The organism is uncultured Pontibacter sp., from assembly GCF_947499215.1.
Lineage (GTDB): Bacteria > Bacteroidota > Bacteroidia > Cytophagales > Hymenobacteraceae > Pontibacter.
Map to the genome: position 1 here is coordinate 1 of NZ_CANMNI010000001.1, position 57,671 is coordinate 57,671.

Sequence of the window (57,671 nt, forward strand, 5' to 3'; positions counted from 1 at the left end):
AGCCCCCTGCCGGGATCGAACCAGCGACCTACTGATTACAAGTCAGTTGCTCTACCAGCTGAGCTAAGGAGGCGATAATAAGAACAAATAAAGTTGAGCCCCCTGCCGGGATCGAACCAGCGACCTACTGATTACAAGTCAGTTGCTCTACCAGCTGAGCTAAGGAGGCGATACTTTATTTGTGTGTTGCCCTATCGTTCTAAAGCGTTGCAAAGGTATAATATAGTTTTTAATATACAAATACCCGCTGCAGGATTTTTTGCCCTTTTACGATAAGCTTTTGAGTATCAAATAGAAATTTTTATCCTCTGAATGCGGCCAGCTGCCGCTGCAGGATGTCGATGCGCTTCTGCGTGTCGTCAATACGCCCTTCGTACTCCTCGCGGAGCTTGTCAGCGTTTTTGGAACGTGCGAAAAACTCGAGGTTGGTGCGCAGCGTCTGGATGTCGTTTTGCAGTTGGGAGATCTCACGGCGCAGCGTCTGTTCCTTTTGGTACAGCTTCTGCGAAGCATCCGGACTGTTGCGCAGTCGGTCTACCTGCAACTGTGCGATCATGGTGGCACGGTCGTCATAATGCAGGTCTGGTACGCGCTCCAGATAGCGCTCCATGAGCGAGATGAACTTCTCTTCTACTTTGGCGCTTACTCGCTTGTTGCCGGCATCCAGCTGGCCCCACTCCTGCACGATCTTGTTATAGTCGTCCAATGAAGTGGTGGTGTTGGGCTGTGCCAGTTCTTCGGTAATGCGATCGCAGAGGGCCATTTTCTCAGTGGATAGTTTTTCTATCTCAGCGCCCTTCTGCTGCTCTTGTACCTGTTTGCGGTCAAAGAACTCATTGCAGGCCGCACGGAAGCGCTGCCAGATTTTGTCAGAATGCTTATCAGGTACGCGGCCAATGGTCTTCCACTTTTTCTGAAGCTGGATCATTTTCTCTTTGGTGGCATTCCAATCCGTGCTGTCCTTTAGGCTCTCGGCTTCTTCGCAAAGCTCCGTTTTCTGACGCAGGTTCTGCATTTTCTGTTCATCCAAGCCCTTAAAGAATTGGTTTTTATGCTGGAAGAAAGCCTTATAGTTACCCCAGAATGTCTTGTTCACCTCTTCGGCGTATTCTTTTGGCACCAAACCGGCACTGTCCCATTCCTCCTTCAGCTTTTGGATCTCATCGGTCTTGTCGCGCCACTCATTAATGCGGTCTGTATTGAAGTTTTGGAACTCCTGCAGACGTGCCAGCAAACCGCGTTTTTTTTCGAGGTTGGCCATTTCAACAGTTTTGCGCTCTTCCATGTAGGTGCGACGGTGCTCATGCACTTTCTCGGAGGCCTGAATGAAGCGCTCCCAAATAGCGTCGCGCTGTTCGTTCGGCACCGGACCAATGTTCTTCCATTCTTCATGAAGGTGACGAAGTTCCTGCAGCGCCTTGTTGATTGATTGCTCATTTTGCAAGGCTTCGGCCCGCTCTATCAGCTGTACTTTCGCATCCAAGTTACGGCGTCTGTCCAGCTCCTTCATTTCGAAGAACATGCTGCGGTTGTTGTAGAAGATGTCGAGCAAGGCATGGTAAGAATCCCATAGCTCTTGCGCTTCGCCCGGCGGTACCGGACCGATGCTCTTCCACTCGTTTTGCAGCTTCTTCAGTTCATCGCTACTGTTCTTAGTTTCAGCTGACTCTACCAAGGTGCGCAGTTGCTGCAGCAATTCGCGCTTGCGCTCTAAATTACGCCCACGCTGTTCCTCGGTGTGCTGGCGCTCTTGATAGCGCGCCTCGCGGTAGGCGGCATAGAGTTGCTCCAACTCCGTATGTTCCATCGGTGCATGGTAGTCAAAGTCCTCTTCGGTACCTCCCTCCTGTCTGAAACGGTCTAGCGCCTGACCTTTTTCGATCTGGAACTTGTCTTCGTAAAAGCGATGGATCTCTTGGATTTTCTTGTATTTGCGACGGGCATCAGGCCCTTTGAGTAGCTGGTGCAGATGGTGACGCAGTTCATCTATAGACAACTGGCTATAGTCTGTGTGGTCCTCTTCATCATGCTCCTCCTCATCGTGGTGCTCCCCTTCTGTTGCCTTATTGGTTGGCTGAGTTGTGGTCGTTGAGCTTTCCTGTGTCTGAGGTGCCTCCTGATCTGGTGCGGCAGTTGCTGCATTTTCAGCTTCAGGTAGATTCGCATCAGCAAATGCCTCCGTTATCTCCTCTGTCTTGGCAGATTCTTCCGGAGAGGAGAGTTCTGGTTGCATTTCAGGTTGTTCTTCTTTTGGCACACCCTCTTCCGATGGCTGTGCTTGCCCGCCTTCGTTTTTGGCGTTGATCTCGGCAAGACGTTGCTCTACAATATCCATCGGGGACGATGCTTCCTGCTGTTTTGCTGTTGCTTCGTCCTGCGGCCTTGGCTTGTTTGCCTCGGCGCCGTTTGTGTCAGTGTGCTGGTTCTCAGTTGTCATGGCTTCAGGTTTTTGCCTTGTTAGCGTGTCAGTTTAACCGCGGATCTACAGGATAGTTTGATAACACCTTGTATTTACCGCCCATTTGTCGCAGAATGCCGCGCCAAAGGGTATCTGCATCCAAATTAAATAATTTATCTGTAGCATTGTTGTTCACGATCCAAACATTTTTATCAATCTCCTCTTGCAACTGGCCGGGTGTCCAGCCAGAATAGCCCAGAAAGAAGCGGATATCGTCTGTTGTCACCTCGCCTGCCGCGATCATCTGGCGCAACGACTCGAAGTCGCCGCCCCAGTAGATATTGTCGCTTAGTTGCACTGCTTGGGGCAAGCTTGCTAATTGATGCACATAGTGCAAGGTATTATACTGAACAGGGCCTCCTATACCCAGTTCGGCTTCAAATTGATCATTGTAAATGTCTACAACATCAGACAGTTTCAGGTTAGACATGCGGTTAAGCACCAACCCGAAAGTGCCTTCATCTTCTACGTGGCTACATATCAGGACCACGGTGCGCTCAAAATTAGGGTCACCCAGATAAGGCTCTGAGATTAAGATGCTCCCATTCTGCGGCTTATTTTCGATTTCTTCCTCCATGAGTCGTTAGGCGTTAAGGGTGCTTCCCGGCTCTGTGGCGACATTTTGTCGCATTGTGCCGTTTTATACCTTATTACGGAAACAAGCCATAAGGGTACAAAAAACAGGAAATAGCACATCTATACGCCACCGCCTATTTACAAACTGCATCTAAATCACGCTCTTAATATACCTTCTAATTTTATAAAATATTTTTAAATTATTGCAATATTAATTAAAATTTAACCTACAGCCGATTATTTTATAATTTTGGGCAAATCATCGTTTTCGCTATGGCGCTCCAACATGACATTGCCTCCATCAGGAAGAATTATTCCCGGCAGGCGCTTACTGAAGAATCTGTTTCCAACGACCCCCTTGACCAGTTTAAGGTATGGCTGAATGAAGCCATCCTTTCGGAAGTACTGGAGCCTACGGCGCTGGTGCTATCTACCGTGTCAGCTGACTACCGTCCTTCGGCAAGGGTGGTCCTTTTAAAGGAGGTCTCCTCGGACGGCTTTGTGTTTTTCACGAATTATGACAGTCGCAAAGGGAAGGACTTGGCCGAACGGCCTTTCGGCTCAATCACCTTTTTCTGGGCGGAACTGGAGCGGCAGGTGCGTATTGAGGGAACGATTGAAAAGGTTTCTGCGGAGGTTTCGGATGTTTATTTTCACAGTCGACCGCGAGGTAGCCAGATCGGTGCGTGGGCCTCTCCGCAGAGCAATGAGATAAATAGCCGCGAAGAGTTGGAGCAAGCTGAGGCGAAGTTCGAAAATGACTTTGCCAGTCTGGATGTTGTTCCCCGTCCGCAGCATTGGGGTGGCTATGTATTGAAGCCGGAGCGCATTGAGTTCTGGCAGGGCCGTCCGAACCGTCTGCACGACCGCATTGTATTTGAGCAAGCCGACACCCAATGGACCCGCAAAAGACTGGCACCCTGATCCTATACCTATACCTGTAAGCAAACCTGATGGCTGAAATACTACCCATAAAAGCATGGCGCTACAAAGAAGAGCTGAGCCAGTCGATTGAAGAACTGACCTCTCCCCTTTTCGATGTGGTGTCGGCAAAACAGCGTGAAGCGCTGTATCAAAACCCGCTCAACAGTATACATCTTTCGGTACCAAGAGGAGAAAAACCCGCTGACACTGCAGCAGACATGCTGCAAGAGTGGAAATCCTCCGGTACGGTTGTGCAGGACCCGTTGCCCGGTATTTATGTGTATTACCAGTATTTCCGGCTGCCCGGCAACGACCGCGAATACTGCCGCAAGGGCTTTATCTGCCACATCAAAGCCTACGACTGGAACGAAGGGGTACTCCTTCGTCACGAAAACACGATACCGAGTGCCGTAAACGATCGCATCGATCTATTGGACAAAACGTTGATGAACACCAGCGCCACCCACGGGCTCTATACCGATCCTGACTTTATGCTGGAGCGTTACATGGACGAGAGTGTAAAATCACCACTCTATGTGACCGAGGACTACCAAGGCGTGCGCGACGTGTTGGCCGTGATTCACGACCGTGATGTTATAAAACACTTTTTAGAGGTATTAGAGTCGCGACAAGTACTATTGGCTGATGGGCACCACCGCTACGAGGGCTCGCTTGAGTATCGCAAGAAGCGCATGGCCGACAATGCGAACCACACCGGTACGGAAGCCTACAACTATCATCTGATGTACCTGACCAACACTGAGGCCGACGACCTTCGTATTCTGCCGACACACCGCGTGCTGGAGAAAATAGACCTGACGGACGAGGAGTTTCTGGAGCGACTGCGCGAATACTTTGTAGTTACGCCAAAAGAAGATGCTTATGAACTCAACGAGGTGATCGTGGGTAAGAACTGGGCCTTCGGGCTATACCTATCCGGTAACGCCTACAAACTGCGTCTGAAGCCGGAGGTACACCATCTGATTGATTGGCCTGTGCCGCAGGAAGTAAAAGACCTTGACCTGACCGTGATGCATTACTTTGTATTCGAGAAGGTGCTGTGTATAGACCGGGAAGCACAGCGCGACTACCCGGGCCTGAGCTATGTGCGCAACTTCACCGCCTGCGTAAGTCAGGTGGACTCCGGCAAAGTGCGACTGGCTCTGATTACCAATGACGTTTCTATGGAACAAGTGAAACGGGTATGCTACAGTGGCGCTATCATGCCGCAGAAGTCCACGTTCTTTTACCCGAAAACGATTTGCGGATTTTTATTCAGCTCAATCAAAGAAAATGAATTTATCTCGTCCGATACTGCTTGCCTCTAACTCCCCGCGCCGGAAAGAACTTTTAGCCGGACTCGGACTGGAGTTTGAAGTGCGTGTGAAAGAAGTGCACGAGGATTTCCCGGAGCACCTGCAACGTGAGCAGGTAGCTGAGTTTCTGGCCTCTCACAAAGCCGATGCTTATATCGCCGACCTGCAAAATGAAGTGCTGATCACGGCCGATACGATTGTATGTTTAGGTGAGCGTATTTTGAACAAACCAGTCGATGCTTTAGAAGCTTTTGAGATGCTCAAGGCTTTGTCAGGGACGCACCATGAAGTGATCACCGGCGTCTGTATACTAACGAAGAATTCCAAGACGATCTTTCATGATGTGACTACGGTATACTTTAAGAAGCTGGGCGAAGAGGAGATAAACTACTACATCGAGCATTACCAACCCTTTGATAAAGCCGGTGCTTACGGTATACAAGAATGGATCGGCAAGATCGGAATAGAAAAGATCGAGGGCTCTTATTTTAACGTAGTCGGCCTGCCTGTTCAGAAGCTCTATACCTACCTGAAGGATCTTCAGGTGATCACTTTATAAATTCTCACTTCACAAATTTCACAGTTTGCAGGTATAGAACAAATCAAATTCTTCCCTAAAAACGGAACGATATTATCGCTATAGAACTTAATCTGTTTCATGCTGCAAGATCATATTGCTGGAAAAGCTATTTAACATATTAGCTTAAATTCATTACCGATTTAGCACATCATTACTTACTACATATAACTAGATGTCTCTTACCAAATTATACCTAGCCAAAGGAAAAGAACACTCTCTGAAGCGTTTTCACCCTTGGGTTTTCTCTGGCGCTATCAAAAGAATTGAAGGAACGGAGCCGGAAGAAGGCGACACGGTGGAGGTATATTCCAACCAGCGCGAATTTCTGGGCATGGGCCACTGGGCACCGGGTTCTATTGCGGTGCGTGTGTTCTCCTTTGAGCAAGTTGAGCCGGACTATACCTTCTGGAAAAGCAAAGTGCAGCAAGCCCACGATTACCGCAAGCGCCTTGGTCTGATTGACAATCCGCACACCGATGTGTACCGCTTGGTGTACGCGGAAGGCGATGGCGTGCCCGGCCTAATCGTGGACATGTACAAAGACACAGCTGTCATACAGACGCACTCTGTTGGAATGTATTCGGTGCGCGAGCATGTGGCCAAAGCGTTGCAGGAAATTTACGGCCCGCACCTGAAAGCGGTGTATGACAAGAGCGCAGAGTCACTGCCAGCCAAATCGCCGGTGCAAGCGGAGAATGGCTACCTGTTTGGCGAGTCGAGCGGCGGTGTGGTCGTGACCGAGAACGAGAACCAGTTTTTCGTGGATTGGGAAAGCGGCCAGAAGACAGGCTTCTTTATAGACCAGCGCGAAAACCGGGAGTTGCTGGCTCGCTACGTAAAAGACAAGTCGGTGCTGAACACCTTTTGCTATACCGGTGGTTTCTCGGTATACGCCCTCAACGCCGGTGCCAAAGAAGTGCACTCTGTGGATGTTTCTAAGAAAGCGATTGAACTAACGATTAAAAATGGCGAACTGAGTCAGGCTCCAGACCGTCACGAAGCCTTTGCAGTAGATACTTTTGAATTCCTGAAAGGCAAAGAAGACCGCTACGACGTGATCATTCTGGACCCTCCTGCTTTTGCTAAGAGCCAGAAAGTGCGCCACAATGCCGTGATGGGTTACAAGCGACTGAACGCCGAGGCCATGAAACGCATCAAACCTGGCGGTATTCTGTTTACCTTCTCCTGCTCGCAGGTAGTAGACAAATATTTGTTCAATAACACGGTGATGGCAGCCGCCATCGAAGCCGGTCGTAACATCAAGATCATGCACCACCTCTCCCAGCCTGCCGACCACCCTATTTCCATCTTCCACCCCGAAGGTGAGTATTTGAAGGGGTTGGTGCTGTTTGTGGAATAGATTAAGTTTTGGAGTTAGAGAGTTTGAGAGTTGAGGAGTTTAAAAAGTATGAAGACATGATTAATACTCTGGATTTTTTCAGAATAAAAAAGGCCTACCAGTGATGGTGGGCCTTTATGCTTTGAAGTTAAGTACTCTGGAAAAGCTCAACTCGTAAAATCTCTAACTCTTAAACTCCCCAACTTTCTAACTCCAACTTTTCAGGCAATTCCATGCGGATGCGCCACTCTTTGGGATAGTAGTTGTTAAGGCGATTGCCGACTTGTTTGGCCCAGCCAAGTGGAAGACCTTTGAATTGGAGTAAGATCCAGTCGTTGCTGTTGCCGCTGATGCCGATGTCTTCTTTGCGAAGATAGCGTAGGGCTGATTCCAGATCGAGTTCTTCGATGCGGAAAGCCTCTTTGTTGAGGTACTGTGACAGCGCCAGTGCCTGCAAAGGTTTTAGCTTTTTTCCTTTCGCTTCGGCTATTTCTGTGCCGGCGTAAATAACATAGAGGTTCTGGTAGAGTTGGTCGACTTCTTCAAATAGATTTTCAGGTATAACCGAGATTACTTCTCCGTACTGCACCCAAGCAAAACGCTCCGGCTCAAGTAGCCAGTCGTTTACCATGTTCAGTTCTTTTTTGCCGGCCAGCGTCAGCTTGTATTTTTTCTTTTTAGAAGATCGCTGCGGTTCTTCATACTCGCCTGCCTTGCGAATGACGGACAAAAAGAAACCTTCTCCCTGTACCTGATGCGGATAGAAGCGGTAACCGGATACTCCATCGAGCGAGGTTGCTTCTATTTCCCAAGCCGGATCGATTGTGAGCGAAAGCGGTTGGGCGTTTTCCTGATCGGCAAGCCAAGCAATGTTCTGTTCGTTCTCTGCCAGATTCCAAGTACAGGTACTGTAAATCAGAATGCCGCCCGGTCGCAGGGCATCCCATACGTCCATCAGGATGCGTTGTTGCCGCTGGGCGCAGAGATTCACGTTTTCATCTGACCATTCGTTCATTGCCTGCGGGTCCTTTCGGAACATGCCTTCGCCACTGCAGGGAGCATCTACTACCATCACGTCAAAAAACTCGGGCAGGCGGCCAAAGTCGCGTGGGTCATTGTTGGTTACTACCACATTGCCGCTGCCCCATTTCGTCACATTCTCTGCCAAGATGCTGGCGCGGCTACGGATCACTTCATTTGCTACTAACAAACTATCAGGAGAGATTAGGCTGGCGATGTGGGTCGACTTGCCGCCGGGAGCACCACAGAGGTCCAGCACATGGAGTGGCTGGCTGAGGTCCACGTGCTGGCGCAGGGCTTGTTCTAAAAACATGGAACTGGCCTCCTGCACATAGTAGCCTCCGGCATGCAGACGCGGATCCAGTGTGAACTGTGGTCGCTCTGGCAGATAGTAGCCGGTCTGCGTCCAAGGCACACGCGGCAGGCTTGGCTCTCCCTGCAGTTTGTTCGTGTTCAGTCGTATACTGACGGGCGCAGGCTGTTCCAAGGCTGCCTCAAAGCGGGTATAGTCCGCTCCCAGTTGCCCTTTCATGCGCTCAACAAATGAATGTGGTAATTGCATACCCTAAAGGTACGGCTATTTGATCGTTTAGGAAAAAGGTTGTTTAGACTTGTTATGTAGTGGATTGCTGTCCTGCCATCGCCACAAATTCCCGCACGATCGGGATGTCGGCAGGGCACCAATCGTAATTGGCCAGATCCTGTGGCACCACCCAATGGTAAGAACGGTGTTCTGTAAGCTTGATCGTTCCTTCATTGTATTGACAGAGGTAAGGTACAAGCTCAATGGTTTTGTCTCCATATGCCTGTACAACAGGAGTAAGACGTTGCATCGGGGTGATGCTGAGGTTTAATTCTTCTTGTATCTCACGGATTAGACTGGACTCTTCTGTTTCGCCGTCCTCCACTTTCCCACCCGGAAATTCCCAAAGCATGGCTTGTGGCATGGTTTCGCTGCGCTGCGTAATCAGCACACGACCATACTGCTCGATAAGGGCACAAGTAACTTTTGTGATCATAGTTTATTTAGTAAATAGCGCGAACTTATATTCTTCTAGTTAGAGATTTTTTTGCTTAAAAAAGATTCAAGCCAATAAAATATTAGTCCGACCAAAAGACAAAAAGTTAGATTAAGCGCTATGTTCGTATTATCTTTTATTAGGCCAAAATAAAGTACCTGTACCAAAAAAATATGGTAGGAGGCTTTCCCGACTGTAGCCATAATACGAAAAGCGATAAAATTTGATTGCTGCGGGAAAGTCAGAATGCCCAAATAGATCATCAAAGCGGCATAAGGGTATGTTAAGAACAATTGCGCTTGCCACTCGGGTCGGATATATGGAAGGCTGATTCCTTGATATTGGTGAAAGTATAGGTATATGCTACTGGCAATTCCAGCCAATATCAATAGCCAGCTATACCTTCTTTCAGAGGTCAAAATCAGGCGGGCCAGCCACAGTCCCAAGGCGATGGCTGAAAAGTATCGGAATAAGGCAGAATCATAGAGATAGCGATCCTCCTCAAAATAACTAATCTGATAAGCTATCAGTTGAAATGCGATTTCGAGTAGTAACAGAACCAGACTAGTGCGTATAGGCCAGCGATTGAAGGTATAACCGATTAATGGCAACGCGATCAAAGACTGCAGCAAGAGCGTGATAAAATAATTGCCTTTGCCAGATACCGGCAACACGCCGATCAGGTTTTTCCATCCCAAGGTATAGACCTCACGTGCATATATTTGTTCCCAGACATAACCTGCCACCAAGGCAAAAATATACATCAGCAAAAGTGGGAAAATGATGCGCAGGGCTTTTTTCTGGAAGTAATTCGGGGTGTATAACTGATCAAAGTGCAAGGTTTTGCTGGCATAAGACATCCCCAAATTTAGGCCCATCAATACCATAAAAATTGGCACAGCTTGCCAAATGTGAAACACGGCATAGCTGGCATTCAATTGCTCCCGTGAGACCGAGTGCAACAGAAGCACGGCAATAATGGCCAGTCCCTTCAGGATATCAATTTGCTGGAAATGTTGTTTCATATGTGAGGTCCGGCCAAGCGGATAGGGCTTTAAACGCGAAAGGCACACCACAGGGTATGCCTTTCGCGTTCTCAGGAACTTCAGCTTAGGTAAGCTTCTCCTTCAATATCTCAAACTCTACAGCCGGTGCGATGCGCTCGTACAAGATCAGGTATACCGCTGTGGTAATCGGCATATCCACCTTTAGCTTTTTGTTAAGCTCGTAAATGCTCTGCACGGCATAGTAGCCCTCTGCCACCATGTTCATCTCGATCTGGGCCGATTTTACGGTATACCCATGCCCAATCATGTTACCAAAAGTACGGTTACGGCTGAACTGGGAATAGGCTGTTACAAGCAAGTCACCGAGATAAGCTGAGCCGTTCAAGTCGCGGTGTATCGGCATAGCGGCATGCAGAAAACGCTCAATCTCCTGCATAGCGTTCGATACCAATACCGCCTGAAAGTTGTCTCCGTAGTTCAGTCCGCGGGCTATACCGCAGGCCAGCGCAATGATGTTCTTGATCACAGCACAATATTCAACGCCGTCCAGATCGTCGAGTGAATTTGCTTTAACGTAACGGTTACGCAGCAATTCGCAGAAGCGCTCCGCCGTAGGCAGGTCATAAGAGCCGATGGTCAGGTACGACTGTTTTTCCATGGCCACTTCTTCGGCGTGACATGGGCCAGCGATTACCAGCTGGTGACTGTTCGGAACATCGTACTGCTGACCCAGATAGTCGGTGATCAGGATATTCTGCTTCGGGATCATACCCTTAATGGCAGAAATAAGCACTTTGTCTTTTAGGGCATCACGCTCCAGTCCGTTTAAGGCCTCCTGCACAAAAGCCGCTGGCACGGCCAATATCACCCAGTCAGCGACTGCTACTACGTTGCGTAAGTCCGTCGAAGGCTTTACGTAGTTCAGGTCGTAAGTCACGCCACTCAAGTAGCGCGGGTTATGGCGGTAATTGATCAAGTGCTGCACATCGTTTTCGTTGCGCATCCACCAGTGTACTTGCGATTTATTCTCTGAGAGGATCTTCACCAGCGCCGAAGCCCAGCTCCCCCCTCCTATGACTGCAATTTTTTCCAAACCGGGTGTTCTAATTGTTATTCACCATTCGCTTCAGCCAAAGCTGATTTGTTTAGTGACTTCTCGTCTTTCACGGCCACTTTAGCACCGTCTTTCAGGGTTTTCGACACCGCTCTGAAAGGACCGGAAACTACTTTCTGACCTTCTTCCAGACCGCTCAGTATCTCAATGTTCTCGAAATCGCTGATGCCAGTTTTCACCTTTACGGACTTAACAGTATTGTTGGCGTCGTGCACAAATACAACCTCTTCCACAGGGCCTGCAGGTGCTACCGGAGCTGCTTCTGCATTATTACTCGCGTTATCTTCTTCGGCATTTTCGCCTTCAGGCTTGGCTGGTGTGTTCGAGCGAGTCGTCACAGCTGACAAAGGTACAGATAAAACATTGTTTTTGCGTTCCGTGATGATGTCAACCGATGCAGTCATACCCGGACGGAAAGGACGGGCGTTCTTATCTGCCAGATGGCTGTAAGACTCGTTCAGCAAACGGATTCGAACCTCGAACTCAGTAACCGCTTCCAGCGAAGCGGCGTCTTTTGCCGTGTTCGCAATAGAGGTCACAATGCCTTTGAACTTCTCGTCGCGGCTCGTGTACGAGTCAACTTCTACGATTACGGAGTCGCCCATACTCACCCGGATGATATCGTTCTCGTTCACGTTCACACGCACTTCCATGTTGTTGAGGTTGGCGATGCGCATGATCTCGGTACCAGCCATTTGGGAAGTACCTACCACACGTTCTCCCTGCTCTACATTAAGTTTTGATACCGTGCCGCTAACAGGAGCGTAGATGGTTGTTTTGTTTAAATTCTCGCGGGCATCTTTAAGGGAGGCCTGTGCATTCTGTACGCTAAATTCGGCAGCACGCACGCTCTGGGCCATGGACTCGATTTCTTGTTTGCCAGCCTCATATTGCGCTTTGATCTGCTGATACTCTGCCTCAGAGATCACCTTTTCATTGAAGAGTGCTTTATTACGCTGGAAATTTTGCTCAATCTGTACGAAATTCGCCTTAGACTGCGCCAAACGAGCTTTGGACTGCGCTAAATTAGCACGGGCCTGATTAACCCCAGCCTGCTGCATGTCTACAAAAGATTGGTAGTTATCAGGGCGTATACGCACCAGCAACTGGCCTTTTACAACAGAGTCTCCCTCCTGCACGGTCAGTTCAATAATCTCTCCCGATACGTCCGGGCTGATTTTTATCTCGGTTTCGGGCTGTACTTTACCCGAGGCACTTACTTTTTCAACGATTTGGGAGCGTTTGGCTTCTGCAAGCACCACTTCGGTTCCTTCATCTTTTCCGATCCAGCCCGCCTTTTTGGCAACAAGAGCCAGAGCAAGTATTAGTACAAGTACGCCTATCAGGGTGTAAATAAGCTTATTCGATTTTTTCGCGGCCATAATTTTATGTTAGAAAGAGAGGTCTTTGCCTTGGTAGAAATCCAAGACTTTTAGTTTAAAGGTGTAGTCGTATTTTGCCTGTACCAAGCTCGATTGTGCTGAGCGGTAAGTATTGGCTATGATATTGAAATCTACAGTGTTGATCACGCCGCCCTGAAGTCTTAGTTCAGCATTGCGGAAGTTCTTTTCGGAAGCGTTTACCTGCTGGCGGGCTGCGGCATAACGGCGCTGGGCTGCGATGGCGTCCACATAGGCCTGCTCGATCGTTTGGCGCAAATTATTGCGGGCGATATCGGCATTAAGCTGGGCATTTTGCTGCTGCAACTTGGCGCGTTGAACGTTGGTGCGGGCTTGTAAGCTGTTCAGAATCGGGATCTGAAGTGACACACCGACCTGCGTGTTCAGGTTATCATCCCACTGGCTGAACATGCCATAATATTCATCGATGCGACGGTTTTCGAAGTTATCAAACCATAGGGTTTCCGACTCATTTCCCTCTTTGGTAAAATACACTGTTTGAGGAACACGGCCGTCTGGTATACGCTCTATAGCCAAAAGTCTGCGACTTGTACTGGCATAGCGACTGCCGGCACCGGCGAATAAGCTAAGACGCGGGTAGTAGGCACCTCGAGCAAGGTCAACACCTGTTTCTGAGCTACGCAGTCTGAGTTCTGCCGCACGTATGGCCGGCAATGTTTGTAAGGCGACGTCGTATACCTGACTGCCGTCCACAATCACCGGATTCGCGTCTGGTTCTGGTATCTCTGGGATTTCTATTTGAAACTCTTCTGTAGTCGGAATGTTCAGCAACTGCATCAGCGTGAGTCTGGAGATATCGCGCTGGTTCTGAGCTGTAATATAGTTAAGTTCGTCTGTAGCCAACTGCGACTCAATGTCCAATACGGCGTTCTCGGCCACACTCCCCGCTTTAAACAAAGACTGTGTACGAGTCAGCTGTTGTCTGGTCAGGTTGCGCTGCAGGTCCGACACATTCATCTGTTCGTTTGCAAACAGAATATTCAGATACGCGGTCACGATTTGGATCGTGATGTCATTCTGTGCTGACTGGTACTCCTGTTCGCTTGCCTCTAAAGCCAAACTATTCTGCTTTATCTGGTTTACCTGCTGAAAACCGGCAAACAAAGGCAGGCTTGCGTTGATGGACACGTTGGATGTACGTGCGTTCTGCGTCTGCAAACTGAAACTAACCGGATCCTGAAACGAACCCGTGTTGAAGCTGTAGTTACCGTTCGCGTTTATACTCGGCAAACGGGAGGCCCGCGATTGATTCAGGTCAGCCCGGTTCAGATCGCGGTTGAGACTGCTCTGGCGAACGTTCAGGTTGTTTGTCTTGGCATAGTTGATAGCCTCTTCCAGCGACCAGATGCCATCGCTTCCTGCGCCCTGTTGCTGTGCCATAGCAGAACCAAAACTGCCCATGGTTAGGCCAAGGGCAAGCAATAGCACTTTATTCGACATTTTTTTCATAGTCTGATATCTTCTTATAGGTCGATGTTCGGTATGTAGATGACATGTTTCACCCAACTTAATTGTTTGAGGTACTCCAGTGTAATGGGCTTTATGCCAGAGTCCATCTCTATGAACTGGCGTGCCATTTCGTTCTTGCCTTTGCGCGATACGCTCATGGTGGCGATGTTACAGTCGTCTTGCGCGATGACAGTTGCAATGAAGGCGATACTTCCCTTCACGTCGCCTGCGTCTATGATCAGGGTATGCAGGTTAGCCGAAAAGTTGGCCGTGAATCCGTCCACCTCCACGATCTTGATCACACCGCCACCCCGGCTTTGCCCGATCACCTCTACCTCGCGGTCACCGGCTTTCAGGTTTAGCTTGATGGTGTTAGGGTGCATGGTAGAGGCATTGCCTACCGAACGGAATGTATACTTGAGTCCGCGCTCCTTGGCATGGTCAAAGGCTTCCTTGATGCGTTTATCATCTGTTTTGAAATCCAGCAAACCGGCTATAATGGCGCGATCGGAGCCGTGACCCTCGTAGGTTTGGGCAAAAGAGTTGTAGAAAGTGATGATAGCTTCTTGGGGAGCGGCGCCCAACACCCGAATCGCCGCGCGCGCAATGCGCACAACGCCAGCGGTATGCGAACTTGAAGGGCCAATCATAATCGGACCAATCATGTCAAAAACACTACTTTTTTCTGCCATTATATTCTCAGCGGGTAAATATCGTAAAACCCAAATTTAACAATTAGGGCTTATTATAACACTTTTTAACCGGTATATTCTACTGATTTCTACCAACTGCAGCATTTGCTCTATCAATATCAGCATTGTGCCCATTAACCATTTTGCCCTTTCAGCTAATCCGATCACTTGGTGGTACAGCTACAACTTGTTAGAGAGAAGATACATGGAATGGGTGTTTGGTTGCTTGGCCAGTTGGATTTTTCTCTTCTGTATTTTGTTCTAGTATAGAAACAGACATAAATTAGGCACACAGCATCATCTCTTCGATAGTTTTATTTACTTTGTGCGGATAATGGCGTCTCACCAAACCCCATCTGTATACCATGGAGCAACAACCCTTTAAGCCGGAAGTACTGGAGCAACTTCGCAGACTAGAAGCCAAATACGTGCCGCTCGGGCAGGATCTGGCCGCTTATCTGGAGGGGCTTTACTACACGGACTACCTTAACTACTGGGATTACATTCACCTCGATACCCTGTTGAGTCTGCAAAATCCACGCACTAGCATTCCAGATGAAAAGATCTTCATCATGTATCACCAGATTACGGAGCTATATTTTAAGCTTTGTTTGGAGGAGTATCGTCAAATTGGTGAAGACAAGGGACTTACAGGTGAGGTGCTCTTCAAACGCTTGAAGCGTATTAACCGCTATTTCGAGAACCTGATCGACTCTTTTGATGTGATGGTGGACGGGATGGACCCGAAACAGTTCCTTCAGTTCAGGATGGCGCTGATGCCGGCAAGTGGTTTCCAATCCGTGCAATACCGTATGATCGAGATTGCTTCGACGGAGTTGCGCAACCTTACCGATAAAGAGAAACGCAAAGCACTGGGTTTGCAGAGCACGCATGAGGAAATGATGGGCTGTATCTACTGGAAAGAAGGTGCTACTGAGGTTTCGTCAGGATCTAAAACATTGACCTTGCTTCGATTCGAGGAAAAGTACACGCAGCAACTGATCCATTTTGCAAGGCAGTACGAGCATATGAACGTTTGGTCTGCCTATAAGCGTTTGTCTGAAGAAGAACAGCAAAACCCGCGTTTGATCCGCCAGTTGCGTGAACTGGACAGCAACGTGAACGTGAACTGGCCGCTGATGCATTATAAGTCAGCCGTACGCTACCTGCAGCGCGACCCAGAAGTGATCGCCGCAACCGGTGGCACCAATTGGCAGAAGTACCTGCCTCCAAAATTCCAAAAGCGCATTTTCTACCCAGAACTGTGGTCGGAAGAAGAACTCGAAAACTGGGGGAAAGGCTGGGTTGAGAAAGTGCTGAATGGAGATATTTAGTAAAACTAAACTTTAAGGATAACTACCTTACTTGTTGTAAATGAAGAAGAAAGAAATTGAAGTCGTGTTGTCGCCGGAAGTGGCGTACAACGACGAAGTGTTGGAGCTAGAGCTGATTAAAAGTGCCGGTCTCAAGCCGGAAGATGTAAAGCACATACACCGCATCAAGCGTTCTATCGACGCCCGTGGCCGTCAGGTTTTGCTTCGTGTACGAGCCGATCTATACCTTGACACCCCTCCTGCCGATATTCTTTCGGCTAAGTATATTTACTCTGATGTTAGCAATGCCAAGAGAGTGATTATTGTGGGCGCCGGTCCTGCCGGATTGTTTGCGGCCTTGCGATGCATTGAACTGGGTCTAAAGCCGATCGTGCTGGAGCGCGGCAAAGACGTGCGTGCCCGTCGCCGTGATCTGGCAGCCATCAATAAAGAGCATATCGTGAACCCGGACTCGAACTACTGTTTCGGGGAAGGCGGCGCCGGTACATACTCCGATGGCAAGCTCTATACCCGCTCTAAAAAGCGGGGCGATCTGCAGCGTATACTCGAGATCTTTGTGCAACATGGTGCTACCCGCGACATCCTTTTCGATGCCCATCCGCATATTGGCACGAATAAGCTGCCCCGTATCATCACGGCTATCCGCGAAAGCATTGAAGCCGCAGGTGGTGAGGTGTTGTTTGACAAGCGCGTGACCGATTTTATCGTGGAGCAAGAAGAAATGAAAGGCGTCCTAACGCAGGATGGTGAGAGCTATACCGGTGAAGCTGTTATACTCGCTACCGGCCACAGCGCCCGCGACATCTTTGAATTGCTGCATCACAAAGGCATTACCATCGAGGCAAAGCCATTTGCCATGGGTGTGCGTGTAGAGCACCAGCAAAAATTGATCGACAGCATACAATATAAGTGCGAAGACCGCGGCTGCTGGCTGCCGGCTTCTTCGTATGCACTGGTACACCAAACGGTATATGACAACAAACAGCGCGGTATTTTCTCCTTCTGTATGTGTCCGGGCGGCTTTATCGTGCCATCGGCTACTGCCCCCGGCGAGGTGGTCGTGAACGGCATGTCACCAAGCCGACGCGACTCTAAGTTTGCCAACTCAGGTATAGTCGTGGCCATCGAGCTGGAAGACATGGAGCTTGATAAGTATGGTCCGCTTGCCGGACTGCGCATGCAGGAAGAACTGGAACGCAAAGCCTGTGAAATGGCCGGCAGCACCCAAAAAGCCCCTGCCCAGCTCCTCCTTGACTTCACACACCAGAAAACCGGTGGCGTTTTGCTAGAGACTTCCTATCAGCCTGGCCTGACACCAGTGGATATGAACAAACTGTTCTCGCCCGCTATGGCTTATCGTCTGCGTGAGGGTTTTAAGGCTTTCGGCAGCAAGATGCGTGGCTACCTGAGCAACGATGCCCAGATCATTGGGGTGGAGAGCCGCACCTCCTCCCCTGTGCGTATACCGCGTGACCGTGAGACATTGGAGCATGTGCAGATCAAGAACCTATACCCATGCGCGGAAGGTGCCGGGTATGCAGGCGGTATCGTATCAGCGGCGATGGATGGGGAGCGTTGCGCTGAGAAGATCGCTGCTAAAGTGTTGGCGCAGGTATAGCCAAATTGTATTGTATCGGTTTTAGACCTGATTGCCCTGTAACGTTTCGGCGCTGATCGGGGTTAAATAGAGAGATCAAAATATCTGAGCTATGAAAAAGACACTTGTACTAGGTGCTACTGATAATCCGTCCCGTTTTGCCTACAAAGCTATTCACCGCCTGCAACAGCATGGCCACGAAGTGGTGCCGGTAGGCATTCGCAAAGGAGAAGTTGGTGGTCAGCCAATCATAACCGATAAAACAGAGAAAATAAGCGGAGTTGATACGGTTACGCTTTATGTGGGACCGCAGAATCAGCCGACTTGGTATGACTATATTATCTCCTTACAGCCAAAGCGAATTATTTTTAATCCGGGGACAGAAAACCGTGAACTGGAGCAAATGGCTGAAGACGCAGGTATAGAAACCATGCACCATTGCACGCTGGTCATGCTGGCGTCCAGTACCTATTAAATTTTTTTAAAGAATTTTTTCAGGAGCTGAAACCTCCCAAAAAGTCGGGCGTATAAACCAATATAATCAAAGTTTGAAGATGGCATTTGTTGTCTATTCAATCTTTAGGAAAAGGGATCTTTCAAGAGATCCCTTTTTTGTTTTTAAACAATTGGGGATTAAGAAATTAGAAACCATTGACTTGATAGCTTCTAATTTCTTAATCCCCAATTTCAAGAATCCCAAACTCCTCAACTCTAAGTCTTCTACGCTTCTCTCCTTAGAACCTCCAAAGGCGGTCTGTTGAGCACACCACGGCTATTGAGCAAGCCCACCGCAATAGTCAAGAGTGTAACCACCACGAAAATTACCAGCAATGGCCAGAGCACTGGTACAAATTCCATTTCAAAGCTGAACACCGCCAAGGCCCATGCAGCGCCAAAAGCAATCACGCAGCCTACGGCTGCAGCCAATATGCCCAGCATGGAGTACTCCATCAGCGTTATACCTAGAATTTGTTTTTTATTAGCGCCCAGCGTACGCAAGAGCACACTCTCCTGCACCCGTTGGAATTTGCTTACATTCACAGAGCCTACCAAAACCAGTAAACCAGTAAATATGCTGAAGAGCGCCATGAACTGAATCACAAATGAAATCTGGCTGACTACTTCCTCCAAGGTGCGCAGGATCAGGTCGAGACCGATGGCTGATACGTTCGGGAAAGCTTCCACCACACGCCGCTGAAACTGCGCGGCCTGTTGCTCATTGTCACTACGGGTCATCAGCACATGGAACTGTGGTGCCTCTTCTAGTACACCTTTCGGGAAGAGTACTTGGAAATTGGTCTGTACCCGGTTCCAGTCGACCCGGCGAAGGTGAACCACGCGGGCAGGTATAGTCGCTCCCTGCACATTGTAGATAAGGGAATCCCCTACTTTTACTTTGATGCGTTCAGCGTATCCTTCTTCCAGCGACACAGGCACTCTGTCACCTGATCTAAATTGCCCTTCGATCCATTCACCGGCTTCTGTTTTTTCAGAATCACTGAGATGATCGCGGTAAGTTACCCGGTATTCCCGCGTAAAGTTTCTCGGTCTAATCTCTAAGGTCGTGTCCTTGCGTACATCCGCCAGCGTCAGGTTATTGATCTGCTCCAGCCTTACCGTAACAATCGGGTCGAAGTATAAGATAGGCAGTCCCTCCGCTTTGGTCAAGTCGGCGACCTGATCGCGTTGGCTATTTTGAATATCGAAGAGCACGAGGTTAGGCTGGCTTTCTGTTCCGGACAAGGATACCTCGCTCAGCAAGGTGCGCTGCACCATAAAGAGCGTGCCGATCAGTGCCGTACCCAATCCAATAGACACCATCAGCAACAAGGTCTGGTTATTGGGTCGGTATAGGTTGGCCAGTCCCTGTCGCCATACGTAGCCCCAGTGGGTCGGGAAGAAGCGTTTGACGGTCCACGATAGGCCTTTAGCCAGTAAAGCCAACACCAAAAAGGCCGCAATAACGCCTCCCGTGAAGTAGAGCGCTTGCCACCACGTACCCATTTGCCAACGTGAGAAGACCACAATGAAGCCAAGCAACAAACCGTATACCGCCCATCGGAGCGGGTCTTTCTGGTTTGTTAGATGCTCGACGGTAGCCCGCAGCGTGATTAAAGGCGATACTTGACGGATACTCAGGAGTGGCAACAGCGCAAACAGGACGGATACGATCACACCCATTAACACACCCTGTGCCGCAGCCGAAACCGAGAAATAGGCATCAACGGTAACTGGCAAAAAGGTTTTGAATAGCTCTGGAAGAATCAGTTGCACCACACTTCCGAGCGCAGCACCGGCTATACCTCCAATTAAACCCATGCCCATCACTTGGAACAGGTATACCAGAAAAGCTTGTTTGCCGCTCATGCCCAAACAGCGCAAAATGCCGATGGTTGATAGTTTGTCGCGCATGTATACGTGCACCGCACTGGCTACACCCACGCAGCCCAATAGCAAAGCCACAAAGCCTACGAGTGCCAGAAAACGGGCCAGTTCATCGTATGATCGGCCCATGCTCGCTTTCCGCGTTTCCACAGTATCATAGAACATGCCGAGTTCTTCAAATCGCGGATCCAGCTTTTTACCCAGTGTGTCCGGCTGCACAGCTTCGTTCAGGTCGTAGTAGTAGTAATAGGAAACCCGGCTACCACGCTGGATTAGGCCGGTTTCGGGCAGATATTGTCTTGGAATGTACACCACTGGCGCTACGGCGGCGGTCATGGCAGTTTGGCCGGGTATACGGTGTAAGGCACCCTCAATCGCAAAGGTCAGCGCACCTACCCGAATCGAGTCCCCCACTTGGGCTTCGTACTGCAGCATTAGGTTATGGTCAACGAGCGCGCGTTTATCTTCCCGGAAACTGCGGCTGGCTTCTTCTGGCTTTGTCTCGATGGCTCCAAAGTATGGGAATTCGCCTTCGAGCGCCCGCACTTGTACCAATCGGGTATCATTGCTTTTCACAAAGTACACCATCGACATCATGCGGTTCTCGTCGGAGCGTTTGCCCAGCGTGCTCACCGAGTCGATGATGGCCATAGAAAGCGAGTCGGGCTCTTTGTTCATGCCCATCACCAGATCAGCACCAATCAGGCTGCGGGCTTTATCGTCGATGGCTAATTGCAGACTATCTCGGAACGAATTAATGGCTACCAAGGCAGCTATACCTAGCACGATGGACGACAGGAACAGCAAGAGCCTGCCCCGACTACGGCGGGTATCACGCCACGCCATTTTGAGGAGCCAAGGTATGTTCAGTTTCGGTTTATCCGGATTTGGCTTGTTGTCAGACAAGGTATACTTGATGTTAGGTTAGATAAGTCTTTATGATATTGGTGATTATACCTTAGGAAAGGTTGGAGTCTTCTGGCTGGTGGATCGTTTCAGGAGCCCCGGTATCTGATGCCACGTGGCCACCTTTGATGCGGATAATGCGCTGTGTCTTTTCGGCCAGCTCCAAATCATGGGTCACGAGAACAAGCGTAGTACCGGCCTCACGGTTCAGCTCAAACAAGAGACTTTCTACCTTATCGCCAGTTTCCTCGTCCAGATTACCAGTTGGTTCATCGGCAAAAAGAATGGTAGGTCGATTCGAGAATGCCCTTGCCAGCGACACGCGCTGTTGCTCCCCACCCGATAACTGCGTAGGGTAATGGTCGTGGCGCTCAGCGAGTCCAACTCGCGCCAATAAATCCATGGCTTCGCGCTGCACATTGCGTTCACCGCGCAGCTCCAATGGCACCATCACGTTCTCGAGGGCCGTGAGCGTAGGTATCAACTGAAAGTTCTGAAAGATGAAGCCCACGTACTGGTTACGCACCTGCGCCCGGGCGTCTTCGCTCAGATTGTCGAGGCGTACACCATTAAGGACCACGGAGCCGCTACTGGCACGGTCTAGTCCGGCGCAAAGACCCAGCAAGGTGGTTTTGCCGCTTCCGGATGGCCCTACGATCGCACAGGTGTCACCGGCTTGTAGTGTAAAGTTTATTCCCTCCAGCACGGTCAGGTGGCGGTCGCCACTGTCGTAGGTTTTCTTAAGGTTGTTGATTTCTAGTATAGTAGACACGTAGCTTGTGATTTATGGAACGGTAATAGTAGTATCAAACTGTTTCAGGTATAGCTATACTTGAAACGAATCCCGAACCTAATAACTTATACCGGTCGTTATAGGTTTTAAGATTGATAAAACTAAATTTAGCAAAAAATCACTTTCATGAATAAAAACAGCAAGTATATCTCCTTATTCCTAGCCCTTTTCCTCACCTTGGCGGGCTGCGAGCAGGCTCCTACTACCGAACAGGTGGCAACTGAACAACAGGTACAATCAGACACGACAACCACTGCCGAAGCACCGAAAAACGAGCGTATCAAGACGATTGTGTTCTTCGGAAACAGCCTCACAGCCGGTTACGGACTGGAGCCTGACCAAGCCTTCCCTGCCCTGATTCAGGAGCGTATCGACTCGATGGGACTGCCTTATAAGGCGGTGAATGCCGGGTTAAGTGGTGAAACCTCTGCCGGTGGCAAAAGCCGTATTGACTGGTTGCTTAAACAGCCGATCGATGTATTTGTACTGGAACTAGGTGCGAACGATGGGCTTAGAGGTATAGATCCTGCTTCGACTTATGATAACCTTGGAATGATCATCGATAAGGTGCGCGAACAGAATCCGGAAGCGGAAATCATTCTGGCAGGTATGCAAATGCCGCCGAGTATGGGCCAACGCTTTACGAAAGAGTTTGAACAGGTATATACTCGACTGGCTGAGGACAAAGACGTGGCGCTTATACCTTTCATCTTAGAAGGTGTGGCTGGTGACCGAGCACTGAATCAGGGTGACGGTATACACCCAACTATTGAGGGCCAGCACATTCTGGCCGATAATGTATGGACTGTGCTGGAGCCAATTTTAGTAGCCAAACGAGCCTCCTAAGGTACATTTTGAAAAATAATTAAATTATTTTCAAAGATTTGTAACCTAACACAACCTTTACCACGTATAAAAACATGGCTAAAAGTTGAAAGTTAATTTAACAATTAATCCTTTCACAAAATAACAGCGCTGGTCCCTTCATTGGAGCCAGCGCTGTATTTTTTTAGGCCATTTCTAAGCCTGATTATTCCTCAGCAACCTCAGACTTCATTTTCTCGGCCAACACGTAATAGGCGCCTTTGGTGACTACCTGCGCTGTGGCTGGAAGTTCTTTCAATGGTCTCACTTCCGTAAAACCATCCTCAGCCACGCCTGTTTCCACTTCCTGCATGCGGAACGTGGTAGTGCCCTCTTTTACAAACACATAGTGCTTGCCTTTGTAGCGCACCACTGATTCTTCTGGCAGCGCTGGCAACTCCTGTTTACCGGCCAAAATCTGCGCATTCACATACATGCCCGGCAACAGATTGGAGTTTTTGTTATTCTCGAGCTCGGCATGCACCGTCACCATGCGGGAGTCACCTTCAAAGGCCCTGCCCAATGCGAAGATCTCCGCTTCGAGCGGCTCTCCTGCCACGTTCGGCATTGTAAACAGCACCTTCTGCCCTTCTTTCATCTTGTTGAAGTCACGCTCAAATACACTTAGTTCCAAGTGCAGGTGACTGTTGTCCACAATCTCAAACATCTGTTGACCCGGCTGCGCATAAGAGCCCATGTTCACATCAATGACACGCACATAGCCACTGATAGGCGCTGTGATCGCCATGGTTGAGGTAATTCTTCCCGCTTCCACGTTCTTAGAAGAAACGCCCATCGCAGTCAGGTGGGTGGCCAATGCCTTGAGCCTAGCCCGCTGTACCTGCACATCCGATTCAGCTTGTTCGAAACGCTTGCGGGAGCCCACTTGCTCTTCGTTCAAGGTACGCTGGCGTTCATAATCCTGTTCGGCAAAACGCAGTTGGTTGCGGGTGGTCAGGTACTCTTCCTGTAGCTTGATTAGCTCTGGGTTTTGTATCGTGGCCAGCACTTTTCCCTTCTGCACATACTCTCCTTCTTTGATCGGTATACTGCGCACCACACCACCCATTAAGGGGTTGATACTGGCTTTGTTCTGGGGTGGCAGTTGAAGCTGTCCGTTAGCTGACACGCGAGCTGAAATCTGCCTTTTTTCTATTGTTCCCAGTTCAATGCCGCCCACTTTTTGCTGTGCTTCAGAAAAAGCTACGACAAAAGGAGATGAGGCTGTGGCAGCTTCAGTTTTTGCAGCCTCAGGTTCTTCGGCCGGCGCTTGCTTAGAGCAGGCCGCCAGACTGATCAGTCCACATAGGGCGATTATTTTGATTTTATATGCTGTCATGTTATTCGATTCCTGCGGTGAATTCTAAACTGATAATGGTTTGATTGTAATCGCGTAGTGCGTTGAGGTAATTACTGCGCAATTGGTAGGCCTGATCGAGCGCTTGCACATACTCCACGTAGTCGATGTCGCCGGTTCGAAAGCTTAGTTCTGCGGCCTTATTCATTTGTTCAGCCTGCTTCAGAGCTCCTTGCTCATAGAAAGCCAGCGTGTTGCTGTGCTTCTGCAGCTCTTGCGCCAGATTCTGTAGCTCGGTCATAAGCAACTGCTGCTGGTAGCGTGCTTGGCTCTTCACGGCCTCCTCGTTCATTTTGGCAGCTTTGATGCGTGACTTCTGCGCACCGAACCAAAGCGGAACGGCTATACCTACTTCGTAACCCGTGAAGCGGTCGCCTGAGGTATAGACCCTATTTGGGTTTTCGCGCGGAGCCTCCCTCACAAAGGTTTGGTTGAAGTAACCGACTGTAAAGTCCGGCAGCAAACGTGATTGTTCGAGTTGCTTTTGCCGTTCGGCTACTTGCATCGTACTTTGCAGAAAGGCAATGTAAGGGTTCGCGGCCAAGGTGGAGCTGTCAGCCTGCACGATTATTTCCCGTTTGGCCAGACGTTCATCGGCAAACTGAAGCGGCTCCTGCGCCTGTAACAGTTGATGAAGGCGGCGCTCAGCAATTTGCTGGTCAGCTTGCGCTTGCTGCAGCTCAGTTCTTATACCTAAGCTGCGTGTCTCGGCGGTGGCCTGTTCCAGATAGCCGGTCTCTCCTGTCTGAAAGCGAATAGTCGCTGCCCGTGTGAAGCGTCCGTACAGACTGTCCTGTTGCTGCAGCAAGCGCAGACGCTCGTTTTGGTACTGCAAGAGATACCAAGCCTGTTTCACATCCCGGATCAGCTCCCTTTCAACAATCTGTTTTTGCGCCTCGGCCTGTTGAATGTTAGCGCTCACAAGTCGTGCCTGATCGCGGTATACCGTTGGGAAAGCGAATTGCTGGGAGGCGGAAATGTACTCGTCTTTGTTGATCGTGCTAATCTGTCCGCGACTGTAGGAAACGTTAGTTTTAGGTAAGTCCATGGCCGCACCGCGCATGGCCTGCTCCTGCTCCACGCTGTAGGTTGCGCTCTTAAGGCCCAAGTTGTGTTCCCGGGCATAGTCTATACTTTGCTGTAGGCTCAGAGGTCCCTGTGTTGACTGCGCCATACCTTGACCGGCGTATAACACACTGCCTGAGATCAGTAGTAGCGCGATCATGTGAGTAGGCACGGGAGTACGCTGAATTTCCTCTTCAGTAGGTTTTTCATTGGAAGAGAAAATGTAATACAGCACCGGCAGCACCACGAGCGTGAGTAAGGTCGATGTAAACAGGCCACCTATCACTACCGTTGCTAATGGTCGCTGCACCTCAGCACCTTCAGAACCAGAGAGGGCCATCGGCAGGAAGCCCAGCGCGGCCACAGAAGCAGTCATGAGCACCGGGCGGAGTCTAACACTTGTGCCTAGCAACACGCGCTCATAGACATCCGTCATTCCTTCCCGCTTGAGCTGGTTAAAGTAGCCGATGAGTACAATTCCGTTTAGAACCGCCACTCCAAATAGCGCGATAAAGCCTACCCCTGCCGAGATACTGAAAGGCATGTCGCGCAGCCAAAGCGCAAAGATTCCCCCAATAGCTGACAAAGGTATAGCGGTGAAAATGAGAAGACTTTGCTTCACGGACTTAAAGGCAAAGTATAAGAGTGCCAGAATGAGCATGAGTGCTGCTGGAACGGCTACCGAAAGGCGCTCTTTGGCGTGCACGAGGTTCTCGAACTGGCCACCATAGGTGATGTAATAGCCTGCTGGCAGCGGCAGTTCACGGTTCAGCTTCTCCTGAATCTCAGACACAATGGACTCCACATCACGTTCGCGCACGTTAAAGCCCACTACAATGCGGCGGCGTCCTTCTTCACGGGAAATCTGCATGGGACCTTCCTCAAAACGGATATCAGCCACCTGCTGCACCGGTATCTGGCCACCCTGCGGCAAAGGAATAAACAGGTTCTCAATGTCACGCAGGTCCTGACGGGCACCGCCTTCCATGCGCACCACCAAGTCAAAGCGGCGGTCGCCCTCGTAGATGGCTCCTGCGGTCTGACCGGCAAAGGCCGTGCGAAGTACCGCGTTTACATCTGCTACCTGCAGCCCGTACTGCGACAAGCGGGCGCGGTTGTAATCCACCACGATTTGTGGCAAACCAGTTACCTCCTCCACGTAAATGTCCTGCACACCCGTCACAGGGGCGATCAGTTTGTCAACTTGGTTTGCTAAGTCTGAAAGCTGGTCCAAATCTTCTCCGAATATCTTAATGGCCACGTCCTGTCGGGCACCGGTCATTAGTTCGTTAAAGCGCAGCTGGATCGGTTGCTGAAAGCCGTAGTTTACACCCGGCAGCACTTTCAGGGCCTCGTCCATTTTGGAGGCAAGTTCCTGTCTGTCGCTGGCGCTAGTCCATTCGTCTTTGTCTTTAAGCAGAATCATAACGTCAGCTGCTTCGATTGGCATGGGGTCCGTTGGGATCTCAGCCGTACCGATCTTGCCAATCACCTCGGTCACCTCCGGGAATTGCGTCAAGAGAATTTCACTGGCTTTGGTAGTCGTTTCGATGGTTTGGGTGAGCGAAGCGCCCGGTACCAATCGAAGGTCCATGGCAAAGTCACCTTCCTCCAGATCAGGCAAAAACTCACCGCCCATGCGGCTGAATACAAACAAACTGAAAGCAAACAAGACCAAAGCAGCCCCTATCACAAGCGCCTTGCTCCGCAGGGCAAATGTGATAACCGGCCGGTAAGCACGCTCCAGAAATGCCATGATCTTATCAGAAATGTTCGGTTTGTGCTTCGTGGTTTTGCTGAGCAAGAGGGTCGAGACCATCGGCACATAAGTGAGTGAAAGGATAAAAGCTCCCATAATGGCAAAGCTCACCGTTTGCGCCATTGGTTTGAACATCTTGCCTTCTATACCTACCAGTGCCATGATCGGCAAGTATACAATTAGGATAATGAGCATACCGAAAGCGGCGGAGTTCATGATGTTTGAGGCAGCACTTTTCACTTCAAGGTCCATTTCCCGCTGCGTCAAACGCCGCAATGGAAGATCTTTGTTTTTGACCACGATAAAGTGCAGCACGCCTTCCACGATGATCACGGCGCCGTCCACAATCAATCCGAAGTCGATGGCACCGAGGCTCATCAGGTTACCCGATACACCAAAGACATTCATCATGCCCAGTGCAAAAAGCATGGACAAAGGTATTACGGAGGCTACTACCAAACCTGCCCGCAGGTTGCCGAGTAGCAGTACCAGTACAAAAATCACAATCAGACCGCCCTCTATAAGGTTAGTAGCTACTGTATTGATAGCCTTGTCCACTAACTCGCTGCGATCAAGATAGGCTTCTATTATAAGTCCCTCCGGTAAAGAGGCTTGAATGTCAGCCACTTTATTCTGCACGTTTGTGATAACTTCGGAGGAGTTGGCGCCTTTCAGCATCAGGACAATGCCCCCTACCACTTCGCCCTCTGTATTGCGGGTTAGTGCGCCGTAACGCACCGGATGGCCAAACTGCACTTGCGCCACATCGCGCACCAGCACCGGCAGGCCATTGCGGTTTGAAACTACGATCTTCTCAATGTCTTCAAGGGTACTCGCCATACCCAGTCCACGGATGAAGTAGGCGCTTTGGTTTTTCTCAATATAGGCCGCTCCGGTGTTCTCGTTGTTTAGCTCCAGTGCCCCGATCACGTCAGTCACGGTCAAGTTCATGCTGCGGAGCTGGCTCGGGTTCACGGCTACCTCATACTCTTTTAGGAAGCCGCCAAAGCTGCTCACATCGGCTACTCCGGGCGTTCCCAGCAATTGGCGCCGTACGATCCAATCTTGGATGGTACGCAATTCAGTTGGACTGTATTTTTTGCCGCTTTCTGGTTTCGTTACCAACACATATTGATAAATTTCTCCCAGACCGGTCGTAACAGGAGCCAGTTCGGGCGTGCCCATTTGCTCTGGTATCTGACGGGCGGCATCGCCAAGGCGCTCTGAGATCATCTGGCGTGCCAAATATTGGTCCACGTCGTCTTTGAACACGACGGTAATTACAGAAAGCCCAAAACGCGATACAGAACGCATTTCAATTACATCTGGCACGTTGGCCAAGGCCATCTCAATGGGGGTGGTAATAAAACGCTCTACTTCCTGCGCAGCCAGTGTGGGCGAAGAAGTGACCACCTGCACTTGGTTGTTGGTTATATCCGGGACAGCGTCAACAGGCAGTTGCGTAAGAGAATAGGTTCCCCAAACGATCAACGCCAGCACCATCAGCCCGACCACCAGTTTGTTATGAATCGAAAAATCGATGATTTTATTAAACATGGTAAGCTTGATTTTGAATCAATTTAAATAAGTATACAGCTAAGCGACAAGCCTATAGGAAGCTTGCAGTTAACTTTGTGCTGTACTAATGAAATGATAGAATCAGGCTACCAGCCGAGGCGGGTGCCACCAAGTAGAGGCGATTTTGATTTCGCTCAGCTCAGGGTAAATAAGCGGTTTAGACTGCGGGATAACCGGTAGACGAAACACGATATGCTCGGGCTCGACAGTAATGGTAAACGTGGCACAACAGCCACAACTGCAGAATAATGGACAAGTGTCTTCGTGGAAAGGGGATTCGCCGGTTGTGTCGGCCACGTCAGCTAAGTTAGGCAAATGCTCGTGGCTTTCCATAATCTTGTCCGTGCACGGCAGGCAGGCCGTCCAGCACAGGAACAGGGAAAAGAAAATAGCCACAAGTTTCATCTCTACAAATATAAGCCATTCTGATAGAAACAGGTTCCTGCGCTTCTAATTCAGAATTATTCTTAAGAATATGAAATAAAATCTAGTTGAGGCTCAATAATATAGAGTGAACGATTCTATATACTCAAAAAAATATCAGAAATTTATTCCTGCTTAGGCAACCTCCGGGTGAGTATCTACATCTAAGAGGTAAAGAGCAACAAAACAGCTCAGAAAAAGGCCAGAAAAGCGACATTATTTGATAAAATTTTACCCAGCGTGACGGAACAAGAGTTAATAGCAGGTTGCCAGAAGGCCGAAAGTAAAGCGCAGAAATGCCTTTACGAGCGCTTCGCCTCACCGATGTACGGTGTGTGCCTGCGTTACCTCAAAAACCAGATGGACGCCGAAGAGGCTTTGCTGAACGGGTTTATGAAGGTATATCAGAACATAGACAAGTTCGAAGGCAAAGGCAGTTTCGAGGGTTGGGTAAGACGCATCATGGTAAACGAAGCGCTTGGTTTTTTGAGAAAAAAAGAGTCGCTCTACCTGTCCATTGAAGACGACCACGTACAAGTGGCCGGCAGCATGGGCGCCGACCACGAGTTGGCCGAGGGTGAGCTACTGGATTTGTTACGCACTTTACCTGCCGGCTACAGGGCAGTTTTTAACCTGTATGCAATTGAAGGATATTCACACAAAGAAATAGCCGATATGCTGAACATTACGGAAGGAACTTCGAAATCACAACTGAGCAAGGCCCGCGCCATGCTCCAGCGAAGACTAACCGGACTGGAAGCGATCGCCAGCTAATAAAAGGAGGTACATATGAGACCAGAAGACATAGACAAACTATTTAAGGAGCGATTGGGCCCATCGTCGCCAACGCCGCATGCCGACCTCTGGAACCGGCTGCAAGACAGAATAGAAGCTGAAATGCCATCCACCAACGAGCAGGAGCAAAAGCCTCGCGGCTTCATGTGGCTCTCCTACTCCATCGCTGCGGCTATTGTGCTATTGCTTTCAGTGGGAATCGTATTCTACAATGTGCAGCGAGGCGCCGTGCCGGTTGATGGTATGGCCCGCAACAATGACCAAGTCGCTGAACAGCCACTGATCATCACAGAGCCTTCCGTAACTGAGTTAGCATCTGAGCAAGGTATAGCGCAAGTGACAGAGCCAGCCGGTGAAGCCAACACTTCGGAAGAGATCGTATTTAGAGCAGCTGAGCCAACTTTAAAGGCTTCTGCAGGGGTTAATACAACACCTAAAGCGGCTATTGCCAAAGTTGCTACGAAACCTGCAGCAAAGCAGGCAAGCCAGAAATCAAGTGCAAATCCCATTGTTCCTGCCGCGCAGCTGGTAGCTCAGGTAGAGAAGCCCGCTATACCTGATGTTCATCAGAAGGGCGACTACTATAACACAGGAGAAACCATGCCTGCTACGTTTGCAGCTAATACAGTCGATATGAACGCGCAGCCGGTTGAAATTATAATAAAGCGGGCCGTGGCAGTGCAGCAAGCTGAAGATGAAATGGAAGAATCTGGCTTCCAGAAGAAGCAGAAACTGGCTAAAAACATCTTCAAGCAGGTACGCAACCTCTCTAACGGGGAGCGCGTGGAGCTTTCTGAACTCGGCATCAACGCGGACAGAATTGCACTCGAAACACAAATTGGAAAACAGAAAATATCAAAAGTCATTAATCTCTAACCTCTTAAAACCATGAAACGAATACTACTTCTCGTAACGGCCATCATCATGGCTGCAGCCACCGGTGTGTCTGCCAAAGGCGGCCTAACCATCGGCGAAAGACTCGGCGAACAGGATACCATAGTTGTAAAAATGGCCAACGGCGCTAAAATGGTGCTATACCTGCAGAACATAGAGCAGCTCAAAGCTTTCGAAAACTATAGCCTCGACTCTCTCATGCGGGTGCTCAACAAATATGTGGATCAAGTGGATACCATGGATGCTGTCAACAAAGACCTAAAGTCGCAGCAGACTACCGTAACCTTTGGTAAGGACGACAACAACCCGGAGACTGTGACGATCACGGTGCAGGAGACTGGTCAGGATGGCAAGGTGAGCAAAGAAAAGCATGAAATACGCATCAACAAGAATATTAAGATAGATGTGGAGATTGAGGAAAAAGACGGCAACACTCGGGTGGATGTGAACGTGCCTAGCAAAGCGGAGCGTGACAGCGTTCGCACGAAGGAAAAGAAAGATCGCTACAAGCCAACCAAGTTCAACTTTGACTTAGATCTGGGCCTGAACAACTTTGTGAATCAGGACAACCAGCAGGTGCCTGACCTGAAGCCGCTTGGCTCCCGCTATGTAAGTTTGAACTGGCACCTTAATTCTCAGATAGGTGGCCGCAAGAGTCCGTTCTATCTGGTGTCTGGCCTTGAGTTTGCCTTCAACAACTACATGTTCGACAGAAACTACATCATTGAGGAAGACATTAATGATGTGACATTCTTCCGTAGAGAAACGGAGATCAGCTACGACAAGGCCAAATTGACCCACTCTTCTGTGAATGTGCCACTCATGCCTATGCTGAAGTTTAAGCGTCAAAACGGCAAAGAAGGATTTAAGATTGGTGCCGGACCTTTTGCAGGCTACCGTTTGGGGGCGCACTCCAAGTTCAAGTTTGAAGATGCTGGCAGGACACAGAAAGAAAAAGTGCGTAGCAGCTACAATCTTTCTGACTTCCAGTATGGCTTGACAGGTGTGATCGGCTATGGAAACCTCGATCTGTTCGTGAAGTACAATATGAACGACCTGTTCAAAGAAAATCGCGGACCGGATGCCAACGTGATAAGCTTCGGACTCCGTTTATTTAACTAAACGTGCTGTTTTGGTGAGTATAATAGTAATAGCAAGAGCCCCAATCGGGGCTCTTGCTATTTTATAAGGTGGCGTTTCGCATAAAATTATCAATAATGATGGCGGTCGCGGTAGCCACGTTTAGTGATTCGGCTTTGCCAAAAGCAGGAATTTTGATCAGACGGTTGACTTCACTAGCCACTTCTGGTCGAATCCCGTTGGCCTCATTGCCCATGACCACTATACCTTGAGGGAGCAGCTGCATACGGTGAATGTTGTCACCATCTAGTGAGGCGCCGTATACTGGTGTACCTTGCGGTAAGTCGCGCAGCCAAATGGCAAGATCTAGATAGTGGGCCTTCACGCGGGTAAAGGAACCCATAGTAGCTGAAATGGTCTTCGGATTGTAAAAATCTGCGCAGGAATCAGAACAGACAATGGTACTGATGCCATACCAGTCTGCAATTCGGATGATGGTGCCGAGGTTGCCGGGGTCGCGGATGTCGTCGAGCGCGATAGCAAAATCAGTTGGCTGAAAACTTAAAGTGGGCAGCTGTCGCATGTGCGCTACGGCCAAAGCGGCATTATTACTCGAAAAAGTACCAGCTTTTACCAGATCCTGTTCTTTAACCAGTTCGTATCGTGTACCTTTGCTTAGCTTGTTGCCGTGCTCTTGTAAGAACTCCTCTGTGATGAACAAGTGCTGCATTTCAAAATCCGATTGCAGGAGTTCGAGCACGCTCTTGGCCCCCTCCACCACAAAAGCTTGGTGATGGTTGCGGTATTTTTTTACTTGCAGTGAGTTAACGTATTTTACAATTGCTTTCGACAACATAGAGCTGAGAATCGTTTGAGAACACGATATTATATATTCGGGCTGGTAATTACAATTATAAGTTTCACTGCCTGTGTTCCCACCAAGAACCTTGGTGAAAACGAACAGCTCTTGCTAGGTATAGAACCTAAGGGAATTGATCATGTTAGCCAAACGGATATCGAGGCGGTTTACCAACAGCAGCCTAACCGGACCTTTCTGGGCTCTACTCCTTATCTGGCCATCTACAACTTCGGTAAAAAATTTTACAGCCCCGCCCGTATCGATCAGCGCATCGCCAAACTGCGCACCAGAAGATCTGAGAAGATAAGTGAAGCCGCCGGCGACTCCGCCAAAGTGCGTCGCATACAGGATCGCTTTGACCGGCGCATCTCCCGCCAGCGTGACCGCAAAGAGGAAGGTAATTTCGTGATGCAGCTTGGTGAGCCACCCGCTATTTACGATTCTCTCTTAATGGAGCGCACCATGGATCAGGTGGACATCTACATGAACACCAAGGGTTATTTCAACCATGAGGCTAGCTACGAAAAACTAGAGAAAGGGAAGAAGGTATATATTACCATCAATGTGGTTGAAAATGAGCCCTACAGGTATAGCGTCCTCGATTATAATGTGCCAGACGATAGCTTGTTGGCTGTTGTAAAGCGCTACGAAGATAGGTCTTTACTCAAAGTAGGCGATGTCTTTGACGAGCAGATCATAAACGAAGAGCGTGACCGCCTGTATGATATGATACGCCACAACGGCTATTTCGACTTTGCACGAGCCTATATCATATTTGAGCCTGACACTAGTTATGGCGGTAATACCGTGCGTTTGCGCACGGTTATCCAGAATCCAGAGGATGATTCCCGTCATAAGTCATACTTGATTCGCAATGTATACTTTAAAACAGACGCTGATCGCTTTGGTATGACACGCGATACCTCTACTTTCAATGGGGTAAATTACTTGGCCTATGACCAGAATTACTCTACAAAGATTCTTGATAAGAAAGTAAGCGTATACCCGGGGCAGCGCTACAGCCAATTTCGCACGTCGCTCACCCAGCGTCGACTGGCCGAAATGGATGTCTTCCAGTTCAACAATGTTTCTTACAGCAAAGTGGTTGATCCCGCTGACACGCTGGCCGGTAACCGACTCGATGCTTTTATCAATGCCGTGCCTTCGAAAAAATTTCAAGAGACAACCGAATTGGGTATGAACTTCACGGAGCGGCGTCCGGGTCCGTTTTCAAGCATCAGGCTGAAAGTGCGCAATGTGTTTGGCGGTGCTGAGAATCTGGAGTTTGGTATTCGAGGTGGTCTGGAGGGGCAGATCAACATTTCGGATCAACAACAAACGGTTATGATCCGGGAGTTTGGTGGCGATGCTGCCCTTACTTTCCCGACTTTTGTACTGCCCTTTGGCGGGAAAAGCATTCTGCAGGAATATAACCCAAGAACGAGGATCTATACCGGATACACTAACGTCAGCCGCTCTGAGTTTTCGCGCTCCATCTACGAGGCTTCACTGGATTACATCTGGTTTAAATACCCTCGCCCTTTGCAAACGCCAACGGTACAGTATGTGTTTTCACCGATTAACGTGAACATCATTCAGGTGGACCGTGTTGACCCTGCTTTTCAGGATGTATTAGACAGCCTTAGCATCAGATCTTTTAATGAAAGCTTTAAAAGTGGCTTTATTTCCTTTATCGGTTTTAACCTGATTTACAATACAAACGATTTTATCCAGTCCCGCAATGCCCGCTATATTCGTGTACTAACCGAAGTAGGTGGGCTTTCCTCTAAACTTGGTATTATGCCTGATGTTGGCAATCTCCGCAAGTTCCAGTACGCCAAGATCAATCCGGATTACAGACGCTATATACCCTTGGGTGGCCAGCGCTATTTTGTCTATCGGGTGAATGCAGGTGTTGGTGGACCGCTGTTTGGTTCAGAAGTTATACCTTACGACAAATACTTTTTTGCAGGTGGTGCTTCGAGTGTACGGGCTTGGACGGCTCGACGTCTAGGCCCGGGCTCCCATTTGTCTATGCGCACTATCACAACACAAGGTGGAGAGAGCGAAGCGGTGCCTGACTATAGAATTGAACAACCGGGTGAGGTACTGTTGGAAGCCAGTGCTGAGTACCGCTTTAACATGGTGGGATTCCTTAACGGCGCTTTGTTTGTTGACGCCGGTAATGTGTGGATGCTGAAGCCCGATAACCGCCCCGGCTCTAATTTTGAATTCAATCGCTTTTACAAGGAACTGGCAGTAGGAACGGGTTTTGGCCTGCGTCTAAATTTCTCGGTTGTCATTCTTCGCTTCGACTTCGCGACACAGGTATACGACCCGGCGGGTGACGTATTCGGCAATAAGTTTGTGATCCGCGACTTCCGCTTCTCAGATTTCTTCCGACAGGGTGATCAGTTCAATGCCAGAAGGTCCAACTTAAATATCGGCATCGGTTATCCTTTCTAATCCTTAAAATCCTTGGGGTAAGGTCCCTATTTAAAGATTGACACAAATAAGAATGCCCCGCCTTTAATTGACGGGGCATTCTTATTATATTAAATAATAAACCTGAGTTTAATAGTTCAGCAACTCTTCTATCGTCGCAGCCACTTTCTCGGGGTTTGGCAGCATCATTTTTTCCAGCTCCACATTCAAAGGTATAGCCGGCAAATTGGCGGCACCTAAAGTATAGATCGGCGCGTCCAATTGCTGGAAACACTCCTTAGAAATACGGCCGGCCAAAGACTCGGCGAAAGAGTTCATCAGCGGTTCTTCGGTTAATACCAGCGCTTTACCGTGGCGGCGAACAGAAGCCACTACAGCCTCAAAATCGAGCGGGTTGAGTGTGCGGAGGTCGAGAATCTCAACGCTGCCTTTAAATTGCTTCGAAGCGGTCTTGGCCCAGTATACACCCATGCCGTAGGTTATCACAGTCACGGAGTTGCCCATGCGGATTTCTTCGTCGCTGGCGTATTGCACCACATTAGCTTTACCGAGTGGCAAGATGTAGTTCTCATCTGGCTCTACCGTCTTGGCGTCTTCCGTACCGGCTACTTTCGACCAATACAGGCCTTTGTGCTCCAGCATCACAACTGGGTTCGGATCGAGGAAAGCTGCTTTCATCAGGCCTTTCATATCCGCGGCATTACTTGGGTAAACTACCTTTATTCCGCGGATGGTCAGTAAGGTAGACTCAATGCTGCCCGAGTGATATGGTCCGCCACCGCCGTAAGCACCGATTGGTACACGGATGAGCGACTGCACCGGGAACTTGCCCATGGACAGGTAACAGCTCTTGGAAAGCTCTTCCACCAGTTGGTTCATACCCGGCCAGATATAGTCAGCAAACTGAATCTCGACTATGGCTTTGGCACCTACTGCGGACATACCTGCCGTTGAACCCACAATGTAGGCTTCCTGAATCGGTGTGTTGAACACGCGGCTGTCACCGTATTTCTTCGCCAGCAAGGCCGCTTCGCGGAATACACCACCGAGCTCCCCTCCTACGTCCTGACCGTAAAACAAGGCCTCTGGATAGGTGCGTAGAATATCGTCCACAGCGTGCAGGGCGGCATCCACCATAATGGTTTTTTCAGCACCAGCTGGGCGACGGTCGCCTTTTTCTTCTGTAACAGGTGTCGGAGCAAATTCATGCTGATCGAATGTGCTCGGGTCAGGAACCGGGGCGTCTAGTGCCCGATGGTAGTCCTCCAACACGATTTTCTGCGCCTCGTTCTCCAGCCACTGTATTTCTTCAGAAGTGACATCAGCCTCCAACAGGGCCTGACGCAGTTTCGGGATCGGATCGTTAACGCTGTGCTCCTGTAGGTTCTCACCACGGTACCACTCGCGGCGCACGCCGGAAGTATGGTGACCCAGCAAAGGCACCTTGGCGTGTACCAGTATTGGTTTGCGCACCTCGCGTACATATTCAAAGGCGATTCGCATGCCTTCGTACGACTCGGCAAAATCAGAACCATTCACACGCAGGCGCTCCATCCCTTTGAAGCCTGCCGCATACTCGTAGGCATCCATGGCCCGCATTTCCTTGCCTGTGGCCGAAATACCCCAGTCATTGTCCTGCACGAGGTATACGATCGGTAGGTTTTTCAGCACGGCCATCTGGAATGCTTCGGCTACTTCCCCTTCCGTCACAGATCCGTCGCCCAGTGAGCAAAGCACCACTGGCTTTTCATCACTGTTATTAAGTCCCTGCGACTCAAAATAGGAAATGGCATGCGCCATACCTGTGGCGGGTATCGCCTGCATACCGGTGGCAGAACTCTGGTGCGGAATGGTTGGGAAGCCCTCGCGACGCAATGAGGGGTGTCCGTAGTAGGTGCGGCCGCCCGAGAACGGATCGCCGGCTTTGGCCATGAGTTGCAGCATGAGCTCGTAGGGTTGCATGCCAATGCCCAAGAGCACGGAATCATCGCGGTAGTAAAGCGATGCGTAGTCGTAAGGCTTCAGCTGAAATGCGGTGGCCAATTGAATGGCTTCGTGGCCCCGCGAAGTGCTGTGCACATACTTGCTGCAAATGGTTTTATTTTCTTCGTAGGTGTCTGCCATGGTTTTGGCAGTTATCATCAGGCGGTAGGCCCTTTTAAGGATACTTGTATCTATCTTAAAGGCCTCCATCAATTCTTTTGACATAGGTTTAGTCTTGTGATTGGCCGAAGTTAAGAAAAAATGCCCTTTTTCTAAAATCTGAACGAAGGTTCGGTAGAGCGGCCTTAATTTGGTAATTTTGTGAGCTGATTTTTGGTCTACAGCGCTATGCGCTGGTTTTTAAGTAGATCTGTGGCCAAATATCAGTTGTCCGGAGTCTTACATCTTACGTCTATAAAATGTTCAGAGAAGAAGTTGAAGCTTTTATGCGCCAATTCCAGTTGGATCTGGTGCGCGACCTTGAAAACTGCGATGGCGGTGCCACATTCCAGAAAGACGAGTGGCAGCACGAGCAAGGCGGTGGCGGAATTTCCCGTATCATCGAAAACGGCAAGGTGCTCGAAAAAGGCGGCGTCAACTTCTCGGCGGTGCAGGGCGAGCTCTCTCCCCAGTTCCTCAAAATGCTGCAAATGCCCGATCCGAAGTTCTTTGCGACGGGTGTATCGGTAGTGATGCACCCGCACAGCCCCATGGTGCCCATCACGCACATGAATGTGCGTTACTTCGAGGCCGGCGACGGCACGGCATGGTTTGGCGGCGGCATCGACCTGACCCCGATCTATGTGGATGTAAAACAGGCCCGGGAGTTTCACGAAGCCATGAAAGCAGTGTGCGACAAGCACCATCCCTCCTATTATCCGGAGTTCAAGAAGTGGGCTGATGACTATTTCTACAACGAGCACAGACAGGAAACCCGTGGTGTGGGCGGTATTTTCTTCGACCGACTGATGGCTACCGACGAAATCAGCATGGAACAGCGTTTTGCCTTTGTGCGCGATGTGGCCTATGCTTTTGCGCCGTTCTATACCAAGATCATCAACGAAAACCGCAACTTGTCTTACGGGGAGAGCGAGAAACAGTGGCAACTGATCCGACGTGGCCGCTACGTGGAGTTTAACCTCGTGTACGACCGTGGCACCAAGTTCGGACTGGCTACCAACGGACGTATTGAATCCATCCTGATGAGTCTGCCGCTGCATGCCTCTTGGGTGTACAACCACAAGCCGGAGCCGGGCGGAGCGGAAGAGAAGACGCTGGGCTACCTCAAAAAGGATATCGACTGGATCAATAGTAAGTAAGCATGATCGACCAACTGGAGAAGCTGGATCAGGAACTGTTCCTTTTTCTGAATGAGCAACGGAGCCCGTTCTGGGACACGATCATGGTGACGGTTTCGGATAAATACTTCTGGATTCCTTTTTACCTTTTGCTGATCGGTTACATTGTCTGGCGATATAAACTGCAGAGCATCCCGATGTTACTAATGGCCGTGGCAGGTATTGGTTTGGCTGATTATGTGGCTTCAGGAATCTTCAAGCCGTATTTTGCTCGTCTGCGCCCCTGCCATGATCCTGAAATTTCGGCTATGGTGAATCTGGTGCGTGGCTGCGGCGGACAGTTCGGATTCCTCTCCTCACATGCCTCCACGGGTTTTGCGCTGGCAGTATTTTTCAACTTGATCCTCTCCGACCGCTACATGATCTTTAAGATATTTCTGGTGATGTGGGCTGTGGTGGTCTCTTACTCACGCATATACCTAGGTGTGCACTATCCGGGTGATACGCTGGGTGGCGCACTGGTGGGTATCGGAACGGCTATGCTGGCTGTGGTGGGCTACCGTTTCTGGCTGCGAAAATATACCCGCTTTCAGCACAAACCTTTGGCATGATCCGCTGTTTCTGACGTATTGTTAGAAGAGCTGATTTCCGGACTTGCAACTACGAAACTTTTTATACCTAGTACTACCGCTCTTGCTTCTGCCTGTGCTGCCCGCATGGGCACAGGACATCTTTGTGCTACGCGGCCGGGTACTGGACGCGACTACAGCCGAACCACTGGCTGGCGCTTCCATCAGTCTGGAAGAACGTCCTTCCATTGGCACTGTCTCGGAGCCTGATGGCAGGTATAGCCTGAGCGCTCCGCCGGGCACCTATACCTTAGTTATCCGTTACATCGGCTACGACAATCAGGAAACTCCGCTACAGCTCTTTCGCAATGAGACACTCGACCTGAGACTGGCGCCCGCTACCTACAGTACTCGTGAAGTCGAAGTAATCGGCACTCGTCTCAAGCCCATCACCCAAACCGCTATGATGGGCGAATTGGCTATCCCGATGGAATCGGTGAAGACACTGCCAGTACTTTTTGGCGAGACCGATATCATGAAAACGGTGCAGCTTATGCCGGGTGTGCAGTCAGGTGGGGAAGGCAACACGGGCTTTTATGTGCGGGGCGGCGGGGCTGACCAGAACTTAGTGCAGCTCGATCAGGCGGTGGTCTACAATCCGGGCCACTTGCTCAATTTCTTTTCGGTTTTCAACAGCAACGCCATCAGCAATGCCACGCTCATCAAAGGGAACATGCCGGCAATGTATGGCGGTCGCCTGTCTTCTGTGCTGGACGTGGAAATGCGTGAAGGCAGTACCGACAGCCTGCAGGCTGAGGGTGGAATCGGGCTGATTGCTTCCCGCCTGACGGTGCAGGGGCCGCTACAAAAAGACAAAGCCGCATTCATCTTCTCGGCACGCCGCACCTACGTGGATGCTTTGTTTGGACCTTTTTTAAGAAATACCGAGCAAGGTGGTGTGCCTTTTTATTTCTACGACTTTAACGGGAAAGTCTCCTATACCCTTTCGCCCAAGGACAAGCTATACCTGAGCGGATACTATGGAAAAGATGTGGGGTCGCTTACGCTTTCGTCTGGCCGCTTTGTGGCCGATTTCCAATGGGGCAATGCCGCTGCCACGGCACGCTGGAATCATCGGTTCTCAGACAAACACTTTGTGGATGTGACAGGTACGCTGAGCGATTATGCGTTTGACTTTACGTGGGACTTTGGGGACATCACCACATCCGTCGAAACGGGTGTACGGGACTATACTGCCAAAGCGGATTTTGTCTACACACCCACGGTTCAGCACCAGTTGGAGTACGGATTTCAATACACTCACCATACTTTGCGACCAAGAACGGGCAGCGCTGAAACAGCCGAGGGAGATGTGTTTTCGACAGATCGGATCCTGTCAAAAACAGCCCATGAGGCGGCGATCTACCTGTCCCACGACTGGAACGTGACGGATCGTCTTTTGCTGAGTCTGGGTATACGAGGCAGTTATTTTGCGCAAATGGGGCCATTTACCTTTTTTACTTTCGATCGAAATGAACGGGCTACTGATTCGGTGGAATATGCGGCTGGAGAGCGAGTGAAGACATTTCAGGCACTGGAGCCGCGGGTTTCGGCACGCTACTCCTTGCGTGCGAACTCGTCTGTCAAGGCTAGCTATACCCGATCGGCGCAGTATCTCCACTTGGTTTCAAATGCCTATACCACCTTGCCGCTGGATGTCTGGGTGCCGAGCTCAGCGATTGTGGAGCCTCAGCGGGCGACGCAATATGCCATCGGGTATTTCCAGAGTTTCAGCCAGAACATGTATGAAGGCTCTATCGAGCTCTATTACAAGACCATGGAAAACCAACTCGAGTATCGCGAGGGCTTTGTGGCGGGGCCAAGCAACCGCGATCTGGAGTACGAGTTTGTGCGCGGCAGCGGGAAGTCCTACGGTGCAGAGTTTTTCCTGCGCAAGAACTACGGTGATTTGCAGGGCTGGCTGGGCTATACCTTGTCACGCACCGACCGCACGTTCCCGGACATCAACCAAGGCCGCACCTTTCCCGCCCGCTTCGACCGCCGGCACGATATGTCTTTAGTAGCTACATACAGGTATAACCCACGCTGGACATTCGGCGGAAGCTTTGTGTATGGCACCGGACAAGCCACTACCATGCCGGAGCGGCGCTACCTGATTGAGGGCACAGTCAATTACCAATACGGCAACCGCAACAGTTTCCGGATGGAGCCGTTCCACCGACTCGACCTCTCGGCCACACTGGAGGGCAAGGCGCAGCGTAGACTGCAATCTAGCTGGACCTTTGCGATCTACAACGTGTATGGCCGCCGCAATCCGTTTCTGTACTACATTGACAGCGAGGGCGCACCTTACAGCACCGAAACAACCGTGCAGGCCAAAAAGGTATCGCTTATACCCTTCCCCTTGCCTTCTGTCACCTGGAATTTTAAATGGTAATCCTATGAAACTAAGACCTTGGCTGATATTATTAATAACCTTGTTCCTCTCCGCCTGCGAAGAGAACCTGACCATCGATATACCTGCCGGACAGGAGCAATTGGTGGTAGAGGGACACATAGAACAAGACGCTCCGCCGGTGGTGGTGCTTACACGCAGTATGCCTGTGTTTGCCGGCTTTTCACCTGCTGACATCGAAGCCAGTTTCGTACACGGGGCGCAAGTGGTGGTGTCGAGTGCAGGCAAGAGCTATACCTTAAAAGAAGTGCCCGCAGGCGCTTTCTGGCCTGAACTGCGGCGAGTAGTCTCGGAGCAATACGCCATACCTGAAGCCCAATTGACAAGTAGTAGCGATTTTATTTTTTATGTCTATACCTCCGAAGAGTTGTTGGGCGAAGTCGGCAAAAGCTATCAGTTACGAATTAGTCATGAGGGGCGGGTACTGACATCGTCTACCACCATCCCCCAACTAAATCCGCTGCAAGAGCTTTTCCTCCAGCCCCACCCCGACCCAAGTCAGGACAGTCTTTTCATACTCTTTTACCGCTACCAAGATCCCGACACACTGGGCAACAGTGTGCGTTATTTCACAAAACGCAACAGCGAGCCGTTCTACCCGGGATACTTTGCCTCCGTTTTCAATGATGAGTTGATCAATGGCGTGCAGAACCTCAGTTTCCCGCTGGACCGCGGCGAACCCCGTGGTCGGGATGTGGACTTGGATACTTACAGCTACTTTGGGAAAGGCGATACAATTGTGGTACGTTGGGCAGCTATAGATATTGAGCACTATCGTTTCTGGTTTACACTGGAAAACGAGCGCAACAACAACGGCAGCCCCATCGGGTCCCCTAATACAACCCGGTCAAATATTAACGGCGGACTTGGGGTTTGGGGTGGTTATGGGGTAACGTATCATCGAATTGTGGTGGAGTAAAGTTTTATGCTTTCCCTAGCAACCTGGCTACATACTTCCCGATAATATCAAACTCGAGATTAACTAAAGACCCCGGCTTCACTTGGTGAAGGTTGGTATGTTCGTAGGTATAAGGTATGATCGCCACAGAAAAGCGGTCATCCTGAGAGTTTACCACCGTCAGGCTAATCCCGTTAACAGTAACAGAACCCTTCTCCACTGTCACATTACCCAAGGTAGGATCATAACGGAAAGTAAAAACCCAGCTGCCGTTCTGGTCTTCCACTGACTCGCACACCGCTACTTGATCCACATGGCCTTGCACGATGTGCCCATCGAAGCGGCCGTTGGCGCTCATGCAGCGCTCCAGATTTACCTTGTCGCCCACTTTCAGGCTGTTCAGGTTGGTCTTTTGCAGCGTCTCGTCAATAGCAGTTACGGTATAATCTGTTTCGGTAATGTTCACCACCGTCAGGCAAATACCGTTGTGGGCCACACTCTGGTCTATCTGCAGTTCGTGCGTGAAAGGAGCTGACAACGTGAAGTGTTTGTTGGTGCCTTCTTCCTGAATGGCCTGCACTTGGCCCATGGCTTCTATTATACCTGTAAACATGGCTTTTCGGGTAAATGATCTGAATCCAAAATTAACCACGATTTAGCTGAAAAGCACGCTTGCCATACCTAAATCCGCGTATAGGTGAGATTAAATTGCAGAACGGTTAGGTAACTGTGGGTGGGTATGCTTATTTTCGCATGAACAGCATAGGTAGGAAGCGTCTTAGCTTGTCGCTTTGCTCCTATAACTCGGCTGTATCCGGGAAAGCTTCTATTTTTTTATACTGAAACAAAGGGAAATGCAGACAGACTTGTACAAGCACAAAGGCATGCGCCGCGCCTTGGTAAAGCAGTTGAGAGACAAAGGTATACGCGATGAACGGGTGTTGGCGGCAATCGAAACTGTTCCCCGGCATTTTTTCTTCGAAAAGGCCTTTCTGGAGCAAGCTTATCAGGACAAAGCCTTTCCTATCGGTGAAGGCCAGACCATTTCGCAGCCTTATACCGTGGCTTTCCAGACCGAATTGCTTAGACTTCAGCCTACCGATAAGGTACTTGAAATTGGTACAGGCTCTGGCTACCAGTGTTGTGTGCTTCTGCAGATTACCCCGAAGGTTTATACCATCGAATACAACAAACCGCTCTACGACAAAGCAGTGAAGTTTTTCAAGACCTACGGACTATTCCCCCATACCTTTCACGGTGATGGCTCACAGGGTTTGCCTGCCCATGCCCCTTACGACAAGATTATCGTAACGGCCGGTGCGCCGGGAGTGCCTAAAACATTGGTAAGCCAGTTGAACATCGGCGGCATACTAGTGATTCCTGTCGGTGGCGAGTCGAGCCAGAAGATGTTGCGGATTACACGAACAGGCGAGAATGAGTTCACGCAGGAGGAGTTCGCCGACTTTAAGTTTGTGCCTTTGCTGGGAAAATCCGGATGGGATTCATCGAGTCTTTCATAATAGTAACACTATCTTAATAGCCGGGTAGCTTTTTGTTTGGCTGCTTGTGCCCTATCTTTGCGGCAGAATTTATAGAGAACAGACATGCGTAAACAGAAAAAAGTAAGCGAATCATACGTGATCATGACCGAGCTGGTGTTGCCGAACGACACCAATACCCTTCACAATCTGATGGGTGGTAAAATGATGCACTGGATGGATATTGTATCGGCCATCGCCGCGCAAAAGCACTCCAACCGCATTGTGGTAACAGCTTCGGTGGACAACGTGTCTTTTGCTGAAAGTATAAAGCTGGGCAACGTGGTAACGCTCGAGGCCAAAGTGACACGCGCCTTCTCTTCTTCTATGGAGGTTCATATTGTGGTATATGCCGAAGATATCCCGTCAGGCAAGAAAGTAATGTCAAACCAAGCCTTCTTCACGTTCGTGGCGGTGGACCAGTCCGGCAAAGCGATTGATGTGCCCGAAGCTATACCTGAAACGGAAGAGGAGATTAGATTGTATGACGGTGCCCTTCGTCGTCGCCAGTTGCGTCTGGTATTGGCCGGCCGTATGAAGCCAAGCGAAGCCAATGAGTTGCGCTCCATCTTTGACCTGAAAGAAGAACAGGAATAATTACACCTATAACTCATGAACGCACTGACACCAGCGCAACTGAATGCGGAGTTTCTAAAGCATTTCATGCCCGAAACGTTATACCTGCTCGATGTGGATCAGCAACCTGTTGTTAGTGCGCCTGAGCCTGTAACCGAAGTACCGGTACTTGAAAAAGCTCAGCCTGTAGTTTCAGGAGTGCAGGCACCAAGCCCTGCTGATGAAGAGCTTACCGCCCCTACTCCAACAGCTACACCTGCAGCCGCTATACCTAAACTGCCGAAAATTGAGCCAACAACGCAGCCAAAGTCGTTTGACCTGATTGGAGAAAACCGCAAAGGTCTGATCGTGCTGGTTACGCTGCCGGACTCAGAATTTAGAGCTTTGCCGCAATCCCAGTTCCTGACTAAGATTCTGGCTGCCATTGGTTTCGGTCCGAGCGATGTTGCATTTGTAAACAATGTGTCAGGTGCCATCACCAAATTTGAAGCCCTGCGCGACACCACGAAGACCAACTACATCATCAGCTTCGCCAGTCGCCTTGACACGGATCTGCCGCATGAGAAGTTCACCCTTTATAATCCTGTGCCTGTAGATAGTGTGCCAGTAGTTTTCTCACAGTCTCTGGCGGTGCTGGACGGGGATCAGGAGCAGAAGAAAATGCTGTGGGGAGCCTTGCAGCGGGTATTTAAGAAATAGAGTAAACTAACTTTCATTATTGAAGAATCTTGTTTGCATAAAGCAAATGCTTATCCTCTAGGGGTAGAGCCCTCTTATTTAGCCAAGATCCGCGCGGGATAACAGATTTTTTTAAACTTCATGTAAAAAAGCGAAAGCCCTTCCAAACTGGAAGGGCTTTCGCTTTTTATTCATTACTCTAATAAAGGACTAATTTACAAGCGAAGCAATCTTCTCTTCCAACTCCTCTCCTCTTAGGCCTTTGGCGATAATCTTACCTTCTTTGTCTAACAAGATTGTTTGCGGGATGGCGTCTACTTGGTATAGTTGTGCGGCAGAGCTTTCCCAGCCTTTCAGGTCTGACACCTGCGGCCAAGTGAGCTTGTCATCGGCAATGGCTTTTAACCACTTCTCTCTTGACTGATCAAGTGATACACCAAAAATTTCGAAGCCTTTGTCTTTGTACTCATTGTACATACGCACCACATTCGGGTTTTCTTTGCGGCACGGAGCGCACCAACTTGCCCAGAAGTCGATAAGCACATACTTACCGCGAAGAGAGGACAGAGCGATACTTCCGCCTTCCGGCGTTGGCAGTGAAAAGTCAGGTGCAACCGAGCCAATAGCTGTACTGCGCATAGACTCCAGACGCTTGTTTAGCAAAGCCGTATACTTTGAATCCGGAATTTTCTCGGAGTAAAGTGTCGCCATGCTGTCAGCAAAAGAAAAATCAGTCTGAGGGTTGATCAGGTTAAGCGTACCAAAAGCTGACACGATTGAACCCGGATGCTGGGCGAGGAAGTTCTTCAACTCCTTCTGCATGGCTAGGTATTGCTGACGGTATCCTTCTGCTTCTTCGGTCTTGCCTTCTGCCATTGCTTGGTTGAACTTCTGGCTCAGTTCCGCTTCTTTCTGTCGCGAATCATTCACCATTTTGTTCAGCTGCTGGAACAATTCTGAATCCTCTGACCCTTCTATTTTAGCTGTACCATTTAGATCGCTGGCGTCGGCTTCTACTTTGATCTTTTTGTTCTCCAGCACTAGCATCATCCCATTCTGCTGATCAAGTCCTAGTCTGTAAAACGTTGGCTCTTTTACCGTACCCTCAAATAGAAAGCTACCGTCCTGACCGATATTTGCGGTGTCGCGGGCAATAAACTGCTGCTCACCCAGTTCGAACAGGTAAATTTGACCCGGAGTGGCATTCTGCAATTTGCCTTCTATGGTATAGGCACTGCCATTAGTAGCAGTTTTATTGCCTTGGCAACCAGCCATCAGCGCTGCCGCTGAAGCAAGTATTACATACTTTTTTAGCTTCATCATTTCTGTAGGTTGATTTATTAAATATAGCTAACCGTATTGCTGCTATCAATTTTATGCGATGAATGACTTTGAATACGCGACATAAGACATAGCTTTTGTTTAACTGAGAGTACTGTGACTCACGTCTTGTATCTATTTGAGTCCTTCCTGCAACAGCTGGTTGGCTACTTTCGGGTCGGCTTTGCCTTTGGTCTTTTTCATGATCTCACCCATGAACATACCTACCAGCGACTTCTTACCCGCTTTGTACTCCTCCACTTTCTGCGGATTGGCAGCCAGTACTTCAGCCACAATAACCTTGAGGGAATCCGAGTCAGATTCCTGCAGCAGGTTCTGCTCCTCGGCAACTTGGTGCGCAGGTATACCCGGATTCTCCAGCATGTAAGGGAAAATCTTTTTAGCGGCAACCGAGTGGCTTACCTTGTTCTCATCTACCAGTGCAATGATCTCGGCAATAGCGTGCGGCTGTAGCGGGAAATCTTTGATGTGCAGTTGCAGCTCATTCAAATAGGACTTCACCGGACCGGTTACCCAGTTAGCGGCACCTTTGTAGTTTTGGGTATACTTGCAAAGCTCGTCATAGTATAGCGCGATCTCTTTTGCATCGGTCAACACACCCGCGTCATACTCTGACAGGCCAAACTCCTCTGTGAAGCGCTTGTAAAGTTCCTGTGGCAGACTTGGCATTGTTTCCTTTATACGCTCCAGCCACTCCTGCTCGATCACCAAAGGTGGCAGATCCGGCTCTGGGAAGTAACGGTAGTCGTTTAGCGTTTCTTTTGAACGCATGGCCGTCGTCGTGCCTGTGTTCGCATCGAAGTTGCGGGTTTCCGAATCAATTTTGCCGCCGTTCTCGATCACCATGATCTGGCGCTCAATCTCGTGCTCAATGGCACGCTGCACGTTGCGGAACGAGTTCATGTTCTTCACCTCTACTTTGGTTCCCCAAAGCGGCGAGTCCTTCAGCATCACCGAAATGTTGGCATCGCAACGCAGCGAGCCTTCTTCCATGTTGCCGTCGCAGATCTCTAGGTAACGCACCAAACGACGGATTTCCGTCAGGTAGTTGTAAGCTTCCTCTGAATCACGGATGTCTGGCTCAGACACAATTTCAATCAGCGGTACCCCGGCACGGTTTAGGTCAATGAGTGTTTCTACTTCACCGGCCAAGTGCATGGATTTACCTGCGTCTTCCTCCATGTGAATGCGCGTAATGCCAATGCGCTTGTCATTGCCTTCAGCGTCTTTTACATCCAGATAACCAGCTGTACAAATTGGTGTCTTGTCTTGCGTGATCTGGTAGCCTTTCGGAAGGTCTGGGTAGAAGTAGTTTTTGCGGGCATAGATGTTGTAACGTCTGATTTCGCAGTTAGTGGCCAGTCCCATTTTCACGGCCATCTCCACCACGGTCTTGTTAATGCGTGGCAAAGTACCCGGGTGGCCCAATGTGATCACGCTCAGGTTGGTATTCGGCATCACGCCATACTCTGTAGAGTCAGAAGAATAGGCCTTACTCTCCGTCAACAGCTGGGCGTGTACCTCCAGACCGATAATCGCTTGGTATTTGTCTCTTATTGCTTTATCCATTGTCTAATTAAGAATGAATAGTGAGTAATGAATAATATCCGAAGAAATCATCCATTACTCACTATCGATTACTCATTAATCATTACCCATTAATAATTGATTTCACCAGTTCTTCGGCCTTGGCTGGCACAGCCTGCAAACCAGAAGCGTCTTTACCACCTGCCGTGGCATAGAACGGTTGTCCGCCGCCGCCGCCTTTGATCTCTTTGGCGAGTTCACGCACCATCTGGCTGGCGTTCAGTTTACGGTCCGAAACCAGATTGTCCGATAGCATGACCGCAATCTGTGGCTTACCGTCAATTTCAGCGGCCAGCACCAGTACTAGATTGTCCACGGCCTGACGCATATCGAAAGCCAGTTTCTTCAGGTAGTCGGCTGTGCTCACATCTACTTTTTCGGCCACAAAGTTCACACCGTCTATAGACTGAGCTTTCTGCACCAGACTTTCTTTCAGCGTAGTCAGTTGCTTCAGCTCGAATTGCTCGAGTTGCTTCTGGAGAGCCTTGTTGTCTTCCTGTAGCTTCTGCACGGCGCTTGAAATGTTGCTGTGTGTGCCGAGTACTTCGCGCACGGCGTTGAGCTCGTTTAGCTGTTGCTGCATGTATTCTTCCGCAGACGCAGCCGTAGTTGCTTCGATACGGCGAACGCCAGCGGCTACGGAGCTTTCAGAAAGTATTTTGAAATAGCCAATCTCGCCTGTGTTGTACACGTGCGTGCCGCCGCAAAGCTCTACCGAGTGGTCACGGTCAAAGGCAATCACGCGGACAAACTCGCCGTATTTCTCGCCGAAGAGTGCCATGGCACCCATTTCTTTGGCTTCGGCAATCGGAATATTACGTTGCTCCTCCAATGGTATAGCCTGACGCACACGCTCGTTCACGATGGTCTCTACCTCACGCAGTTGCTCGTCGGTTACTTTAGAGAAATGCGAGAAGTCGAAACGGAGCACTTTCTCATTTACCAGTGAGCCTTTTTGCTGTACGTGCTCGCCTAAAACTTTACGTAAAGCGGCATGTAGTAAATGTGTAGCGGAGTGGTTTTTACGAATCAGGTTGCGGCGCTCAAAGTCCACCTCACTTCTGAACGTAGCTTCTACGTGCTGCGGCAATTTCGCCACGATTTGCAGAATCAGGTCATTCTCTTTCTTCGTGTCCAGCACCTCGATTTGCTCGGTCGCTGAAATCAGGTAACCGGTATCGCCCACCTGTCCGCCGCTCTCGGCATAGAACGGGGTGCGGTCCAGCACGATGTGGTACTCGCTCTTAGTCTTGGTCTTTACCTGACGGTAGCGCACAATGTGTGAATCAGCTATGTCATGCTCATAACCCAAAAACTCCGTCTCCACGTCCGGCTGAATGATCACCCAGTCGCTTTGCTCCTGCGCCGAAGCGTTGCGGGAGCGGTTTTTCTGTTGCTCCATCTCCACAGCGAAACCAGCCTCGTCCACTTTCAGGCCTTTTTCACGGGCAATCAGGGCGGTAAGGTCCAGCGGGAAACCAAAAGTATCATACAGTTCGAAGGCTGTTTTGCCGTCGATGGTATGGTGGTTCTCTTTGAATTTGTGCTCCAATGCGTCCAGTCGCTTCAAGCCATTCTCCAAGGTACGCAGGAAGGCGTTCTCCTCTTCCTCTATCACGCGCTGCACAAAGCTTAGCTGGGCGTTGAGTTCAGGGAACACGTGCGCCATCTGGTCAGCCAGTACGGCCGCTAGTTTGTACAGGAAAGGCTTTTTAAAGTCAAGGAAAGTGAAGCTATACCTAACCGCACGGCGCAGGATACGACGGATCACATAACCGGCCTTGTTGTTAGACGGTAACTGTCCGTCCGAAATCGCAAAAGCGATGGCACGGATGTGATCGGCCATTACACGAATGGCAATGTCGGTCTTCTCATTCTCGCCGTAAGTCACGCCAGCTTCTTTAGCAATGAACTGAATCAGCGGCTGGAAAACGTCGGTGTCGTAGTTGGAACGCTTGCCCTGAATGGCCATGCATAAACGCTCGAAGCCCATACCTGTATCGACGTGCTGCGCAGGTAGTTTTACCAGCGAGCCGTCAGCCAGACGGTTGAACTCCATGAATACGTTGTTCCAGATTTCGACTACCTGAGGGTGGTCAGCATTCACAAGCGTCTTGCCGTCCACCTGCGCACGCTCTTCGTCGGTACGTAAGTCCACGTGTATCTCCGAGCAGGGACCGCAAGGACCTGTATCGCCCATCTCCCAGAAGTTATCCTTCTTGTTGCCCATCAAAATGCGGTCTTCTGCAATCATAGACTTCCAGATGTCAAAAGCTTCCTGATCCATCGGCAGGTTCTCGGAGTCATCGCCTTGGAACACCGACACGTACAGCCTGTCTTTCGGCAACTGGTATACCTCCGTCAACAGTTCCCATGACCACGCAAGCGCTTCTTTCTTAAAATAGTCGCCAAAAGACCAGTTGCCCAGCATCTCGAACATGGTGTGGTGGTAGGTGTCGTAGCCTACTTCCTCCAGGTCGTTGTGCTTGCCCGATACGCGCAGACATTTCTGGGTGTCGGCGATGCGCTTGGACGGCGCTGGTTTGTTGCCCAGAAAGTAATCCTTGAACGGCGCCATACCTGAGTTGATAAACATCAGGGTGGGGTCATCTTTTACCACAAGGGGTGCTGACGGCACAATCTGGTGCTGCCGTTGCGCGAAGAAGTCAAGAAACTTTTGTCTAATCTCAGCTGAGTTCATCTATGAGTATTAAGCCTTTAGATACAATCTGCTATACTTGTTGTTTAATAACAAAAAATATAGAATTTTTGCCTTACAGAAACAGCCCTTTCGGGCATTGCTTACGCGGGCCTGCATTAGGGCAAAAGTAGCAATTTTAGCCGTAATTGTGTGTGCTATACCCGAAAATTAGTGCTGTTGGCCTATACATTGAAACCGACACTATGCCATATAAAGAAAAAGAAATCGAAAAACAGTACTACACCATCGGTGAAGTAGCTGCCATATTTGACGTTGCCCCTTCGCTCATCCGCTTCTGGGAGACTGAGTTTGACCAACTGAAGCCGAAGAAAAACAAGAAAGGTAACCGCCAGTACACCGTCAAGGACATTGAAGAACTGCGCTCCGTGTACCACTTAGTGAAAGAGCGTGGCTTTACTATACAAGGCGCCAAGGAAGTGCTCAAGAATAAATCGGTGCAGACCAAGGATAAGATCGAGATCATCAATTCGCTGGAAAAGGTGCGTTCGTTTTTAGTTGGAATCAAGGAGCAGCTGAACACCAAAAGCTAAGCCTGCGTACCTTGATGCATGTCACAGGAAGCCCAATTTGAAGTAGCCCTTTCGTTTCTACCCCACATCGGCGATCAGCTGACGAAGGTGCTGGTGAGTTATTGCGGCTCCGCCAAAGCCGTGTTCGATACGCCCGTTGTCAAACTGATGAAGGTGCCAGGCGTAGGTGAAAAGGTAGCCAAAAGCATTCGCGACAATGGCCGTCACGCTTTGGTGGAAGCTGAAGACGTCCTGAAAAAGGCTTCTGACAAGCATGTGCAGTTGCTTTTTTATACCTCTTCTAAGTACCCAAACCGACTCAAGCAACTGCCAGACGCACCGCCTCTCCTCTATTTCAGGGGCAACTCCGACTTAAACCATCGCCGCATTATCAGCATTGTAGGCACCCGTAAACCAACTAGTTATGGGCAAGCCACGACCGAGCGTATTGTAGAAGAGCTCAAGCCCTACAACGTGATGATTGTAAGCGGTCTGGCCTACGGAATTGACATTGCCGCGCACCGAGCCGCTTTACAGGCTGGACTTCCCACCATCGGCGTGATGGCCTCGGGGCCCGACACCATATACCCGGGCGTGCACAAGAAGTATGCTGAGAAAATGCTTGAGCAGGGCGGCGTTATAACCGAAAACACCTTCGGTACCAAACCCGATGCACCCCGTTTTCCGGCCCGTAACCGTATAATAGCCGGTATGTCGGACTGTACCATCGTCATAGAAGCGGCATTCAAGAGCGGCACGCTGATCACTGCTGACATCGCCCACAGCTACGACAAGGAAGTAATGGCCGTACCCGGAAATATCAACTCCCCCATGTCAGAAGGTACCAACTGGCTGATAAAGTCACACAAAGCGGCCGTACTTACCTCTACACAAGATCTGATCGAGTTGCTCAACTGGGATATGGAAGACAAACTGGCCTCCAAACGAGCTTCCGCTATTCCTGCGCTCGACCCAGCGGATTTCACGCCCGAAGAAATGCAGGTGCTGCAGGTACTGATCCAATCGGGCGAAGAGCAAATGGATAATCTGGGCTGGAAGGCGCAAGTGCCAGTCAGTCAGCTGGCCTCCGTGCTTTTAGCGTTGGAATTTAAAGGGATGGTGAAAGCTCTGCCGGGGAAGAGATTTGCGCTGATACGGTGAGAAATAAACAATTTGGCTCTCTAATTATTTATATGTCATTTTAAATTATGTGTTATTCAGGAGGAATCTTGTTTGCCAGCTTCAATAGCCTTTGCTACTTGCCACCAAGATCTTTTCAAGATGACAAAAGGTTTAAGTTTTGATCTTCAAATACTTAACTTTTAACTCTCAACTTTAATCGAAATACCTTGCTTCTCTATAACAACACTTTCGTTCTCCAACAAGATTTGAAACTCCCGATCTCTAACCGGGCCTTTCAGTATAATGATGGTTTTTTTGAAACGATTATGGTCGTGGATGGCAGATTGTGTTTTTGGGCTGATCATAAAGACCGTATGCGGGAGGCGGCGAGTGCTTTGCAACTCACAATACCTGAATACTTTTGGGACGGAGAACTGGAAGACAACCTGTTACAGCTAGTCAAACAGCGCAATGCGGTTAAGTTAGGTCGTCTTAAGTTAAAAGTATGGCGTGCTGGTGCAGGACTCTATACCCCACAAACAAATGAAATCGAATGGCTGGCGACGGCGGAACCTACTCATCCATTACCTGATGCAGGTATAGAAATCGGGGTTTGCCATAGTGTTACAACTTGCTTATCGCCTTTCTCAAATTTTAAAGGGCCTCAAGCGCCACTTTATGTGCTGGCAGGTATAGAGCGGCAGACCAAAGGCTTCGATGATTTGCTGTTGTTAAATACTGATGGACACGTGGCAGAATTGATTTCCTCAAATATCTTCTGGATGAAGGGTGATGTACTCGTTACCTCAGACCTTAAAACAGGTTGTGTGAACGGAATTTTGCGTCGTAACATCATTCGCTGGTGCCAGCAGCATAACATAGTAGTACAGGAAGTATTAGCGAAGCCTGAAGAATTGCTGGAGGCAGATAGTGTATTTGGTGCGAATGTGACAGGTATAAAGCGTATAGCAAGCTTAAAACGCACTGTTTTAACTCACGATGGAAATTTGGAGAATCGTCTTAAAGCAGCGTTACACTTGAAATAGCTGCTAAATAATTACTATTTTTTTATTATGAAGAGGTTGCCATAACAAGTTGGCGACCTCTTTTTTTATTGGTAATATACTAATATTAAAAATGAACTATATGCCTATAAACTTATTCTTTTTACAAACTAAGTACATGTTACCTAACGACTTAAACATTCCGGAAACTACTCTGATGCTTTACGTAGACTGCAATTGCTGATAAACTGCCGAGTACTAATACTTATGCTTTAGGCAAGACAGCAAGTAAAAATTATCTCACCTTAAACTTTTACCACGTATGAAACACTTTTACTTTTATGCCTCCTTATTCTTGGGAGGTTTGATTTGCTCCCCTGCTGCGTATGCACAGGATCAAGGCAAAATCAAGCAAAGGATCGAAGCCTCGAATGGCACACCCGCTTTTATCGAGTTTGATAACAAGGGCGCGGCGCACCGCTCCGACCAAGCCACGCAGGTGCTCCGGTCTTACTTGAATCTATCACCAGAAGATGAGCTAAAGCCGGGGAAATCCGAAACGGATGAAATGGGTTTCACACATCAACGCTACACACAGTATTATAGAGGAACTAAAGTAGAATATGGTACCTATACCGTGCACAGCAAAAACGGCGTAATCCAGTCGATTAACGGGGAACTTAAGAAAATTGAACGCCTTAATACAAAGGCCTCTATTTCTGAGCAAGCCGCACTTTCCGCTGCTTTAAGGCACATCAATGCCAAGACCTATATGTGGGAAGACCCAGAGCAGGAGGCGTGGGCAAAACAGCTTCATAATGATCCAAAAGCTACTTTTTATCCAAAAGGTGAACTGGTGATCATCGAAAATGAGTTGGCCAGAACCAAGGAAAAGCATGGCAAACCGGTATTAGCTTACAAATTTGACATCTATGCGCACCAGCCTGTTAGCAGAGATTATGTGTTTGTGGATGCGCATACAGGTGAAGTGGTTTTCAAAGATGCCATTATCAAACATGCCACCGCTTCAGGTACTGCAGCTACGCGCTATAGTGGTTCTAAAACCATCACGACAGATAGTTACAACGGCTCTTACCGCCTGAGGGAGTTTACCCGTGGCAGTGGTATAGAGACTTACAACTGCAATACGGGCACGAGCTACACGGCAGCGGTTGACTTCACGGATAATGACAATAACTGGTCATCCACTGAGTACAACAACACGGCCAAGGACAATGCTGCGTTGGATGCACACTGGGCTGCCCAGATGACCTACGACTATTTCAAGAACAAGCACAATCGCAATAGCTTTGACAATGCCGGAGCGAAAATTAAAAGCTACGTGCATTTTGACAAGAACTATGAAAATGCCTTCTGGAATGGTTCTGTCATGACCTACGGTGACGGTGCCACGCGCTTTGACGCCCTGACTAGTCTGGACGTGGGTGCGCATGAAATTGGCCACGCGGTTTGCTCTAACACGGCTAACCTGAAGTATTCCTATGAGTCCGGTGCTTTGAACGAAGGCTTCAGTGACATCTGGGGCGCTGCGGTGGAGTATTACGCCGCGCCGGGAAAAGCAACTTGGTTGATAGGAGAAGACATTGACAAGCAACGCCCTTCCCTCCGCTCTATGAGCGATCCGAACGCAGAAGGCCAGCCGGATACCTACAAGGGCGACATGTGGTACAGCGGCACCGGTGATAACGGTGGTGTGCACTACAACAGCGGCGTTCTGAACTACTGGTTTTATGTTCTTTCAGTTGGTAAATCAGGCACGAACGATATCGGCAATAGCTATAGCGTAACAGGTATAGGTATAGACGCGGCCGCCAAGATAGCTTATCGTACGGAAGCCGTATACCTTACTTCCAGCTCGGTTTATGCGGATGCACGAACTTATTCCATCCAATCTGCGATCGATCTGTATGGAGCCGGTTCAGCTCAAGTAATCCAGACAACCAATGCTTGGCATGCAGTAGGTGTCGGCGGAAAGTATGGTGAAACGACTTACTGTGTTTCTCAGGGAAACAACTCTTCTTACGAGTGGATCTCTAAGGTGCAGTTGGGTAGTTTTATAAAAACTTCAGGTGCAGCGGGCTATAGCGATTTCACGGGTACGACTGTTAGCGTGAGCGCAGGCAGTGCTTATCCTGTAACGCTAACCCCAGCCTTTGCCAGCACGGCATACAATGAGTATTGGAAAATATGGATTGACTACAACAAGGACGGTGACTTCGACGATGCCGGTGAACTTGTATTCGATGCCGGTTCCTTGAGCAAAACTGCCGTGAGCGGTACGATCACAATCCCTTCTTCTGCCTCGGGTACAACGCGTATGCGCGTTTCCATGAAGTATAATGGCGCTCAGACAGTTTGCGAATCCTTTGGCTATGGAGAGGTAGAAGATTATACCATCAACATCGGAACCAGTACCGCTTGTGCAGTGCCGGGTAGTCTAGCCTCTTCTAACATCACCTCCACATCTGCAACCCTTTCATGGGGTGCAGTGTCAGGTGCCTCCAGCTACAACGTACGATTCAGACCTATCGGCACTTCCACTTGGTCGACCGGCAGCGTAACGGGTACATCTGCCAGCGCGACCGGACTTGCGGCAAGCACGCAGTATGAGTTCCAAGTGAGTACGGTGTGCTCCGGCAGCAGCTCAGCCTACTCAACTTCCGCTACGTTCACGACGGCTTCGACTTCTGTGGCTTACTGTGCATCCAAAGGAAGCAATGCCAGCTACGAGTGGATAGACTTAGTGGAGTTTGGTGGTTTCAAGAATGTGACCAGCAGTGATGGTGGCTACAAAGACTTCACTAACCTGACAGCCAATGCCGCCCGAGGTAGCAGCAACACCATCTACATCAGCACCGGATTCTCAGGCACCGCCTACACGGAGCATTGGAGAGTGTGGGTTGACTTTAACCAAGACGGTGACTTTGATGATAGTGGCGAGTTGGTGGTTAGCGGTTCGTCCTCTAGCAGCGCCACATTAAGTGCAACCGTAAATGTACCGGCTACAGCTGCGCTTGGGAAAACACGTATGCGTGTTTCCATGAAGTACAATGCTGCGCAGACATCTTCGTGTGAGACATTCAGCTATGGCGAGGTAGAAGATTATAGTGTGAACGTAGGAAGCACCTTAATGGCTTCTTCTACCAGTAGCATGACTTCTGCTGAGCAACTTGGTGAAGCCATTGGTCCAGATGTGGCCGTTTATCCTAACCCGGCCAATTCTTACATTACAATCAAAGCGCCGTCAGAAAATGCAACCGTAAAAGTAATGAGCATCACGGGTGTTGAACTGATGCGTGCCGATGTAAAAGGCGCCGATAAACGAGTGGATATTTCCAAACTGGCAACCGGTGTATACCTGATCAGTGTGAACGATGGCCAGAAAGAAGTTTACCACCGCATCGTAAAAGAGTAACCCTGCTTAACTATTCCTAACCACATATTCATAACAAGTCAAAGCCCGGTCATTAGCCGGGCTTTGTTTGTTTGTTTGTTTGTTTGTTTGTTTGTTCAGGTTAGATGCTGAGATTTAAACCAAGCGAAAATGTTTTGGGCTGTGGATACTGGCCCATGTCTATACCACCGCGGACCTCGGGGTCCTGTCCTTTATACTTCGTAATAACGAAAGCATTTTGGGCTGTGGCGTTCAGTTTAAGATTTGCTCTTTCTTGTAACACGCGACCTAGATTATAAGTTAGCTGCAGGTATTCTAAACGGGCAAATGAAGCATTTTCGAGGAAGTGACTGGAATTAGTCTGTGGCATTCTAAAGCCTGTCTCAGTATAGCTTCCTGATACGTTTTCCAGATAACCGGATCCTAAGGCCATGTAAAGGGCGCTTCTGTAAGCATTAGCAAAATTGTAAACGTGATTGCCGGTAGATCCCCTCAGTAGAAAATTGGCGCTCAGTTTCTTATAATTTAATTCAGACTGAACTCCAAATACGAAATTAGGATCAGTAGAATTCATAACCTGCCTCTCATGGGTCCCTCTGCTGTCTTTTGTGTAAGCCCCTTCAAGTGGTATGCCGGCTTCATCATATAATTGCTCAAGGCGGTAAAAAGAGTTTATCGGTTTACCAGGGCTTAAAACCAAGGTATTATATATGTAATACTCTAGACCATGCTCAAAATCTGACACCTCTGATTGCAGATACATCAAATTTGCACCAATGCTCCAGTTAACATCAGGCCTGTTCATCAGTTTATAGCGAATGTTGCCTTCTAAGCCAGAAGACTTAAACCCTCCACTGTTTACCAAGTATTTGCTCATTCCTCCAGAATTGGCAACAGACATTTGAA

Annotated in this window: 44 protein-coding genes and 2 tRNA genes (1 of these 46 running past the window's edge); 23 read left to right on the top strand and 23 right to left on the bottom strand. The window is 49.4% G+C overall.

Going from position 1 to position 57,671, the window contains the following annotated elements; translation table 11 throughout:
- From Q1A04_RS00005 to Q1A04_RS00020, 4 genes are all read right to left on the bottom strand, one after another.
- Positions 1-73 (bottom strand) — tRNA-Thr (locus tag Q1A04_RS00005).
- Positions 74-96: 23 nt separating this feature from the next.
- Positions 97-169 (bottom strand) — tRNA-Thr (locus tag Q1A04_RS00010).
- Between the two features lie 132 nt (positions 170-301).
- Positions 302-2,437, bottom strand: coding sequence for a DUF349 domain-containing protein (locus tag Q1A04_RS00015; protein WP_299699441.1), 2,136 nt, complete (start codon positions 2,435-2,437; stop codon positions 302-304).
- Positions 2,438-2,465: 28 nt separating this feature from the next.
- Entirely contained in the window at positions 2,466-3,035 is a 570-nt protein-coding gene (locus Q1A04_RS00020; protein ID WP_299699443.1) for a YqgE/AlgH family protein, read from the bottom strand.
- A gap of 272 nt (positions 3,036-3,307) precedes the next feature.
- Here Q1A04_RS00020 and pdxH point away from each other — a divergent pair, with 272 nt between their 5' ends.
- The 4 genes from pdxH (at position 3,308) to Q1A04_RS00040 (ending at position 7,214) form a co-directional block, all read left to right on the top strand.
- Positions 3,308-3,958, top strand: coding sequence for a pyridoxamine 5'-phosphate oxidase (pdxH, locus tag Q1A04_RS00025; protein ID WP_299699446.1), 651 nt, complete (start codon positions 3,308-3,310; stop codon positions 3,956-3,958).
- A 29-nt stretch (positions 3,959-3,987) separates the two neighbouring features.
- On the top strand, positions 3,988-5,286 hold the full coding sequence (locus Q1A04_RS00030) for a DUF1015 domain-containing protein (RefSeq protein ID WP_299699449.1): 1,299 nt from the start codon (positions 3,988-3,990) through the stop codon (positions 5,284-5,286).
- Positions 5,252-5,833 carry a Maf family nucleotide pyrophosphatase gene (locus Q1A04_RS00035; RefSeq protein WP_299699452.1) on the top strand — a complete coding sequence of 194 codons (582 nt, stop codon included), beginning with the start codon at positions 5,252-5,254 and terminating at the stop codon, positions 5,831-5,833. Before Q1A04_RS00030 ends, Q1A04_RS00035 begins: the two co-directional genes overlap by 35 nt.
- A 193-nt stretch (positions 5,834-6,026) precedes the next feature.
- Positions 6,027-7,214 (top strand): class I SAM-dependent rRNA methyltransferase, encoded by a 1,188-nt coding sequence (locus Q1A04_RS00040; RefSeq protein WP_299699455.1) that lies wholly within the window; start codon positions 6,027-6,029, stop codon positions 7,212-7,214.
- 169 nt (positions 7,215-7,383) lie between these two features.
- Here the strand turns inward: Q1A04_RS00040 and Q1A04_RS00045 are convergent, their stop codons facing one another.
- Genes Q1A04_RS00045 through sdaAB form a run of 7 tightly spaced genes read right to left on the bottom strand, consistent with a single transcriptional unit; the run spans position 7,384 to position 14,915 of the window.
- Entirely contained in the window at positions 7,384-8,775 is a 1,392-nt protein-coding gene (locus Q1A04_RS00045; RefSeq protein WP_299699458.1) for an rRNA methyltransferase, read from the bottom strand.
- A 52-nt stretch (positions 8,776-8,827) separates the two neighbouring features.
- Complete coding sequence (locus tag Q1A04_RS00050) at positions 8,828-9,232, bottom strand: (deoxy)nucleoside triphosphate pyrophosphohydrolase (protein WP_299699461.1); 405 nt, start codon at positions 9,230-9,232, stop codon at positions 8,828-8,830.
- Between the two features lie 35 nt (positions 9,233-9,267).
- On the bottom strand, positions 9,268-10,308 hold the full coding sequence (locus tag Q1A04_RS00055) for an acyltransferase family protein (protein WP_299699464.1): 1,041 nt from the start codon (positions 10,306-10,308) through the stop codon (positions 9,268-9,270).
- 34 nt (positions 10,309-10,342) lie between these two features.
- On the bottom strand, positions 10,343-11,332 hold the full coding sequence (locus Q1A04_RS00060) for an NAD(P)H-dependent glycerol-3-phosphate dehydrogenase (protein ID WP_299699467.1): 990 nt from the start codon (positions 11,330-11,332) through the stop codon (positions 10,343-10,345).
- 17 nt (positions 11,333-11,349) lie between these two features.
- A complete protein-coding gene (locus tag Q1A04_RS00065) occupies positions 11,350-12,735 on the bottom strand; it encodes an efflux RND transporter periplasmic adaptor subunit (RefSeq protein WP_299699470.1) in 1,386 nt (461 codons plus the stop codon).
- Between the two features lie 9 nt (positions 12,736-12,744).
- Positions 12,745-14,223, bottom strand: coding sequence for a TolC family protein (locus tag Q1A04_RS00070; RefSeq protein ID WP_299699473.1), 1,479 nt, complete (start codon positions 14,221-14,223; stop codon positions 12,745-12,747).
- Positions 14,224-14,237: 14 nt separating this feature from the next.
- Complete coding sequence (sdaAB, locus tag Q1A04_RS00075) at positions 14,238-14,915, bottom strand: L-serine ammonia-lyase, iron-sulfur-dependent subunit beta (protein ID WP_299699476.1); 678 nt, start codon at positions 14,913-14,915, stop codon at positions 14,238-14,240.
- Between the two features lie 365 nt (positions 14,916-15,280).
- Between sdaAB and Q1A04_RS00080 the strand changes: the two genes are divergently transcribed.
- The 3 genes from Q1A04_RS00080 (at position 15,281) to Q1A04_RS00090 (ending at position 18,321) form a co-directional block, all read left to right on the top strand.
- Positions 15,281-16,249, top strand: a complete 969-nt coding sequence (locus Q1A04_RS00080) for a tryptophan 2,3-dioxygenase family protein (RefSeq protein WP_299699479.1) — start codon at positions 15,281-15,283, stop codon at positions 16,247-16,249.
- 40 nt (positions 16,250-16,289) lie between these two features.
- Positions 16,290-17,867 carry an NAD(P)/FAD-dependent oxidoreductase gene (locus tag Q1A04_RS00085; protein WP_299699481.1) on the top strand — a complete coding sequence of 526 codons (1,578 nt, stop codon included), beginning with the start codon at positions 16,290-16,292 and terminating at the stop codon, positions 17,865-17,867.
- Positions 17,868-17,958: 91 nt separating this feature from the next.
- Complete coding sequence (locus Q1A04_RS00090) at positions 17,959-18,321, top strand: CoA-binding protein (RefSeq protein ID WP_299699483.1); 363 nt, start codon at positions 17,959-17,961, stop codon at positions 18,319-18,321.
- A gap of 245 nt (positions 18,322-18,566) precedes the next feature.
- On the opposite strand, the gene Q1A04_RS00095 is transcribed toward Q1A04_RS00090, so the two are convergent.
- On the bottom strand, positions 18,567-21,077 hold the full coding sequence (locus tag Q1A04_RS00095; RefSeq protein WP_299703611.1) for an FtsX-like permease family protein: 2,511 nt from the start codon (positions 21,075-21,077) through the stop codon (positions 18,567-18,569).
- A gap of 112 nt (positions 21,078-21,189) precedes the next feature.
- On the bottom strand, positions 21,190-21,909 hold the full coding sequence (locus tag Q1A04_RS00100) for an ABC transporter ATP-binding protein (protein WP_299699486.1): 720 nt from the start codon (positions 21,907-21,909) through the stop codon (positions 21,190-21,192).
- Positions 21,910-22,056: 147 nt separating this feature from the next.
- On the opposite strand from Q1A04_RS00100, the gene Q1A04_RS00105 reads away from it, so the two are divergent.
- Positions 22,057-22,776 (top strand): arylesterase, encoded by a 720-nt coding sequence (locus Q1A04_RS00105; protein ID WP_299699489.1) that lies wholly within the window; start codon positions 22,057-22,059, stop codon positions 22,774-22,776.
- A gap of 184 nt (positions 22,777-22,960) precedes the next feature.
- Here the strand turns inward: Q1A04_RS00105 and Q1A04_RS00110 are convergent, their stop codons facing one another.
- The 3 genes from Q1A04_RS00110 to Q1A04_RS00120 form a co-directional block, all read right to left on the bottom strand.
- Positions 22,961-24,133, bottom strand: coding sequence for an efflux RND transporter periplasmic adaptor subunit (locus Q1A04_RS00110; protein WP_299699492.1), 1,173 nt, complete (start codon positions 24,131-24,133; stop codon positions 22,961-22,963).
- Between the two features lies 1 nt (position 24,134).
- Positions 24,135-28,532: a CusA/CzcA family heavy metal efflux RND transporter gene (locus Q1A04_RS00115; protein ID WP_299699495.1), complete on the bottom strand. Its 4,398-nt coding sequence runs from the start codon at positions 28,530-28,532 to the stop codon at positions 24,135-24,137.
- A 102-nt stretch (positions 28,533-28,634) separates the two neighbouring features.
- Positions 28,635-28,949 (bottom strand): hypothetical protein, encoded by a 315-nt coding sequence (locus tag Q1A04_RS00120; RefSeq protein WP_299699497.1) that lies wholly within the window; start codon positions 28,947-28,949, stop codon positions 28,635-28,637.
- 267 nt (positions 28,950-29,216) lie between these two features.
- Between Q1A04_RS00120 and Q1A04_RS00125 the strand changes: the two genes are divergently transcribed.
- From Q1A04_RS00125 to Q1A04_RS00135, 3 genes are read left to right on the top strand one after another with little or no spacing between them, the layout of a single operon-like run.
- The gene (locus Q1A04_RS00125) at positions 29,217-29,750 is read left to right on the top strand and encodes a sigma-70 family RNA polymerase sigma factor (protein WP_299699499.1); all 534 of its coding nucleotides are present in this window, start codon (positions 29,217-29,219) and stop codon (positions 29,748-29,750) included.
- A 15-nt stretch (positions 29,751-29,765) separates the two neighbouring features.
- A complete protein-coding gene (locus Q1A04_RS00130; RefSeq protein ID WP_299699501.1) occupies positions 29,766-30,647 on the top strand; it encodes a hypothetical protein in 882 nt (293 codons plus the stop codon).
- A 12-nt stretch (positions 30,648-30,659) separates the two neighbouring features.
- Positions 30,660-31,787 carry an outer membrane beta-barrel protein gene (locus Q1A04_RS00135; RefSeq protein WP_299699502.1) on the top strand — a complete coding sequence of 376 codons (1,128 nt, stop codon included), beginning with the start codon at positions 30,660-30,662 and terminating at the stop codon, positions 31,785-31,787.
- Positions 31,788-31,848: 61 nt separating this feature from the next.
- On the opposite strand, the gene Q1A04_RS00140 is transcribed toward Q1A04_RS00135, so the two are convergent.
- Positions 31,849-32,601 carry an RNA methyltransferase gene (locus Q1A04_RS00140; protein ID WP_299699504.1) on the bottom strand — a complete coding sequence of 251 codons (753 nt, stop codon included), beginning with the start codon at positions 32,599-32,601 and terminating at the stop codon, positions 31,849-31,851.
- Positions 32,602-32,616: 15 nt separating this feature from the next.
- On the opposite strand from Q1A04_RS00140, the gene Q1A04_RS00145 reads away from it, so the two are divergent.
- Positions 32,617-35,070 (top strand): BamA/TamA family outer membrane protein, encoded by a 2,454-nt coding sequence (locus Q1A04_RS00145; protein WP_299699506.1) that lies wholly within the window; start codon positions 32,617-32,619, stop codon positions 35,068-35,070.
- Between the two features lie 108 nt (positions 35,071-35,178).
- On the opposite strand, the gene Q1A04_RS00150 is transcribed toward Q1A04_RS00145, so the two are convergent.
- The gene (locus Q1A04_RS00150) at positions 35,179-37,257 is read right to left on the bottom strand and encodes a thiamine pyrophosphate-dependent enzyme (protein ID WP_299699508.1); all 2,079 of its coding nucleotides are present in this window, start codon (positions 37,255-37,257) and stop codon (positions 35,179-35,181) included.
- Between the two features lie 194 nt (positions 37,258-37,451).
- Here Q1A04_RS00150 and hemF point away from each other — a divergent pair, with 194 nt between their 5' ends.
- The 4 genes from hemF to Q1A04_RS00170 are packed head-to-tail and all read left to right on the top strand — an operon-like array spanning position 37,452 to position 42,294.
- Positions 37,452-38,351: an oxygen-dependent coproporphyrinogen oxidase gene (gene hemF / locus Q1A04_RS00155; protein ID WP_299699509.1), complete on the top strand. Its 900-nt coding sequence runs from the start codon at positions 37,452-37,454 to the stop codon at positions 38,349-38,351.
- Between the two features lie 2 nt (positions 38,352-38,353).
- Complete coding sequence (locus Q1A04_RS00160; protein ID WP_299699511.1) at positions 38,354-38,941, top strand: phosphatase PAP2 family protein; 588 nt, start codon at positions 38,354-38,356, stop codon at positions 38,939-38,941.
- A gap of 43 nt (positions 38,942-38,984) precedes the next feature.
- Entirely contained in the window at positions 38,985-41,357 is a 2,373-nt protein-coding gene (locus Q1A04_RS00165) for a TonB-dependent receptor (RefSeq protein ID WP_299699513.1), read from the top strand.
- 4 nt (positions 41,358-41,361) lie between these two features.
- Positions 41,362-42,294, top strand: a complete 933-nt coding sequence (locus tag Q1A04_RS00170; protein WP_299699515.1) for a DUF4249 family protein — start codon at positions 41,362-41,364, stop codon at positions 42,292-42,294.
- 4 nt (positions 42,295-42,298) lie between these two features.
- On the opposite strand, the gene Q1A04_RS00175 is transcribed toward Q1A04_RS00170, so the two are convergent.
- A complete protein-coding gene (locus Q1A04_RS00175; protein ID WP_299699518.1) occupies positions 42,299-42,886 on the bottom strand; it encodes a riboflavin synthase in 588 nt (195 codons plus the stop codon).
- 241 nt (positions 42,887-43,127) lie between these two features.
- Between Q1A04_RS00175 and Q1A04_RS00180 the strand changes: the two genes are divergently transcribed.
- The 3 genes from Q1A04_RS00180 (at position 43,128) to Q1A04_RS00190 (ending at position 45,086) form a co-directional block, all read left to right on the top strand.
- Positions 43,128-43,793, top strand: a complete 666-nt coding sequence (locus tag Q1A04_RS00180; RefSeq protein ID WP_299699520.1) for a protein-L-isoaspartate(D-aspartate) O-methyltransferase — start codon at positions 43,128-43,130, stop codon at positions 43,791-43,793.
- Positions 43,794-43,877: 84 nt separating this feature from the next.
- Entirely contained in the window at positions 43,878-44,408 is a 531-nt protein-coding gene (locus Q1A04_RS00185; protein ID WP_299699523.1) for an acyl-CoA thioesterase, read from the top strand.
- Between the two features lie 15 nt (positions 44,409-44,423).
- A complete protein-coding gene (locus Q1A04_RS00190) occupies positions 44,424-45,086 on the top strand; it encodes a hypothetical protein (protein ID WP_299699526.1) in 663 nt (220 codons plus the stop codon).
- A 189-nt stretch (positions 45,087-45,275) separates the two neighbouring features.
- Here Q1A04_RS00190 and Q1A04_RS00195 read toward each other — a convergent pair whose 3' ends face one another.
- The 3 genes from Q1A04_RS00195 to alaS form a co-directional block, all read right to left on the bottom strand.
- Entirely contained in the window at positions 45,276-46,388 is a 1,113-nt protein-coding gene (locus Q1A04_RS00195) for a TlpA disulfide reductase family protein (RefSeq protein ID WP_299699529.1), read from the bottom strand.
- A 132-nt stretch (positions 46,389-46,520) separates the two neighbouring features.
- Positions 46,521-47,975 carry an Asp-tRNA(Asn)/Glu-tRNA(Gln) amidotransferase subunit GatB gene (gene gatB / locus Q1A04_RS00200; RefSeq protein ID WP_299699532.1) on the bottom strand — a complete coding sequence of 485 codons (1,455 nt, stop codon included), beginning with the start codon at positions 47,973-47,975 and terminating at the stop codon, positions 46,521-46,523.
- 82 nt (positions 47,976-48,057) lie between these two features.
- A complete protein-coding gene (gene alaS / locus Q1A04_RS00205; RefSeq protein ID WP_299699535.1) occupies positions 48,058-50,694 on the bottom strand; it encodes an alanine--tRNA ligase in 2,637 nt (878 codons plus the stop codon).
- Between the two features lie 203 nt (positions 50,695-50,897).
- Between alaS and Q1A04_RS00210 the strand changes: the two genes are divergently transcribed.
- The 4 genes from Q1A04_RS00210 (at position 50,898) to Q1A04_RS00225 (ending at position 56,786) form a co-directional block, all read left to right on the top strand.
- Positions 50,898-51,245, top strand: coding sequence for a MerR family transcriptional regulator (locus tag Q1A04_RS00210; RefSeq protein ID WP_299699538.1), 348 nt, complete (start codon positions 50,898-50,900; stop codon positions 51,243-51,245).
- Between the two features lie 18 nt (positions 51,246-51,263).
- Positions 51,264-52,385, top strand: a complete 1,122-nt coding sequence (gene dprA / locus Q1A04_RS00215) for a DNA-processing protein DprA (RefSeq protein ID WP_299699541.1) — start codon at positions 51,264-51,266, stop codon at positions 52,383-52,385.
- A gap of 227 nt (positions 52,386-52,612) precedes the next feature.
- Positions 52,613-53,392 carry an aminotransferase class IV gene (locus Q1A04_RS00220; protein ID WP_299699544.1) on the top strand — a complete coding sequence of 260 codons (780 nt, stop codon included), beginning with the start codon at positions 52,613-52,615 and terminating at the stop codon, positions 53,390-53,392.
- Positions 53,393-53,672: 280 nt separating this feature from the next.
- Positions 53,673-56,786: a M4 family metallopeptidase gene (locus Q1A04_RS00225; RefSeq protein WP_299699547.1), complete on the top strand. Its 3,114-nt coding sequence runs from the start codon at positions 53,673-53,675 to the stop codon at positions 56,784-56,786.
- A gap of 100 nt (positions 56,787-56,886) precedes the next feature.
- On the opposite strand, the gene Q1A04_RS00230 is transcribed toward Q1A04_RS00225, so the two are convergent.
- A protein-coding gene (locus Q1A04_RS00230) for a SusC/RagA family TonB-linked outer membrane protein (protein ID WP_299699550.1) crosses the window boundary here: on the bottom strand, positions 56,887-57,671 show its 3' portion. The gene runs 1,813 nt beyond the window's last position; the window shows 785 of its 2,598 coding nt (coding positions 1,814-2,598); the start codon falls outside the window, past its right edge — the gene reads right to left on this strand; its stop codon occupies positions 56,887-56,889.

Coding starts and splice junctions, on each gene's coding strand:
- Q1A04_RS00015 (WP_299699441.1), bottom strand. CDS start 2,437: ATGACAACTGAGAACCAGCACACTGACACAAACGGCGCCGAGGCAAAC.
- Q1A04_RS00020 (WP_299699443.1), bottom strand. CDS start 3,035: ATGGAGGAAGAAATCGAAAATAAGCCGCAGAATGGGAGCATCTTAATC.
- pdxH (WP_299699446.1), top strand. CDS start 3,308: ATGGCGCTCCAACATGACATTGCCTCCATCAGGAAGAATTATTCCCGG.
- Q1A04_RS00030 (WP_299699449.1), top strand. CDS start 3,988: ATGGCTGAAATACTACCCATAAAAGCATGGCGCTACAAAGAAGAGCTG.
- Q1A04_RS00035 (WP_299699452.1), top strand. CDS start 5,252: ATGAATTTATCTCGTCCGATACTGCTTGCCTCTAACTCCCCGCGCCGG.
- Q1A04_RS00040 (WP_299699455.1), top strand. CDS start 6,027: ATGTCTCTTACCAAATTATACCTAGCCAAAGGAAAAGAACACTCTCTG.
- Q1A04_RS00045 (WP_299699458.1), bottom strand. CDS start 8,775: ATGCAATTACCACATTCATTTGTTGAGCGCATGAAAGGGCAACTGGGA.
- Q1A04_RS00050 (WP_299699461.1), bottom strand. CDS start 9,232: ATGATCACAAAAGTTACTTGTGCCCTTATCGAGCAGTATGGTCGTGTG.
- Q1A04_RS00065 (WP_299699470.1), bottom strand. CDS start 12,735: ATGGCCGCGAAAAAATCGAATAAGCTTATTTACACCCTGATAGGCGTA.
- Q1A04_RS00070 (WP_299699473.1), bottom strand. CDS start 14,223: ATGAAAAAAATGTCGAATAAAGTGCTATTGCTTGCCCTTGGCCTAACC.
- sdaAB (WP_299699476.1), bottom strand. CDS start 14,915: ATGGCAGAAAAAAGTAGTGTTTTTGACATGATTGGTCCGATTATGATT.
- Q1A04_RS00080 (WP_299699479.1), top strand. CDS start 15,281: ATGGAGCAACAACCCTTTAAGCCGGAAGTACTGGAGCAACTTCGCAGA.
- Q1A04_RS00085 (WP_299699481.1), top strand. CDS start 16,290: ATGAAGAAGAAAGAAATTGAAGTCGTGTTGTCGCCGGAAGTGGCGTAC.
- Q1A04_RS00090 (WP_299699483.1), top strand. CDS start 17,959: ATGAAAAAGACACTTGTACTAGGTGCTACTGATAATCCGTCCCGTTTT.
- Q1A04_RS00095 (WP_299703611.1), bottom strand. CDS start 21,077: ATGGCGTGGCGTGATACCCGCCGTAGTCGGGGCAGGCTCTTGCTGTTC.
- Q1A04_RS00105 (WP_299699489.1), top strand. CDS start 22,057: ATGAATAAAAACAGCAAGTATATCTCCTTATTCCTAGCCCTTTTCCTC.
- Q1A04_RS00110 (WP_299699492.1), bottom strand. CDS start 24,133: ATGACAGCATATAAAATCAAAATAATCGCCCTATGTGGACTGATCAGT.
- Q1A04_RS00115 (WP_299699495.1), bottom strand. CDS start 28,532: ATGTTTAATAAAATCATCGATTTTTCGATTCATAACAAACTGGTGGTC.
- Q1A04_RS00130 (WP_299699501.1), top strand. CDS start 29,766: ATGAGACCAGAAGACATAGACAAACTATTTAAGGAGCGATTGGGCCCA.
- Q1A04_RS00135 (WP_299699502.1), top strand. CDS start 30,660: ATGAAACGAATACTACTTCTCGTAACGGCCATCATCATGGCTGCAGCC.
- Q1A04_RS00140 (WP_299699504.1), bottom strand. CDS start 32,601: ATGTTGTCGAAAGCAATTGTAAAATACGTTAACTCACTGCAAGTAAAA.
- Q1A04_RS00150 (WP_299699508.1), bottom strand. CDS start 37,257: ATGTCAAAAGAATTGATGGAGGCCTTTAAGATAGATACAAGTATCCTT.
- hemF (WP_299699509.1), top strand. CDS start 37,452: ATGTTCAGAGAAGAAGTTGAAGCTTTTATGCGCCAATTCCAGTTGGAT.
- Q1A04_RS00160 (WP_299699511.1), top strand. CDS start 38,354: ATGATCGACCAACTGGAGAAGCTGGATCAGGAACTGTTCCTTTTTCTG.
- Q1A04_RS00170 (WP_299699515.1), top strand. CDS start 41,362: ATGAAACTAAGACCTTGGCTGATATTATTAATAACCTTGTTCCTCTCC.
- Q1A04_RS00175 (WP_299699518.1), bottom strand. CDS start 42,886: ATGTTTACAGGTATAATAGAAGCCATGGGCCAAGTGCAGGCCATTCAG.
- Q1A04_RS00180 (WP_299699520.1), top strand. CDS start 43,128: ATGCAGACAGACTTGTACAAGCACAAAGGCATGCGCCGCGCCTTGGTA.
- Q1A04_RS00185 (WP_299699523.1), top strand. CDS start 43,878: ATGCGTAAACAGAAAAAAGTAAGCGAATCATACGTGATCATGACCGAG.
- Q1A04_RS00190 (WP_299699526.1), top strand. CDS start 44,424: ATGAACGCACTGACACCAGCGCAACTGAATGCGGAGTTTCTAAAGCAT.
- Q1A04_RS00195 (WP_299699529.1), bottom strand. CDS start 46,388: ATGATGAAGCTAAAAAAGTATGTAATACTTGCTTCAGCGGCAGCGCTG.
- gatB (WP_299699532.1), bottom strand. CDS start 47,975: ATGGATAAAGCAATAAGAGACAAATACCAAGCGATTATCGGTCTGGAG.
- alaS (WP_299699535.1), bottom strand. CDS start 50,694: ATGAACTCAGCTGAGATTAGACAAAAGTTTCTTGACTTCTTCGCGCAA.
- Q1A04_RS00210 (WP_299699538.1), top strand. CDS start 50,898: ATGCCATATAAAGAAAAAGAAATCGAAAAACAGTACTACACCATCGGT.
- dprA (WP_299699541.1), top strand. CDS start 51,264: ATGTCACAGGAAGCCCAATTTGAAGTAGCCCTTTCGTTTCTACCCCAC.
- Q1A04_RS00225 (WP_299699547.1), top strand. CDS start 53,673: ATGAAACACTTTTACTTTTATGCCTCCTTATTCTTGGGAGGTTTGATT.